The sequence below is a fragment of the Paenibacillus flagellatus genome (assembly GCF_003217775.1).
In the GTDB taxonomy this organism is placed as follows: domain Bacteria; phylum Bacillota; class Bacilli; order Paenibacillales; family NBRC-103111; genus Paenibacillus_AB; species Paenibacillus_AB flagellatus.
On record NZ_QJVJ01000004.1, the window covers coordinates 461,374 to 519,044 of the forward strand.

Sequence of the window (57,671 nt, forward strand, 5' to 3'; positions counted from 1 at the left end):
CCGCCTGCACGATTTCGCGCATGCCGACCGCAACGCCCTTCTCCGCCGCCAAAAACGCCGCGGAAAGGACGACGTTTTTGATGTTGCCTCCGGCGATTTCGTACTTGCCCGCCAGCCACCGGAAGTCGACGTCCTCCGCCAGCGGCGTCTCGCGCGGAAACGTGGCGCGCCAAATTTTTTCCCGGTATTCGGCGTCCGGGAACGGAAATTTGATCACGTATTGGATTCGGCGCAAAAACGCTTCGTCGATATTGTTCAGCAGATTCGTCGCAAGAATCGAGATGCCTTCGTACTCCTCCATCTTTTGCAGCAGGTAGGCCGTTTCGATGTTGGCGTATTTGTCGTGGGCGTCCTTCACCTCCGACCGTTTGCCGAATAAAGCGTCCGTCTCGTCGAAGAACAGGATGGCGCTGCTTTTGTGCGCCTCGAGAAACAGCTCGTGCAAGTTTTTCTCCGTCTCGCCGATATATTTGCTGATCACCTGGGACAAATCGATTTTGTACAGCTCCATGCGCAGCTCGCGCGCGATGACTTGGGCGGACATCGTCTTTCCCGTGCCGGGAGGGCCGGCGTACAGCATCGACAACCCTTTGCCGTAGGCGAGCTTCCGTTCGAACCCCCACTCCCCGTACACGAGGCTGCGGTATTTCATCTGGGCGCACGCGTTGCGCAGCAGCTCCTTCTGCTCGTCGGGAAGGACGATATCGTCCCACCCGTACCGGGGCTCGATCCGGACGGCCTTCCGCTCAAGCCTATGCCGGATTTGCCGATAACATGCCTGGTCGACGACGGCGGCCGCCGGCTTGCCTTCCCATTCCGCCAGCGCGACGGCGTCCGCGACCGCATCGCGTATTTGACCGGGCGTAAACCGGTATTTGACCGCGGGCCCGCTCCAATCTTCCCCGTCCGGCAGCCCGGCGGCCGAAGCGAACGTCCGCCACAGCGACTCCCGCTCCTTCTCGCCGGGAACGGCCAGCTCGCGTTCGAGCCAGATGCGGCCGCCGGAGCGGAAGTCCGGCTTCGCCCGGCTTTCGGTCAATACGAACAGCGGCAGCGGAAACCGGTCCGTCTCCTCCTCCACGATGCGAAGGCGCTCCCTCGATTTCGCGTCCGCTTCCTCCGGGAACAGGGCGTCGGCATGGGCCAGCGCCAGCGCGGCTTGATGGAGCACCGCTTCCCGCACGATGCGGGACAGCTTCTCCGCGAAGCCGGCGCCGTCCTCCGCGAACACGCGCATGTCCGCCACGAGCAGGCTTTTGCCCCAACCGGCGCAGCAGTGGCGAAGCTGCAGCGTTTTGCCGGAGCCGGGCGGTCCCCACAGCAGGACGCCGACCGGCCCGTTCCGGGTCGAAGCGACGGACGCGAGCTGCCGCTGCGCGTCGAGGTGAACGACCAGCGGGGCGAGCGGCTCGTCCGGGTAATGGATCGTGACGGCGGGCCGCAGCGTCTCGTCGGGCGCGCCCGTGTCGAGCAAAAACGTCGCCATGCGCCGGTCCAGCGCCAGCGGCTTCGACAGCAGCGAGCGGCCGAACGGCTCGCCGCCATCCTCCCGCGCCAGCAAATAGCGCGCCAGCTTGCCGTTCGGCGCGAAGGCGAGCCGGGCCGTCCGCATCGCGTCGGCGTCGCGGCAGACGACTTGAAGCGCCAGGCCGACATTCGGCAGCCGCACCGTCAAGTCGTCCGCCATGAAGCCGAAGACGCGTTCGTATTTGCGGTCGAGCTCGACGGCGAGCAGCAGCATGACGACGCTCTGCTCGATCTCGTCCAAGCCGAACACCGCGCTCAAATAGACGAGCGGCAAAAATACGTTCCGCTTCGCGCTCTCCGCCTTGCGCGACGCGATGACCGCCTCCGCGTTCCGGATGTCCGCCGCGAGCGCGGCCAGCTCCGGATCGTCCTCCGCGCCGCCGTCGCGCCCTCCGACCATGCGCATGAATTCGTCCTCCGATACGTACATGCCGCGGAAAGCGTCGGCTTGCGGATCGGAGGCCGTCTGTCCGCGGCGGACGTACAGCCGCTGCAGCTTCAGGTCGAGCAGCCGCAGCTCGTCGGCGTAATGCTCCCATACGTGCGAATAGGCTCGCCCGGCGCCGGTCTCCTCCCGCTTTTCGCGAATGTCTCTCTTGCGCAAACGACTTGGCCTCCCCTTTCGTTGTCGTACCGTTATCATGTTCAGTTTAATGGAGGCGCCGCGAAAAGGAAACGAGCAATTGAACGGCAAAAAAGGAGGGATCGCTCCCTCCCCGCATGTCGGCCCTCGCCTCTTCCGAACCCGAGTCCGACGAGCGCCGCCTCCCGGCAAAGCCCGTACCGCTCCGGCCCGCCCCCCGTCTCAGCTTCGGCACGCGTCCACGAACGCCTCGAACAGCTTGCGCGACACGCCGTCCGTGGCGGCGGTATCTTCCGGGTGCCATTGGACGCCGAGGACGAACCGGTGCGTCTCGCTTTCGATCGCCTCGACGACGCCGTCCTCCGACTTCGCCGAAATGCGCATGCCGGGCGCGGGGCGCTTGACCGCCTGATGGTGGAAGCTGTTCACCTTGAACGACGAGGCGCCCGCGATCCGTTCGATCAAGCTTCCCTCCTCCGCCCGCACCCGATGGGACAAATGGGAGCGAGGCGCCTTTTGGCTGTGCTGGAGCGTAGCGGCTTCCGTGCCAATATCTTGATACAGCGAGCCGCCCAGCGCGACGTTCAGCACCTGCTCGCCCCGGCATATGGCGAAGATCGGCTTCCCCGCCGCCGCGAACGTACGAGCGAGCAGCACCTCGAGCCGGTCACGCTCGGGCGTTACTTTGCCTAGCACGGGCAGCGGCTCCTCCCCGTAATAGTCCGGATCGACGTCCGGTCCTCCGGTAAGCAGCAGTCCGTCCGCGGATGCGCACAACCGGCGCACGTCGTCCTCGTCCAGCCCGAACGGCACGGCGAGCGGCAAGCCTCCGGCATTTCGCACCGAGTCCGTATAAGCGTGCTTCAAGCTCGCGACGTCGTCCTCGTAGTTCGCCGTAACGGCGATGATCGGTTTCAAACGTCTCCCCGTCCTTTCCCTTGCGCTATTCCGCTTTCTCTATTCAGTATAGCGGGCCGCGGCCGTCGGGGGAACCGAATTTTATTCGTCTCGTCAAACGCATTTTCGCACAAAAAAAGGGGCGCCTTCGCGCCCCTTCCCTTATTCCGTCTCCAGCACCGTCTCGAAGCCGACCTCGAACATCCGGCTCCACGGCAAATGGACGTCCTCGATCCGTACCCGTCCCGGACAACCTTCCTGCACATACTGCTCGAAAAACTGCTCGAGCTTCCGCCGAATGACCGCATACACCTCGGACCGGACGTGATCGAGCTCGTAGTAGCTCGCTCCGAGCTTCGGCAGCTCGTTGTGGATGACGTCCTTGCGGACGATCGCCTGATAGCCCCAATCCTCGATCAGCCGGAAGTAGTAGTACGCCCGGCTCCGGTTCAGCCGCTCCGCCGAGACGTCCCCGCGGCCGCGATAATACGATTCGACGATCGCGTGCGAGATGACGGTCCCGAGCGTGTTCCCCGACGTGTTCCAGGCGGCGTAAGCGGCGATGTCGTGCAGGATGCCGGCGCGGGCGACCAGCTTCATGAACGGATGATCCGAACCGTTGCTGACGGCGACGTCGGCGAGCGCGACCATGTGCCCTTCGCGGATATAGTGGCGGATCGCCTGCACGAACTCCTTCGTGTTCGTCTCCGAGAAGTAGGCCCGGTTCCGCTCTCCGTACGGCGTCGAGCATTCGGCCATCTCCTTCTGTCCGACCGGAGGTGAGTTCGTCATCAGCACGAAATCGGTGCCGCACGAGTTGTCGTGGGAAACCGCGCCCGCCGCCGTCAGCTGGTACTTGATGCTTTCGCCGAGCGAGCGGTCCTCGTACTTCGGCACGACGAACGGCCCGTGAACGGACGAATACCGGACGAACGCCTTCGGCACGTATCCTTTCGCTTCGCAAAACGCCCGGGCGAACAGCGTGCAGCCGATTTCGTCCGCTCCCGGATAGATCATGACGCGGTCGTTCACGTCGAGCTCCTCCGCAAGCAGCGACAGCTTGCGCTGCTCGAGCGGGCTGAAGCCGTACTTCGAGTTGTCGTCGAGCGGGATGATGAGGAAATCGATGACGCCGTCGCGCGTCAGCTTCATCGTCTCCGCGTTGACGAACGCGTTCGTCTTGCGGCGGGTCAGGAAGTCGTCGAGGACGTCCGCCGGAATTTTTGCCGTTACCGCTTCGAGCTTCGCCGCTTCCTCCGCGTCGAGCGTCTCCTGCTCGGCTTTGTCCTTCAGCCAGCCGTACGTGTACAGCTCGTTGCCGTAATCGGCGTAATAGTCCGGCTCCTCCTCCGAGCTCGAGTAAGCCGGCACGCGGGTGATCAAATTGAAGGCGTACGTGCGCAGCTTCGGGTTGCGTTCCTTGAGCGTCTTAAGGACGGCGAGCCGGTCCAGGCACTCCGCCTCCGAGCGGTGATGCAGCCGCGACGGCACGATGCCGCCGTGCACGAGCATGTCGACCGAGACGATCAGCGCGTCGGCGTCCTTCGAAGCGTCCAGCAGCCAATCGCGGACGGCGTCCGTATCGGCGGACGTCTTCTTGCGCCCGAGCATGCCGATGTCCGGCACGCGCAAGGTCAGGTCGGTCATGGAGGCCAAATATTGAGGATATCGGTAATTGCAAGGTCTTTCGTCCAGCGGAACGTACACGATCGTTTGCATGGTTTCTCTCCCCGGTTGTTTGGTTTTTCGAAAAGTTTTTTCTAAACGAACGGATAGTATTGGAGAATACCTCCATTCTACCACGAATCGGACCAAGGGGGAAAGCGAAATCGGGCCTTCGGGCGGCGCATCCCGCAACCTATTCCGCCCCGGTGCCGTCAAACCATTGACGCGCGGGTATTTCCGCCCGTCCGCATGGGCATATTGCTGGGTATATCGACGAGGAGGAGAGACGGAATGCGAAACGTGCGAATCGGTGTTGTCGCGCTGGCGTTGGCCGTGACGACGGCCGGCTGTACGGGATGGACGAGCGGGAAGGACGAGCCGGGGGCCGTGACGCCCCCGCCCCCCGCGGCTGCCGACCCGATCCGGGACCGGGTCCGGGCGATGCCGCTCGAAGACAAGATCGGGCAGATGGTCTTCGCGGGAGTGGACGGGACGGAAGCGTCCGCCGAAGTGAGGAGGCTGATCGCCGACGACCGTGTCGGCGGGTTGATTTTATACAAGGACAATATCGAATCCGTCGAGCAGACGGTCCGTCTGCTGAACGGGCTGAAGGAAGCGAACCGGGAGGCCGGAGCCGGCCGGCCACCCCTCTTGCTCGGCGTCGATCAGGAGGGCGGCAAAGTAAGCCGCCTCCCGCCGCAGCTCGAGCCGTTTCCGTCCAGCCGGGACGTGGCGAAATCCGGGGACGCGTCGAGGGCGCGCGCGATCGGCGAGGCGCTCGGGGAGGAGCTGTCCGCGCTCGGCTTCAACGTCGACTTCGCGCCGGTGCTCGACGTCGACAGCAACCCGCGCAATCCCGTCATCGGCAGCCGGTCATTCGGCTCCTCCGCCTCCGTCGTCGCCTCGTACGGCGTCGAGGAGATGCTCGGTCTCCGCTCGAAGTCGGTCGTTCCGGTCGTGAAGCATTTTCCGGGACACGGCGACACGTCCGTCGACTCGCACCTCGAGCTTCCGGTCGTGAACAAGACGGCGGACGAGTTGCGCAAGCTGGAGCTCGTCCCGTTCGCCGAAGCGATCCGGTCGAAGGCCGACGCCGTCATGATCGCGCATATATTGCTGCCCAAGGTCGATCCGGACCGTCCCGCCTCGATGTCGCCCGAGATCGTCGCCGGCCTGCTGCGCGGCGATATGGGGTTCGACGGTGTCGTCATGACGGACGACATGACGATGGGCGCGATTTTGAAGCATCACGACTTGGGTGCCGCCGCCGTCCAGTCCGCCAAAGCCGGCTGCGACATTGTATTGGTCGCGCACGAATACGCGAACGCGCGACTCGTGCTGGACGCGCTCAAGGAGGCGGCCCGATCGGGCGAGCTGCCCGCGGAGTCGATCGACCGGAGCGTCTACCGCATCCTGTCGCTCAAGGAGCGGTACGGCTTGCGCGACGGAGAGGTCGGCCCCGTCGACGTCGCCAAGATCAACGCGGCGATTCGCCGGGCGACGGCGAAGCCGTAGTCCCGCTTCACTCCTCGTTCCCGCCCTCGCCCGACTTGATCCGGAACCGGACCCGCGTCCCTTCTCCCGGCCGGCTCTCGACGCGAATGCCTTCGCCGTACAAATGAAGCAGCCGCCGGTGGATGTTGTCGAGGCCGATGCTTTTCCGTCCGCCTCTTCGCGCGGGCTCGGCTCCCGCGTCGTCCGGCGCCGGCCCGCTCCAGCCGGGCGGCATGCCCACGCCGTCGTCCTCCACCTCGACGACGACGTCTCCTTCCGGGCCGACCGCCACGGACACGCGGACGAGCCCGCCCTCCTCCCGCTTCATGACGCCGTGGCGGACCGCGTTTTCCACGATCGGCTGGATCGACAGCGACGGAATCATCCGGTGATTCGCGCTTTCATCGACCTCGATCCGGGTATGCAGTCGTCCGTCGAACCGGGTCCGCTCGATGTACAAGTAGGCTTCGACCAGCTCCATCTCCTTGCCCAGCGCGACGAGCTGATGGCGGTTATGGTAGTCGAAGCTGCTCCGCAAGTAGGACCCGAATCGCGCCAGCAGCTCCTGCGCCCTCGGCAGATCGGTTTCGCTGACGGCCAAAATCGTATTGAGCGTATTGAACAAAAAATGCGGCTTGATCTGCGCCTGGAGCAAATCGAGCTCCGAGCTCACCCGGTCGCTGACCGAGCGTTTCATCGCGAGCAGCGTCCGGATGCGGGCCCTCAGCTCGCCGGCCTCGACCGGCTTGCCGAGGAAATCGTTCGCCCCCGCCTCGAAGCCGGCGAGTACGTCCTCGGGCCGGTTCCGCGCGGTGAGCAGGAGCACCGGCATCGCCGACAGCGACCAGCGGCGCCGCATCTCCCGGCATACGTCGCCGCCGGAGATGCCCGGCATCATCCAGTCGAGAATGACGAGATCGAAGCCGGCTCCTTCGCGCTCCAGCAAGCGGAGCGCTTCCTCGCCGCTATCCGCGGAGACGACCGCATAGCCGTCGACCGACAGCAGATTGACGAGCACGCGGCGGTTGGCCGCATCGTCGTCCACGACGAGAATGTTCGCGCCGGTTCCGGTCGACGGGGCGCGGGGAGGCGGCGACGACGATGCGGCCCCGGCCGGGGCCGCCGGGGCTGCGGCGAGCAGATCGCCCTCCCTCCCCGCACGCGCTTCGTCGTTCGTCCCCCGCGCCGCCGCTTGCCGAGACGCTTCGCGAGCGATCGGCAGCGTGAATGCGAACGTCGAGCCCCGTCCGACCTCCGACCGGACCCGGATGCGGCCGCCGTGCAGCTCGACGAGACGTCGCGTAATGTCGAGACCGAGGCCGACGCCGCCGAGCCGGCGGGCTTCCGCTCGTCCGAGCTGCTCGTACGCGTCGAAGACGGCGTCCTGCCGGTCGGCCGGAATGCCGATGCCCGTATCGCGCACCGACACTTCCACCCAGCCGCCCTCCGCCTTGGCCGTCACCGTAATATCGCCCGCGGCCGTAAATTTGAGCGCGTTGCCGATCAAATTGGACAAGATTTGGACGAGACGGTCTTCGTCCGCCTCGACGAGCGGCAAATCGTCCGGCAGCCGCTCTGTCAGTCGTACGGGCTTGTCCCCCGCCAGTCTGCGATGCATCTCGAATACGAAGCGGACGGCGGGGCGAACCGCCACCGGCCGCCGCTCCAGGAACAGCTCCCCGCTTTTCAGCCGGGACAAATCGAGAATATCGCGAACGAGACGGGCCGTCCGCCGACCGGTCGAGACGATCAGCTCCATATTGTCGAGCTGGCGAGGGTTCAGCTTGCCCGCCGCTCCGTCGATGAGCGACTGTGCGATATTGATCATGACGTGAAGCGGCGTTTTCATTTCGTGCGACGTGTTGGCCAAAAACTCGTCCTTCAGCCGATCCGCCGCCAGCAGCCGCTCGGCGAACAGCTCGTTCGTCTCGAACGCCCGGGTGAACCGCCGCGACAGCAACAGCACCTGCGAGAAAACGGCGCACAGGACGGCGATCGGCAGCAGGACGGACACATCGGCCGCGCCCAGCACCTGGAGCGAATAAAACGTCGCCAAGGCGAGTACGGACAGGACGCCCGCCGTCATGTACCCGGCCCCTTCCATGCCGCGGACGACGCCGATCAGCATGACGATCGCGACGAACAGGATGGCGACGATCGTCATCGCGAACGAAACGTTTTCCATAGCCGAAAAAATCGGAACCGGCGCAGCCAGGACGAGCAGCAGCCGGACGCCGACTCCCGCGGAAAACAGACGCATCGTCCACGCCTTGAACGTATCCGGGAACGAAAACCGCGTATAGCGCAGCAGCCAATATTCGGCCAATATGCCGGAGCCGAACTGGATTCGCGTGAACGGCCCGTACGGAAGCGAAGGCAAGGCGGCCGCGAGCAGCTTCTCGCCCTGCGTGATCGAATAGACGCAGGCGGACAAGGCGAACAAGCCGAAATACAGCCACGACCGTTCCCTTCGCCGCATCAAATGCAAGGCCAGCAAGTACAGTCCGAGCAGGAGAAGCCCCGTCCAGACGAAGAGGTCTTTCCCGACCGCGAAATCCCGGACCGCCTGAATGCTCTCCTGATCGCCGAACAGCATCGAAACGGGAATGCCGCCCGTGTAAAAGGAAAAATTGGACACGTGCACGACGATGTCCACTTCGTCGCCGGCTACCGGAAAAAAGCGGACGTACGGGACGTTGCGGGCAATCGTCTCCTCCCCGCTCGTACCGGGCCGGCCGCTGCCGCCGACGAGCGCCCCGTTGACGAACAGGGCGTGCGCCGTCCGGACGTTCGTCGCCTTGATGCCGAATACGCGTCCGGGGCCCCCCGCCCCGTCCAATTCCGCATCCAGCTTGACGCGCAGCCGGAACGTCGCGAAGCCGTGGGCGGACGCGCGCATCTCCCTCGGCGAATACCGCTCCCACCTGCCCGGCACGTCCGCGTATTCGACCGACGGCTCCGCCTCGGGGACGATCGCGTTCGGGGCGAGCAGCCGCCCCGGATAATATTCCCATTGCCCGTCCAGCCGGACGACCTCGTCCCCGCTCCATCGTTCCCCGCGCAAGTCCAGGACGCCCCGCACCGCTTCGGGACCGCTTCCGGTCGACGGAACTCGCGGGGAGAACCGGTGGGCGGCGGCGAACAAGGCGACGAGAAGCAATACGGCAAGCGCGGCATGTATCGTTTTTTTGATCGGCATCGTTTGGAATCTTCCTTAGCGGTTCGTTTCGAAGGGCGCCTGTCGGCCGCCTTTCGGGTTTCCCTATTCTAGCATACCGGCTCGGATTCGGAGAAGCGTCGGCACGCACGAAAAAAAGACGGCCGAGCCCGTCGCTCGCCGTCTCGCCGTCAAGTCGCATGAATGCGTCCGTCCCGCACCCATTCCAATATTTGATGGGAAGGAATTCCCGTCCGATCGGCCAAATCCTGGATCGTCAGCTTCGGATGGCGGCGCATCTGCTCCCTGACGCGGTCGAACATCCGGTCGTACCGCTCCGCGCACGTCCTGCACAGCGTAACGTCGCGGCGGGCGTTCGCGAACAGCGCCCCGCAATCCCGGCAATTGCCCAAATGCATCGCCATGGTCCGTCAACCGTTCGCGCGGGCCAGCATGTAGCGCCGCACCGTTCCCAACGCCTCGACGAATTGGATCAGCTCTTCCTTGGACATTTTATTGAAACTTTGGAGCAGCCCGGTAACGCCAGCCTTGCTGATCATTTGCTCCAAATCGTTCGTCAGTTCGCTCATGCCGGTATGGTTCATCGGTCTTCATCCTCCGTTATCGAATATTCCGCCTTCATCGCCGCCGCTTGCGACCGCCGCATCCTTCCCGGCATAGGCGCATCCGTTCGATGATCCCCGGCCGTCCGCCGCGGCCGACAAAAAAAGCCGCCCGATAACGGGCAGCGATGATAACGCTCGGGGGAAATCACCGCTATTTCGGTAACCCAGCCGCCGTAGGAAGTTCCGTTAGGCCTGAAGCTTTGCGTCCCTACCTTTCGATAGGTTTGCCTTGTCGATGGGGTGGCAGTGCTTATAGTCCTATTATAGCATACCTTATACGGAAAAAGAACTATTCGTCATAGTTCGATGGAACCATTTTCGAAAGCGTCATATTCGAAAAAAAGCTTCGCGACCGTCCACGATCGTCCTCGACGATACGAACAAAAACGTTTGTCGAATTCCGGCAAATTCCGCGACATAATCCGATAGCGCCTCGTACGCCTGGTAATACGGAAACAGCCGATGCGTCTCCCCCGCTCCCCCGGCCGTCAGCAGCTCCGGGCGAAGCGCCTTCAGCATAAGCCCGACCGGTACTTTCCGGCCGTGCATGACGCGCTCCTGCAGCCGGACCGTCAGCCCGATCGCCCGGATGAGCCTTAGCCTCTCCGGATGGGACAGGTCCGCTTTTTGCAGCGCTTTGGCCAAGTCGCGGATCCGCTCGGTCATCGCTTCGTACGTCCGGAACAGTCCGCCGGGCTCGATGCCTTCGCCCCGGTTCAGCCACCGATCTTCCCGGATGAGCGCGGATATGTCTTTTCCCGATTCGACGTACTTGCGCACCTCCTCGATCTGCAGCTGCATTTGCGGCTTGTAGGGCGTCATCCGCCCGCCCATCAAATCGAGCTGGATGTAATACAGCAGCGTGCGGAGCATGCTCTCCGATTTGACGAGCAGCACTTCCTCCCGCTCCGTATGAACCGGCTTGCGGACCAGGTTGACGGCCGTGCCGACGAGCATGCCGATGACGACGAGCATGAGCTGGTGGTAGGCGGCGTTGCCGTGCAGCTCGTCGGACGTGCCGATCGTATTGACCGCCACGATGACGGCCAGCGTCAAGGAAGCCGTCCGGCGCAGGCGGACGTGAAGCGCCATGACGAGCAGGGCGACGGCCGCGATGACGATCGCATGATCGCCGGCAACGAGAGCCGCGCCGATGCCGAGCAAGGCGGCGAACAAGGCACTGGCCAGATGGGACAGCGTCGACGTGAGCGACCGGTATACCGAGGGCTGAACGGCCAGCATCGAGACGATGCCGGCGAAATGGTCCGGCTCCAGGTGCAGGAGACGGGCGATCGAAACGCTGATGCCGATGGCGATGACGGTTTTGACGACGCGAAGACCGACAACCATACAAAATCCCGCCTCTCCGTAATGTTTGTGTTATAAATTATAACACAAACAGCGAATAAGCGGGGCGTTTCTACTCAAATGTTATTTTTATTTACATATACATTACGCAGCTTCCTCCGCCCCGAGACTTTTCCCGCCCTTCCGCATCGCCAAAAAGCCGACACCGCCGATCGCGCACAGCAGCGAGGCGACCCGGAACATCGTCCCGAAGCCGGCGTAGTCGATCAGCCATCCGCCCGCATTGCTCGCGATCAAGATGGCCACATTGACGTAAACCATGCTGAAGAGCGATTGGCCCGTCGATTTCCAGCCTTCGGGGCAAAGCGCGTTCGCGACTTGGACCCCCGCCGCGTAGAACAGTCCGTACGCGACGCCCTGCAGCAGCTGGCTTGCGAGCAGCACGCCCGTCGGCGGATCGAAGGAGACGACGAGCAGCCGGATCGACCCGGCGAACGCCCCCGCCGCCAGCACGGTCCGATAGCCGAACTTGTCGGCGAAGCGGGACGCGAACAGAAAAAACGGCAGCTCGGACAACGCCGACACGGCGGTCAGCCAGCCGATTTTCTCCGTTACGTTGCCGCCGGTCGAGCCGACGTAAACGGAGAAAAAGACGCTGAAGCTTTGCGTGCCGCACGCGACGCACAGGATGAGCAGCAAAAACAGGGCGAACGGTTTTCGCCCCAGCAGCTTGCCGATGTCTCGCCACGACGCATTTTTGCGAACCGTGCCTTTTTCCAGAACGGCCGTGATGAAGAAGACGACGATCATCAGTCCCATGTAAAACAGGAACATGCGGCTAATGCCGATACGCTCGTACAGCATGCCGATCGGCGAGACGACGAGGGCGAAGCCGATCGACCCCCATACTCTCGCCCCGCCGTACGTTTGCCGGTGCTTCTGCACGTGGGCGACCGCGACGGCGTCGGACAGCGGCACCATCGGCGACGAGAAGACGGCGAGACATACGGCCGTGGCGGCGTAGACGGCAAACCCGGCCCCGCTCGAATACCCGAAGGCGATGGCGGGAGTCGCCAAGCCGCATATCATGAGCACCGCTTTTTCGATGCCGTATTTATCGCACAAAAACCCCCACATCGGCTGGACGAACAGCGCCACGAGCGGGCCGATCGCATAAATCGCCCCGACCTGCTGGCTCGTCAAGCCCGTTTCCTTCAGCCAATAGGCGAGAAACGGCGAATACGAGGCGGCCGCCGCGAAGAAGAAAAAAAAGTAGACGTGCGGCGCATAACGAGTCATTCGTTCCAATGCTGTCATCTCCCATAACGTTCGGTCTCGCCCGGCGTTGCATCCGTTCTTGTTCGGCCTTCGGTGCTAACGATAACACGTCCTTTCGCCAACCGTCAATCGCGTCCGGCGAATCGTCCGGCCCGCGTGAAGTCCGGCCTTCGGCCGTTCTGTTCCGGGGCGAAATATGCTACACTTGGGGGTATCGTGAACGATGCGAGGAATATGAGGAAAACGAGGAACCGAAACGATCTATGAATCTATTGACCGCGGAAAACATAAGCAAAAATTTCGGCATGAAAACGCTGTTCGAGGACGTGTCGTTCAGCGTCGCCGAGGGCGACCGGATCGGCCTGATCGGCGTCAACGGAACGGGCAAATCGACGTTTTTGAAAGTGATCGCCGGCGAGGAGCAGCCGGACGGCGGAACGATCGCGGTGCGCAACGGCATCGCCGTCGAATATTTGCCGCAAAATCCGCCGTTCGACGACGAGGCGACGGTGCTGCAGCAGCTGTTTCGCGGCCAATCGCCGCTTATGCGGCTGCTGCGCGACTACGAGAGCGTGATCGGGCGCATCGAGCGGGGCGACCCCGATCCCGGCCTGCACGAGCGTTTGACGGAGCTGAGCGGCCGGATGGACGCCGCCGGCGCCTGGCAGCTCGAGAACGAGGCGAAGCGCATTTTGACGAAGCTCGGCATCGGCGACTTCGAAGCGCGCATGGGAACGCTGTCCGGCGGCAAGCGGAAGCGGGTCGCGCTCGCGGGCGCGCTGATCCGCCCGGCCGACCTGCTCATCCTGGACGAGCCGACGAACCATATCGATACGGAGACGGTCGACTGGCTCGAATCGTATTTGGCCAAGTCGAAGTCGGCGCTGCTCATGATTACGCACGACCGGTATTTTCTCGATCGGGTGGCCGACCGGATCATCGAGCTCGATCAAGGCAAGCTGTACGGGTACACCGGCAATTACAGCGTCTTCCTGGAGCAGAAGGCGGAGCGGCTCGCCCGGCAGCAAGCGTCCGAGGAGAAACGGCAAAATTTGCTCCGCCGCGAGCTCGCCTGGATTCGACGCGGCGCCAAGGCGAGATCGACGAAGCAGAAGGCGCGCATCGAGCGGTTCGAGAAGCTGCGGGAGGCCGGTCCCGGCGAGACGGCTCAAGAGATGGACATCGCGCTGGCGGGGGCGCGTCTCGGCAAGAAGGTCGTCGAGCTGCACGGCGTGACGAAGCGGTACGGCGAGCGCGACGTCATCCGCGGCTTCAGCCTCATCGTGCAGCGCGACGACCGGATCGGCGTCGTCGGACCGAACGGCGCGGGCAAATCGACGCTGCTCAAGCTGATCGCGGGCCGGCTCTCGCCGGACGAAGGCGAGGTCGACGTCGGCTCGACCGTGAAAATCGGCTTCTTCTCGCAGGAGAACGAAGGACTCGACGAGTCGCTGCGGGTCATCGAATATATTCGCGAAGCGGCGGAGCAAGTCCGCACGTCCGACGGCGAGACGATCAGCGCGTCGCAAATGCTGGAGCGGTTTCTGTTTCCGCCGTCGGCGCAGTGGACGCCCGTCGCCAGCTTGTCCGGCGGGGAGAAGCGGCGGCTTTACCTGCTGCGCATCCTGATGGAAGGACCGAACGTGCTGCTCCTCGACGAGCCGACCAACGACCTGGACATTCAGACGTTAACCGTCCTCGAGGATTATTTGGAGCTGTTTCCGGGTGCGGTCATCGTCGTCTCCCACGACCGGTATTTCCTGGACCGGACCGTCGATTCGCTTTTGGTCGCCGAGGGAGGCGGCGAATTCGCCCGGCACGAGGGCAACTATACGGACTACCGGGACCGGATGAAGGAGCTCGGAGCCGGCCCCGGTTCCGGCGGATCGGCCGGCAGGGAGAAAAAAACGCCGTCAGCCGACAATCCGGCGGCCGACGGACACGCGAAGGAAAAGGAACGGCCGTTGAAATTTTCGTTCAAAGAGCAGAAGGAATTCGAGGAGATCGACGGGAAAATCGAGCATGCCGAGCGCGAGCTGAACGAGGTCGCGGACGCTCTATCCGCGGCGGGAAGCGATTACGAGGCGCTTCAGCGGCTTACCGTTCGTCAGCAGGAGCTCGAGGCGGAGCTCGAACGGCTGATCGAGCGATGGACGTATTTGAACGAGCTGGCCGAACGGATCGAGAAGCAGCGCGGCGGCGTTTAATCGGCGTTCGGCGCGTGCTGGGGCGGTTCGCCCGGTTTCACGGCTATGCTCTTGAGTTGTTGGGGAGGTTTCGAGGTGGATCCCGTTTTCCATATCCGCAGCTTTATCGGCACGTTCGACGAAGACTGGTACGACGTCGGCTTTCACGAGAACGTCACGCTCGAAATCGAAATCGTGCTGGAAGGACGCGGCTTGTTCGAATGGCCGGAGCGCAAAGTATTCGTCGAGAGCGGCCACGTCGTCGTCATCCCGCCAGGCATTCCGCACCGGTTCGCGGCGGTAAGCAAAGTCCGCTTCGGCGTCTTCCACCTGCAGCATATGCCGCCGACGCTTCGGGACGTCGCGGACAAGCTGGCGCAAGGCGGCGCTCAGCCGCGCGTTTACGCCTTGTCCCGGCTCGACCGGGACCGGTTCGAGAAGCTGTTCCGCGAATGGCTTCGCGTCCATTCGTCGACGCCGAAAGACCGGAGCCGCACGAACGCGGTATGGGCGGAGCTGCTGCTGCTTTATTTGCACGAGCACTCCCAGTCGGATTTGCAGGCGATGACGATTACGAAGGCGGCCGACTTCTTGCGCGAAAATTTGCGGCAGCACGTCCAGATGGCCGACCTCGCCGACTTGACCGGGATGACCGTCGCCGGGTTCCGGAGGACGTTCGAGAAAATTTACCGGCTCAGCCCGAAGCAGTACCAGCAGCAATGCCGGATGCAGGAGGCGAAATGGCTGCTCAGCGCGACGGACAAAGATTTGAACGAAATCGCGGAGCAAGTCGGCTTCCATCGGCTTCATTCGTTCTCCCAATGGTTCAAATCCGCGGAAGGCGTATCGCCCTCGGCGTGGCGGAAGCGGCAAAAAACGATGCACGGCCGCGAGCACGGGCCGTGACCGCAGACGGACGGTCGAGGAACGCCCCAGCACTCGGCGCCGGACGCGAGGACCGACGTCCGACCGATTGCAGCCGGCGGCGAGACCGCCTCCCTTGAGTAGAACAACGTACATTTGTACGTTATTTCGTGCCTCGAACGGGAATTTCGCCGGAATAACGTACGTTTGTACGTTAGTTCGCGGCGGGAGCCGGCGTTCCAGCCCTTTCCGACTGAAATAGCGTACGTTTGCACCTTATTTCGTACCTCGAACGGGAATTTCGCCGGAATAACGTACGTTTGTACGTTATTTCGCGTTAACAATTCGGCAAGCAAGCCGTTCCCAAGCGAACCGGCGAAACGCTGCCCTTGCCAAGAGCCCGCGCGGCTCTTTTTCTTTTAGCCGCTCCTCTTCCCGCCCTTGCCCCCCCGCTCCGTCCTTTTTGCGTAAATTCCGGCTCCATTTCGATAAATACTTTTCCGGGTTTATCCACTATCGTTGTTCGTGTAACCAACCGTTCCGCTAACGAGGAGGAGTTCCCCATGGAAAAAGTGAAAGTCGGATTTATCGGCGTCGGCGGCATGGCCGAGCACCACATCAAGACGCTGCAAAAGCTGGAACGGGCGGAGCTGACCGCCGTACACGACATCAACCTCGAGCGGGCGAACCAGATCGGCTCGGCCTACGGCGCCGACGTCTACGCCGATGCGGAGCAGCTGCTCGACTCGGGCAAGGTGGACGCGCTGTTCATCTGCACGCCTCCGTTCGCCCGCGACGACATCGAACAGAAAGCGGCGGCCAAAGGCATCGCCCTGCTGTCGGAAAAGCCGGTCGGACTCGACCTCGAAGCGGCCAAGCGCAACGCGCGCGCCATCGCCGCCTCCGGCGTCGTCAATTCGTCGGGCTACTGCCTGCGCTACTTGGAAACGGTGCAGAAGGCGAAAACGTACTTAACCGGCAAACAAATCAACATGGTGCTCGCCTACCGGATCGGCGGCTTGCCCCCGGTCGCGTGGTGGAGACAGCAGCATATGTCCGGCGGCCAAATGGTCGAGCAGTCGACGCATCAGGTCGATCTTGTCCGCTACTTGGCCGGCGAGTTCGATCAAGTTCATTCGATCTACGCCCAGCGCAGCATTCGCGACGTTCATCCGGAGGCGACGATTTCGGACTACGGCGTCGTTTCGTTCACGATGCGGTCCGGCGCCGTCGGCTCGATCGTCAATTCGTGCGGCTCGCCGCACTTCGGCCGGGGCGAAGTCGAAATATACGGACCGGACTTTTACTTATGCATCGACGGCAAAAGCTTGACGATCCGCGACGGCGAAACGAAGCGGGACGAACAATGCGACACCGACTTCTACCTGGAGCAGGACCGCGCGTTCATCGAGGCGGTGCGTACGGGCCGGCAGGAGCTCGTGCTCGGCGACTACGCCGAGGCGGTGGCGACGCTCGAGGCGACGCTCGCGTTCAACGCCTCCGCGGATGCGCATAAGACGGTTTCCGTCGGCTGATCCGATCCGATTCCCATCCGATAAGGAGCGATACTTCCATGCTGAAAAGCGTCAACCAATGGTGCTTTCCCGAAGGCACCCCGCTGCCCGAGCTGTTCGAAATAAGCCGCGACGCCGGCTACGACGCCGTCGAGCTGAACGTCAATCCGCCCGGCTCCGTCGGCCTGACGATCGAGACGACCGCCGCCGAGGCGGAAGCCGTCGCGAAGCTGGCCGGCGAATACGGCCTGAAGCTGCGAAGCGTCTCGACGTCGCTCTTATGGCGCCATCCGCTCAGCTCGGACGACCCGGCGGTTCGCGAGCAGGGCCGCGCCGTCGTATCGAAGCAGCTCGAGCTTGCGGAGATCATCGGAGCCGATACCGTGCTCGTCGTCCCCGGCGCCGTCAACGCGACGACCTCGTACGACGATTGCTACGAGCGGAGCCGCATCGAGCTGGAGAAGCTTATCCCCGAGGCGGAGAGAAGAGGCGTCCGGATCGGCGTCGAGAACGTGTGGAACAAATTTCTGCTGTCGCCGCTCGAGATGAAGCGGTATATCGACGACTTGAACTCGCTGAGCGTCGGCGTCTATTTCGACGTCGGCAACATATTGGCCTACGGCTTTCCCCAGCAATGGATCCGCATTCTCGGCAGCCGTATCTTCAAAATTCACGTAAAAGATTTCAAGACGGCGGTCGGCAACGGCGGCGGCTTCGTTCCTCTTCTGGCGGGCGACGTCGATTGGCCGGAAGTCGTCGCGGCGCTGCGGGAAATCGGCTACGCCGATACGTTGACCGCGGAGATCGGCATTTACGGCAAAAGCCCTTACCAAGCCGTCTACGATACGGCTCGTCAGCTGGATGCGATTATTACCGGCTCACCGGGTTGACAGGCACGCCAAACGGGCCGTTCTTCCGCTCCTTGGAGCGGAAGAACGGCCTTTTGTCATCTCCTTATTCCCCCCACTCCCTCTCCGGCGTCCGACGATTTCCGAGCGTTTCCGTCATCAGCGGTCGAACGGCGCGATTGTCCGGGAAATTAAAAGCCGTAAATCGTCATGCCCCCGTCCACGAACAACGTTTGCCCGGTAACGTAACCGGACGCGTCGGAAGCGAGAAAGACGACCGCACCGACCAAGTCGGGCAGCTCGCCGATCCGTCCGAGCGGCGTCCGGGAAACGACCTCGGCGACGAACGCTTCGTCCGCCAGCAGCTTCTCGGTCAGGGGAGTGCGAAAATACCACGGACCGACCGCGTTGACGCGGATTCCGAGCTTGCCCCATTCCAGCGCGAGCGTCTTCGTCATCTGGATGAGCGCCGCTTTCGTCGCCCCGTAGACGACTCCCGTCCGTAGCGCCACGTGTCCGGCGACGGACGAAATGTTGACGATGCGTCCGCCGCCCCGCTCCCGCATGTACCGGGCGCACAGCTGGGAGGCGAGAAACGCCGACTTCAGGTTCGTATCGACGATCGTCCGCCATTCCTCGTCCGTCACGTCGAGCGCGGGCGTACGAATGTTCATCCCCGCATTGTTGATCAAGATGTCGATCCCCCCGGCGGCGTCGGCGATTCGATCGACAGCCGCCTCCAATTGGTCGCGTGACGTCGCGTCCGCCGCGATCGGATACGCCTTCCGCCCGGTCCCGCTTTCGATTTCGCGCGCGACGAGCCGAATGTCGGCCTCGGTACGCGCCAGCAGCGCGACGTCGGCGCCGGCTTCGGCGAGACCGATGGCAAGCGCCCGGCCGGCGCCGGTGACGATCGCGGTTTTGCCGTCCAGCCGAAACGATGGCAGCATCATGTCCATCTCCTCCTTTTCGGAATCCAATGCTTGGCAGCCCCCGATTAACGCAGCATGACGGCCATCATGACCGCCATGACGACGACCGCGGGCAGCAGGTTGGCCACATGAATCCGCTTCAGCTCGAGCAAGTTGATCCCCACTCCGATAATGAGCACGCCGCCGACCGCGGACACTTCCTCCGTAATCGCCGCGATCGCTTCCGCGCTGAACATCGACGCCACGAACGTGGCGCCCAGTGCGATCGCCCCTTGGTACAGAAAGACGGGCACCGACGAAAACGCGACGCCGACGCCGAGCGCCGAAGCGAACACGATGGACAAAAAGCCGTCCATCAACGATTTGGCGTACAAAATATCGTGATTGTGCCGGATGCCGCTCTCGATCGACCCGAGAATCGCCATCGCCCCGATGCAATAGACGAGCGTGGCGTTGACGAACGCTTTGCCCACCTTGCCTTCTCCGCGTGCGCTCACTTTGCTTTCCAGCCATTCTCCGAGCCGCTCGAGACCGCGCTCCAGCTTGGTCATCTCCCCGATCGCGCCGCCGATCACGAGACTGACGACCATCGCCAAGTAATGATCGGTCTTCATCGCCATCGTCAGCCCGAGCACGCACAAGGCGAGTCCGATTCCTTGCGTGACCGTCCTGCGCAAGCCGTCGCCCAGCCGGGGGACGATCAACCCCGCCATGCTGCCCGCCACGATCGCCAGTCCGTTCACCAACGCCCCCCATAGTACCATCCGTCGCTATCCTTTCCGCTTCCAGTCTCCCTCTCCCGCTTCCACGCAAAGAAAACGGAGCGCTCCCCGTCTCCGGAAAGCCTCCGTTTCCGTCCCTTCCGGCCGTTCCCGCTTCGGAACGCCTTACCCCGTCACGTACCAGATCAAGGCGACGCAGGCGACGACCGCCGCCACGACGTAAAACACCGTCAGCCGAATCGTATTTTTCCCCGTTCGCTGGTCGTATTCGGGGTTTCCTTCCTTGTTCTGCTTGGAATTGCCGATCCATACCGTCGCGATGGCGGCAAACGCGATCAGCGCCAGCAGCAGCGCCACGACTCCGATCTCCACGATCGAACGCCCCCCTAACTTGTCTCCGCTTCCGGACTCCTTTTATTGTAACCTGCGATAACGGAAAGTAAAGCGTTCCGGTTGAAAGGTTTGTGAACCGGCCCGCTCGCGGATTTTTGCCGCCGAACGGGCTGGCACGGCGTCGGGTTCCGAATGCGCCGCATACGATGTTTCAGGAGGTGAGACAAGTTATGACCAGCTTGCGTGCCTTTCTGAATGCGGCGGAGCTCGTATGGTTCACCGTCATCGACTCCGAACGGGTCGGACCGATCATCGTACGCGGCGGAATCGACTACCAGGCGCTGCCTCCCCGGTTCGACTCCGTCGCCAAAATTCGTCGTTTGTTCCGCCGGTACTGGGGCGTCCGCTTCACGAACATCCTCATTTGCAATTTGCGGCTTCTCCGCATCAACGGCCGGCTGTACGCTCCGGTCGGCGATCCGCCGGAACTGCCGACGACCGTGGTCGCGCTGCGGATCGTCAAGCGAAGCGGCGATTCGATCCTCGTTCGCGCCGCCTTGACCGGATTGGGCGAGGGACGGACGACGATCTTCTACACGATTCGATTCGACCCGAAAACCGGCGCCGCCCGTATCGTGAACCGAACCGGCCGGCGCAACGACATCCGCTACCAACGCTGCGTGCGCAGTTGCAGTCGGTAAAGACGCCGAGAGCGGCGTCCCTTCGTTTTTCCGGTTGAGTTCATCACCCGCGCCGGACTATAATAGAATCTATGCGATCGATACAATTCCTCCAATTTTTCATAGAAAAAGGTGCACGATGAGCATACTAACCGTAAAAAACTTGAGCCACGGCTTCGGCGACCGGGCCATCTTCCGCGATGTGTCGTTCCGCCTGCTCAAAGGCGAGCATATCGGGCTGATCGGGGCGAACGGCGAAGGCAAGTCGACGTTCATGAATATCATTACCGGCAAGCTTCAGCCGGACCAAGGCAAAATCGAATGGGCGAAGCGGGTGCGCGTCGGCTATCTCGACCAGCATTCCGTTCTGGCCAAAGGCCAGACGATCCGCGACGTGCTGAAGACCGCATTCGCCTACTTGTTCGAGATGGAAGCGGAAATGAACGCGATGTACGAGAAGATGGGCGAAGCGACGCCGGAAGAGCTCGAGAAAATGCTGGAGGACGTCGGCACGATCCAGGACACGCTCACGAACCACGACTTCTATATGATCGACGCGAAGGTGGAAGAGATCGCCCGCGGCCTCGGATTGGAAGATATCGGGCTCGAGCGTGACGTGAACGACTTGAGCGGCGGCCAGCGGACGAAGGTGCTGCTCGCCAAGCTGCTGCTCGAGAAGCCGGACATTTTGCTCCTGGACGAGCCGACGAACTATTTGGACGAGCAGCATATCGAATGGCTGAAGCGGTATTTGCAGGAATACGAGAACGCCTTTATCCTGATCTCTCACGATATTCCGTTTCTGAACAGCGTCATCAACCTGATTTACCATATGGAAAACCAGGAGCTGTCCCGGTACGTCGGCGACTATGACGTGTTCCGCCAGCAGCACGAAGCGAAGATGATGCAGCTGGAATCGGCGTACAAGAAGCAGCAGCAGGAAATCGCCGATCTGAAAGATTTCGTCGCCCGCAACAAGGCGCGCGTCTCGACCCGCAACATGGCGATGTCCCGCCAGAAGAAGCTCGACAAGATGGAAATCATCGAGCTGGCGAAAGAAAAGCCGAAGCCGGAGTTCCGGTTCAAGGAGGCGCGCACGTCCGGCAAGCTCGTCGTCGAGACGAACGGTCTCGTCATCGGGTACGACGAGCCGCTGTCCCGCCCGCTCGACCTGCGCGTCGAGCGCGGCCAGAAGATCGCCCTCGTCGGCGCGAACGGCATCGGCAAAACGACGCTGCTGCGCAGCATTTTGGGCGAAATTTCGCCGCTGGGCGGCCGGGCCGAGCTCGGCGAGCATTTGCACATCGGCTATTTCGAGCAGGAAATGAAAAGCTCGAGCGGCCATACGTGCATCGACGAGGTATGGAATGAGTTCCCTTCGTTCTCGCAGTTCGAGGTGCGCGCGGCGCTCGCCAAGTGCGGGCTGACGACGAAGCATATCGAAAGCCGAATCGACGTGCTGAGCGGCGGCGAGAAGGCGAAGGTGCGGCTGTGCAAGCTGATCAACCGCGAGACGAACCTGCTCGTGCTCGACGAGCCGACGAACCACCTCGACGTCGACGCGAAGGACGAGCTGAAGCGGGCGCTGCAGACGTACAAAGGGACGATTCTGCTGATCTCCCACGAGCCGGAATTTTATCGCGACGTCGCGACCGACGTATGGAACTGCGAGTCGTGGACGACGAAGCTGCTGTAGAGAGCGGAACGATAGAAAAAGCCTGATTTTCCGTGCGGAAAATCAGGCTTTTTCCGGTTTTGGCACACGGCTGAGCGGTTCATGCTGCCCATGTCCTCGCTTCTCGAACCTTATGCCGCTTGCTTGGGACGTTTACCTACTCCCACTCCCATTCCCTTTCCCCTCTCGGACGATCTCGATCTTCATGACCGAGGCTTGACCCGGATACGATTGCAGCATCATCCCCGTCGACCAGGCTTTCACCTGCTGGCCTGCGGCGAGCTTGTCGAACGCGAGCGGCTCCTTGCCGCCGCTTTCCACGATTTTGCCGTCGGGCTCAACGTGACCCATGTCGCGACGGGATCGTCCGTATTGCCGTTCTTTTTCGTCTCGTCCACGATCAGGACGCGGCCGTTGTCGATCTTTTTGATTTCGCCCGTAATATCGGCTTGCTTGCAGCATGGCTGCGCCGCGAGCTTCAGCGGGAACTCGGAGCCCGCATAGTCGAACAGCGCCTTGCGGATGCGCGCCAGCTCGTCCTCCCCGATCGGCTCGTCGACGTCTCCGTATCGGCGAATCGTCATCAGCAGATGATCGCTGCCCGTACCGACCGCCAGCATCTCGACGGCGTACTCGTTCTTCAACGTTTCCCGGAACCCGGTCAGCTTCTCCTGAATCGCTCTCAGATCGGTTTTGTCCGCTCCCGTAATGTCGTCCGCCAGCGACGCGGGAGCACTTTCGACCTTCGTCGCGCCGCCGGGAAGCGCCGCGCCGGACGATGCGACGGGAGGCACCGGCTTGTTGCCGCAGGCGGCGGCGAGCAGGACGATCGCGACGAACGGGAGCGCGACCGCAAACCGCAATCGACTCGACAGCATGAGCATGCCCTCCTTCCGATATTCCACATTCCGGAAACCTCGCGTCCTTCCTGACGTTCGGAACCGGCCGAATGTTGCGGCAGGATCGGCCGTTTTCGCAAGCGGGCGCCGCGCACCTCGATATGCTACGATAGGCATTAAGAAAATGTCAGACTGTCGGGCACGTAACCTTTTGCCCGCTCGCGGGCACTACAAGGATGAAGCCGAATATCGGAAAGGAGCGACGAATGTGAAGGAATGGGTCGAAGCGGCGATGCGGGGAGACCGCGATTCGTTCGAAAAGCTCGTTGCCCGCTATCGCCCGATGACGCTCGCGGTCGCCCGGTCCCGGTTGAACGACGCGCATCTCGCGGAGGACGCCGTGCAGGAATCGTTCGCCGAGGCGTACCGCGGCATCGGTGCGCTGGCCGATCCCGAAGCTTTTCCCGGATGGCTGAAGCGGATCGTGGAACGTCAATGCGGCCGGATGACGCGACGCAAGCGAATCGCCACGGTCCCGCTCGATTCGGTGCCGGACGCGGTCGCCTCCGCCGCATCGCCCGCCGAGGCGCTGCTCGCCAAGGAGGAGCGCGGCCGTATCCGCGCCCGGATCGACGCGCTTCCGCCGGGACAGCGGATCGCCGTTCTGCTGTTTTACATGCACGACTATTCGCTCGGCGAAATATCCGCCTTTCTGGGCGTCCCCGTTTCCGCGCTCAAGAAGCGTCTGTTCGACGCCAGACGCAAGCTGCGGACGTCGCTGCCGATCGCGAATCCGGTATCCGTCTTTCGAACCTTGTATGAAGGAGGAGTGCAAATGCTGCATATCGTAAACGGCGACGCCGTCGGCGACAAGCTGAAGCAAGGCGGCGTGCCCGGCGACGTGCTCGTGTGGAGGGAATTGTATTCGGAGGGTCCGGTATTCCCGGATATGGACGGGGAGGATCGACTGTCGATCCGGGCCGATTGGCTCGAACGGACGCTCGGCATTCCGCAGGACGTGTGGAGGGCCCATACCGCCGCGCAGGAGAGCGCGCTGTCGAACGCCGGGCAATACGGCGAAATCGTGCTTTGGTTCGAGCACGATCCGTTCGATCAAGCGATGCTCGCTTACTTGTTTCGCCGGCTGGCGGGCGTTCCGTTGTCCGGAACGAAAATAAGCTTGCTCCAAATCGGCGCGTTTCCGGGGATCGAGCCGTTTCGCGGCTTGGGCCAGCTATCCGCCGGGCAGCTCGCTTCGCTGTGCGGGACGTGGCGCGAGATCGGCCCGGACGAGCTAGCGTTGGGCTCGCGGGCTTGGGAGGCGTATGCGTCGCCGGACCCGCGGGCGTTGACCGCGCTGCTCGAGACGGACACCTCCGCCCTTCCTTTCCTGCGCGACGCCTTCCGTCATCATGCCGACCGGTTTCCTTCCGCCGCCGACGGCCTCGGTTCGGTGGAGCGGGCGACGCTCGCCGCCGTACTGGACGGGTGCGAATCTCCCCTCGACTTGTTCCGGCGCGTCGGCGACGAATTGAACGGTCTCGGCATGGGCGATCTGGCCTTCTGGGCGTATGCGAGAGACATGACGCGGGGACCGCATCCGCTTCTGCGACTGGAGGGCGCGGCGGCGTTCCCCGGCTTTGCCGAGCCGCCCGGCGATTTCGGCCGGGCGCGCCTCGTGCCGACCGACCTCGGCCGGCGGATGGCGACCGCTCCCGACGGCGATTGGATCGCGCTGAACGGCATCGACCGGTGGCTCGGCGGCGTCCGGCTGTCCGGCAGCCGGTCCGTCTGGCGGCGCGACGGGAGGAACGGGTCGTTCGTGCGGGGATAAGCCCCGCCCGGGATGCGTTGCGAGCGCGGATTTATTCCTCGGACGCCGGGACCGGTTTCGTCATATACGGGTAAAGGAGGACGAGTCCGGCGACGAACAGCGCGAACGCGAAGTACGCCGGCAGCAGATGGACGAAGTCGCCGTAGCCGATCGCGGCATGCACGCCGAACCCGGCGGCGAAGCCGGGCAGTCCGCCGACCAGCAGCGTCCACCACAGCCATCGCTCGCCTTGGCGGACGCCCCAGAGCGCCGCGGCGAGCAGCGCCAGCGCGTCGGACAGCAGCGCCCCGCCGAAGCCGGCCCGATCGTGAGCGATCAGCGGCACGAGGCGCGGATTGATCCGCGACAGCTCTTCGGCCGTGGCGCCGATATAGTCGATATCCTGCGGCACGAACACGTGCGTAATGCCGACGATCGAGATGACGCCGCCGCCGAGCGCCAGCGCGAAGCCGAGCGAGACGAGCATGAGCTGCCCCCATTGGGCGCGGCGCCACAGCCGGTCGCTTCGCAGGTTCGCGGGCGTGCGCGGCGGGTCGTCCGCCTCCCGGCGCATCGCCAGCATGAACATCGGGAGCAGGACGGCGGCGGCGAGCGCATGCAGCGGATCGAAGTAGCCGTACCCGAGGTACAGGAAAAAGCTCGAGAAGCCGACGATGCCCGAGACGAGCAGCGCCGTCTTCGTCCAATGCAGCCGCCGCCTCAGCCCGTGCCGGGCGAATTGGGCGTACAGGATGCCGATCGAGACCATCGTCCCCGCCAGCGTAATCCGGTCGTGCGACATGAACGGAAGCACGTTGCCGTTCCCTTCGTGCAGCTCGTGGCGGTGCGCTCCGAGATACGCTTCGTCATAAGGCAGGACGACGGTCGTGGCGGCGATGAGGAACGCAATGACGCCGCCGACGATCATGCCGATGCCGAGCAGGAACATCCATCCCCACCCTTGCCAAAACGTCTCCGGCTCGGGCGGTTTCTTCCCCCGCATCGCGTCGTGCAAAATCGCTTCGTTGATTCGCTTCGGCAGCCCCGGCCCGGCGAAGACGAGCCCGCTGTGCAGCTGCACGTAATCGGCGCCTTCGCGGACGAGCGTCACCGCTTCCGCCGGCTCGTGCACGCCTCCCGTCGCGATTACGGGACAGGCCGCGTCGTATTCGCGGATAAGCCGCAGCTTGCGCCGCGTAGGCGCAAGCCCGCTCCGGCCGACGGCGTACAAGTCGCCGGCCCGGATCGTATCGCCGATGACGAGCCCGTCATCAAGCCTCCCCCGCTCCCGCCGGCGGGCCAGCAGCGATTCGAGACGGTCGTCCGGCATATCGAGCGGTACGTAGACGAATACCGGCGCGCCTTCGCCGAGCATGCGCCTGGCCGCCCCGATCGTCTCCTCGGCTGCGGCGAACCATTCCTCCTCCGTCCACCGTTCGTCGAACGTGTCCAGGATGACGCCGTCGGCAAGCTCCTTCGTCCTCTCGACCATCCCGCTCACTTCGGCCGCCGCCCGCCTCGAGTCCGACTGCGGCATGTGCCTCAGCCGGAACAGCAGCGGCTGCCGCCGCTTCCCCGCGTTCGCCCGCTCCCTTGCCAGCACCGCCTCGATGCCGTCGCTCTCGTGTCGCACGGGATAGTGCAGTTCCTCCCGCTCCGCGTCGAGAACGATCGGCCCCCCGCCGGCGATCGGCTCGGGCGTCACCGGCCCGACCTCGACGTAGCCGAAGCCGAACTGCGCCAGCGCCGCCGGAGCTTGGCCGTGAGCGTCCACGGGGCCTCCCAATCCGACCGGATAGCCGGTCCGCAAGCCTCCGAGACGGTCCGACTCCAGGTCGCGGTACCGGTCCATATGGCCGAGCGTCTTGATGAGGAGCGTGCCGCCCGGCAGCCGGCTGAGCGCTCCCATTGCTCCCAGCGTTACCGCACGCGCCGTCCGCGAAGGCATGGCGAACAGCAGCGGGCGAAACAACGTTCGGTACGACCAATCCGGCATGCTTTCTCCCCCTTCCGATTTGGCATAACAAACCGGCCAATAAGAAAAGCTTCCGATCGAAGCCTTTCGATAAGGTACATTCGTGTTCCAGCGGTAGCTTATTGTTGGTGAAGAAAGTCGCATTCGCTTTCGTGCTTTAGTAGCGAAGTTAAACTTCCTGCAACGTTAAAAAAACGCCATCCGGCATAGATGGCGTAGCGTGGCTATATCGTGCAGGACGTACCTTAAACCGAATCATACCACCCGACCCGGAATAAGTCTATTCTTTTTCCCTTTTTCATGAAATACTGGAGCCGGGAGGGATACCGATGACAAGCTGCACCTATGACGTCGTCCCGCTGGACGACGCGAACGTGCGGGCGGCGGCGCCGCTGCTCGCCGAATACAAGCACGGCGATGCTCCCGTCACCGACGCCGCCATGGCGGAATGCAAGGAAAGCTGGCGGCGGCTGATCTTAACCGGCCATTCGTACGGGCTGCTGGCCCGCTGCCGCGAAACCGGCGAATACGCCGCGTTCGTTACGTATTCGTGGGGATTCTCCTCCACGAAAGGGATGCCGGTCCTGCGCATCCAAGACGTCTTCACGGCGTCCCGCCGCCGCCGGACGGGAGCGTCCGAGGCGCTGCTCGCCCGTACGGAGACGATCGCGCGCGAGGCGGGCGCCCACCGGCTCCAGCTCGAAACGGACGTCGACAACGCCGCGGCAAGAGCGCTTTACGAGAAAGCGGGCTACCGGCCCATCGAACCGAAGCTCGTCTATATGCGGCCGCTCGTCCCGCCTCCTTAGAACGGATAGCGGATAATGACCTGCAGCCACGTCGGGGCGTCCGTATCGTTGACGTACACGTGCCCTTGGTCGGCGTTGAACCGGATCGCGTCGCCCCGGCTGACCCGGTACGAGTCGTCCCCGATTCGCAGCTCAAGCTCGCCCTCCGTCACGATGACGAATTCCTCGACCCCTTCCTGATGCGGCTCCGATTGGTGCTCGCAGCCGGGGCCGATCGATACGGCGTACACCTCGAAATGGGTCGTCGGGTCGAACGGGAATTGCGGAAACGCCCGGTACAGCCCTTCGTTCTCCGTCATCGGCTCGACGTCGGCGAACCGGACGACCGACACCTCGGGCGATTGCTCCGCGATGAGCGCCGTCACCGAGATGCGCAGCCCGTTGGCGATTTTCCACAGCAGCGATATCGTGGGATTCGAGTCGCCGCGCTCCACCTGCGCGAGCATCGCCTTGCTCACCCCGGTCAGCTCCGCGAGCTTGTCGAGACTGAGATCGCGCGACTTGCGGATCGCCTTCAAATTTTTGCCGACCTTGATCGGGATATGGTCCATCCGTTCCATGCGTCCTTCCGTCCTTCCGTCTCCATGTCATGCCAAGTCCCTTATATTGTAAGCCGAATCCGGCCCGCCCGCAAGGAAACGGGCGATTCGGGCGATTCGTCGCCGTTTTTTCCGCGATCGTGCAAAAAGCCGACATGAGGGCGGGTGGCGCAATAGAACCGCCTCCGCGTAGCCGAATCGGGAACGGGATACGATGAACCTCATCACGGGAATGATGCCGTTGATCGCGGCGTTCATGTCGCCCGGCATCGTCATCAGCATGCATTCGAACGATCGCCCCGATTACGCCGCACCAATACCCCCGACGTCCAACGTGCAAAGCTCGTCCGTGCTCCGCCCCTCGCTGCGGTCGTCTCCGGTACTAGGGGAATCTAGTACTTTCCAAAGGACGAATTATGCGTACAATGAAGTTAAGACCTGGTCCCAATCCGCCCTCGCCACCGCGTCGGCCGCGGGACCCCCCTACCGGAAGGAGATGATCGCCGTGAAGGTGATGGTGGCCGTACTTCGATGGATCGTATTTCGTCTGTTCCGTGTCCGTCTGAGCGGATTGGGCCATATCGACGCGACAAAGCCGGCGCTGCTGCTGCCGAACCACGTGTCGCTCTTGGACGGCGTCTTCCTGATGCTGGCGCTGCCGCCGGAAGTCGTCTTCGTCGTCAATACGGGCATCGCGAAGCGCTTCGCCCCGTTTCTGAAATTTTGCCGCATCGTGACGGTCGATCCGCTCAATCCGTATTCCGTCCGTCATATGATCAAAGCGGTGCAGCAAGGCTCTCCGCTCGTCGTCTTCCCGGAAGGGCGCATTACGACGACGGGCGGGATGATGAAAATATACGGCGGCGTCGCCTTTATCGCGCTGAAAACCGGGGCGCCGGTCCATCCGGTCGCGATCAACGGGCCGGAACGTTCCAAGCTGTCGTATTTGAACGGGCTGCTGCGCCGAAGGTGGTTCCCGCCGGTCGACGTGACGATCGGCAAAGCGTATCGGCTCGAATCCGACTCGGGCTTGCCCGTCAAAGTCCGGAAGGAGCAAGCAGCCGCGCAAATCGGCCGCATGCTCATGCAGGAGCTGTTCGACAGCCGCATGAAGCCGGACGTCAACCTGTTCGACGAGCTGATCGCCGCGGCCGCCCGGAACGGAGCCGGCTTCCCGGCTTGCGAGGATGCTTCGCAGCGTATCGGCTACAAGCAGCTGCTGCTCGCCTCGCACGTACTCGGACGGAAGCTTGCGGCGAAGCTCGAAGGCGAGACGAACGTCGCGCTGCTGATGCCGAACGCGGTCGGTCACGTCGTGGCGCTGTTCGCGCTGATCCGCATCGGCAAGACGCCGGCGATTCTCAACTTCTCGAGCGGCATGCAGGCGGTGCTGGACGCCTGCGAGACGGCCGGGGTGCGGACGGTGATAACGTCCCGCCAATTCGTCGAGAAGGCGAAGCTGCTGCCGCTTGCCGGCCGGCTCGAGGAGCGCGGCGCGGTCCTCTTCCTGGAAGACGTGCGAAGCGGGGTGACGCTCGGCGACAAGCTGCGCGGGATGATCGATTACCGCATGAAGCGGCGCGCCGACCCCGGCGCGAACGAAGTCGTCCTGTTCACGTCCGGCAGCGAGAGCAAGCCGAAGGGCGTCGTGCTGAGCCACCGGAACATTTTCGCCAACGTCCAGCAGGCGCGCACGGTCATCGATTTTACGTCGCGGGACAAAGTGTTCAACGCGATGCCGATGTTTCACTCGTTCGGCTTGACGGCCGGTACGCTGCTGCCGCTGTTAAGCGGGATGAAGCTGTTTCTGTACCCGAGCCCGCTGCACTACAAAGCGATTCCGGAGCTCGTCTACCATAATAACGCGACCATCCTGTTCGGCACGTCGACGTTTTTGGCCGCCTACGCCCGAGCCGCGCACCCTTACGACTTCTACTCGCTCCGCTACGTCGTCGCCGGGGCGGAGAAGCTGAAGGAGGACGTGAGGCAGCTTTGGTACGACAAGTTCGGCATCCGCATTCTCGAAGGCTACGGGACGACGGAGACGGCGCCGGTGCTGGCGCTGAACACGCCGCTCGCCTTCCGGAAAGGCTCGGTCGGCCGGCTGCTCCCCGGCATCGAATGCGTATTGGAAAAAATACCGGGGATCGAAGGCGGCAACCTGTACGTCCGGGGGCCGAACGTGATGAAAGGCTATTTGCTGCACGGCCAAGGCTTCGTGCCGTGTCCGGACTGGTACGATTGCGGGGATATCGTCGACATCGACGCGGACGGCTTCGTGACGGTGCTGTCCAGACGGAAGCGGTTCGCCAAAATCGCCGGGGAAATGGTGTCGCTGAACGCGGTGGAGGAATGGATCGCCCGCGCCTTCCCGGACGGCGAAGCGGCAGCGGTCAGCGTCTCCGACGCCCGCAAGGGCGAACGCATCGTCCTGTTCCATACGTCGCCGGATGTGACCGTGGCATCCGCGAAGGAGGCGATTTTGGCGGCCGGAGGCACCCCGCTCGGCGTACCTTCCCGGCTCGCGCGCGTCGAGAAGCTGCCCCTGCTCGGCAGCGGCAAAACCGACTACGTGGCGCTGAAGCGAATGGCCGAGTCGGACATCGGCGCTTGACGTCCGTCATCGACGGCCAACGCTTCGAGTGCATGAAGGAGGAACAGATGGACAATCGGGTTGCGATTTTGAAAGATCGATACGGACTGGAACGGATGAACGTGATCCCCCAACAAGGCGGTTGGGCGGCGCTCGCCTATCGCGCGTTCGACGGCGAACGGACTTTTTTCCTCAAAGCCTACGAAAAAAGCCGGGCGTCCACGCCCAAATGGACGGCGCTCATCGACGCGTATGCGCCGATCCTCGTATGGCTCGCACGCCATACCGGCTTGAGCGGGAACGTTCCCGTGCCGATCCCGACCGAAAGCGGCGCCTTCCGGTGCGAGGACGACCAAGCCGTTTACATGCTGTACGAGTATATCGCCGGGGAGACGGTCGGCGGCAAGCCGCTGACCGGCGGCCAAATTCGCCGGCTGGCGGAAATCGTCGCGGAGCTGCATCGGTACGGGGAACGGATACCGGTCGATACGGACGCCGTCAAGGAGCGCTTCGACGTCCCTTTCTTGAAGCCGCTCAGGCGGCTGCTGCACGAGCCGTCCGACCGGATGCCGACGGACGTCGGCGCCTTGCTGGAGCCTTTCGCCCGGTCGGTCGGCAGGCTGGCCGATACCGTGGAGGAGCTGTCCGGGAGGCTCAAGGCGGGCAGCCCGCGCATGGCGCTTTGCCATACGGACATTCATCGTTGGAATATGATGCAAACGGACCGGGAACTCATCCTGGTCGATTGGGAAGGGTTGAAGCTCGCTCCGGTCGAAGCCGATCTGACGTTTATCGCGGAGGAGCCTTATGCGGACGACTTTATGGCCGTCTACCGGGAGGTTCATCCCGATTACGAGCCGAACGCCGACGCGATGCGGTTTTATCGGGGCCGGCGCAAGCTGGAGGACATCTGGGAATTCGCCGAGCAGCTGCTATACGATGATCCGGACGCAAGCGGACGCGAAGCGGCCATGGACGGCTTGACGAAGGAGCTGAACGGCTTGGACGAAGCGTAATCGTTATGTACGCAAAAACCGCTCGATCGCTTCGTTCACCCGCCCCGCCTGCTCCGCCATCAAGCAGTGTCCGGCGCGCGCGATCGACTGCGTCTCGGCGTGAGGAATCGCGGCGGCAGCCCGCTTCACCGCTTCTCCCGCCCGGTAAATGCGCTCCTCCTCCCCTACGAGAAACAGAACCGGCGCCGTTACCCCGGCCCATTCCTCCGTCGGGAATACGCTCGGCACGACGGCCAGGCGTATCCGGCAGTGCGTATAGGCGACGACGATCTGGTCCAAGACCGCCGGAGGCAGCTCGTTCCCTCTCGCCAGAAACCAGTCCCACGCCCGTTTGACGGAACGTCGTCCGGGCATCAGGAGCGCCGGGTAAACCCGCCAAAGGAACGTCAGCCACGGCACGGGGAGAATCGTCGCGATCGGCGCGAGGAGAGCGAGCCTCTCGATGCGGCCGGGGCGGGCGATCGCGTAGTTGGCCGCCAGCCAGCCGCCCATCGAATGGCCGATCAGCGCCGTCGTCCCGATGCCGAGCGACGCGAGCGTCTGGTCGAGCCATGCGGCGCAATCGTCCCTCGTACGAAGCGGACGGTCCGCTTCGCTCAAGCTGAAGTCCCCCGGCGTGTCGAGACAGTACGTCCGGAACCGCCGTAAGGCGGGCATCGTATCGGCCCACATGCCGGAATTCGCCGTCATGCCGTGCAGCAGCACGACCGGCTTGCCGTCCGCGGGGCCGCTGGCGATGACGCGGATTCGGCCGAACGACGTGCCGACGGAGAACGTTTCGTATGGAACGGTCCAGCGCTCCATCGTACGCGCATAAGCTTCCTCGAACAGCCGGCGGCCGGTCTCGCTTTTGAAAACGGAACGGGTATCGTTCACTCGGGATTCCCCTCCTCGGTTACGGCCGACGCTTCGCCGGGCATCAAGACGGAGCGGAGCATGTCGGACAGCACCCGGAATTGATCATCCAGCCGGATGCGTTCCGGACCGGAAACGATGCTTTCGAAGAACATCCCGTCCAAAAACGACATGACCGTAAGGGCGATCGCTTCGACGGGGATAGTCGGCCGGAACGTCCCGGCCTCCGCGCCCGAACGGAGCAGCCGTTCGATCGCGCCGAACACGGCGTCGTGGCGCTCCCCGATCAGCTTCATGCGCCGTTCCTCCTTGCGGCCGACGATCAAATATTCGTACAACACCGGGGCCAGACCGTTGTCCGCATCGGCGGCCCGGGCCAGCTGATCCCGCAGGAAGCGGCCGACCGCTTCCCAAGGCGCGGTGCCTTCCCCACCCTCCGCCGATTCGTTCATCTCCCGGTAAACGCGGCCGATCAGCTCCAGGAACAGCTGCTCCTTGTTGGCGTAGTACAGGTACACCCCGCCGAAGCTTCTGCCGGACTCGGCGACGATGTCCTTCATCGAAGCCGCTTCGTACCCTTTACGCTTGAAAACGCGGCCGGCCGCCTCCAGGATGTCGTTTCGGACGGCGTCTTTGCGGGTTTCGGACACTTTCGGCAATGGATGCGCCCCCTTCATTTCGCTTCACCAAAAAAACGAGAGAGTTCTCGCTTATTATAGCGAGAACTCTCTCGTTTTACAACCCCCTTGCAGGCATATGTCCCGCAACAGCAGTGCAGCAAGGGCTCGTCCGCGCCGGTCGGATTCCGCCTCAAGCCGTGGAATAGCGGGGGATGTTCCGCCGCAGACCGTCGCATCAAACGAACGAACGACCGTTCGCACGTTCGGTGACCTGTCTTTGCGCTTATGCAGCGCGAGAACGGCCCCGCGAGCCGGGTTAGGGAATGAAATGCTGCAGGACGGTTCCCGCGCCGTCGTCCACATCGATTTCCGCATAAGCGCCGTTGACGAAAGTCATTTGCGGAGGAAGATGGCCGCAGTCGATGTCGTACACGACCGGGACTCGAAGCTCACTCGACAGTTCGCCATAAACGTCTTCCAGCGAGTAATGATCGACGGGACGATGAACGCCGCTTCTGCCGAACAGCACGCCCGCGCAGCGGTCGAACCAGCCCGCCAATCTCATCTGCACCAACGACCTGCGCAAATCGGTTGTCGATAGCTCGCAATTTTCCAAATACCAAACGATAGGCTCCTTTTGAATAAACCGATCTTGGAAACTGCGAACGTCGCCGTAAGGCGTCCCGATCAGATGTCGGATGACATCGATGCACCCGCCCAACAACCGGCCGCGAAGGGACGCGCCGTTTCCGGAAACGGTTTTCCAGCGGGTCGGTTCGGTGAGATGGAAGACGCACGGCGAAGCGTTGGCGTGATCCCATTCCTTTTGATAGTTCGGGGAAGAACGTTGAAGAATCGATTCTCCCGCGGGAGTGGAGAGAACGGCTTTCCACATCGCCGTCGTTTGATCCGAATATTCTCCCCTCAAGTCGATGAGATTCGTACCGTGTGCGGTCGCAATGCCCGTTTTTAACGTAATGGCGAGCAGCAGCACGCTGATATCCGAATACCCCAGCACCCATTTGCTCTCGATTCGCCCGAAGTCGAGATGTTCGATCGTTTCGATGGCCAGCTCTCCTCCCCAAGGAGGAATGATCGCATCGATCCGGTCGTCGCGCAGCATGGCGTTTAACTCGTCGGCACGGCTGGCGGCCGGGGACGATTTCGCTTTCGATTGCGTCCACGCCGTATCGCCGATGACGACATGGAAGCCTTGCGCCTCCATCCGGCCGCAAGCCTGCCTGAGCAGGCCGTGCCACTGCTCCTGCACGCCGGATGAAGGCGCCGTTACACCGATCGTCGCTCCTTGTTTGAGAATCGGGAATATGATCGGAAGTCCCTCCCCTTCACCGCTACTCTACGTTTCCGAATTCATGATTCGACGCTCCCGCGGCGCAATCCTTCACCTCGCCGCGGTGAGTTTTCGCGGGAGATGGCGGTCAAAATGACCGCGTTCGAGCCCGTAAGCGCCGCCGCCCCGGCCCGTGCTCGCGCCACCGCCGCCTTTACCGGCCCCTTGGCGCCGAAAGACGACAAGGCCGGCTGCCGCCCCGCGGCCTCCTGCCTTCCCTTAGCTCTCGCCGTCCTTACGCCATAACCGGCGGCCCCTCATCCTCGACCGGTACCGCTCCTCCGCTTTCGGCGGAACGGTGGGCGGCGAGCGCAAACGCGAGCGTCCGCATCCCGTCCGCATAGCCGCATAAGATCGAGTCGCCGGACCCCGACGCCACCGCCTCGACGAACGCTTTGTCCTGCTCGTAGCTCGGATCCCGCTTCGACGTAATCGTGACGTGGCGCTCCTTGTCGATGATCGTAACCGTCTTCCCGTTGCCGCTCAGCTGGACGTAAAAATCGGGGCCGAACAGCTTGATCTCGGACTCGCCGTTGAACGGCGAGATGCACGACTCCGTAATCGTGCCGACCGCTCCGCTCTCGAGCGTGAACGAGACGGCGCCCGCGTCCGCAATCGTCGCATCCGGGTACAGCTCGCCGATCGCGCTGCGGCCGAATCGGGCGCTCACGTCGCGGTACTCGCCGACGAGATAGCGGATCAGGTCGACCTGATGCGTCACCGCGTCCGCCAAATGCCCGCCCGATTGATGCTGCTGCCTCCACCATGCCGCCGGATGCGACGTGCCGAACCGGTAAGCCTGCACGAGGTGGACCGTACGGCCCTGCAAATAGTGCTTCGCCTGCTGTACCGTATCGTAATACCGGAGCACGTATCCGACCGAATGGAGGACTCCCGCCTCGCGAATCGCCTTCTCCTTGCGGCGCACGGAGTCGAGCTCGAGCCCGAGCGGCTTTTCGACGAACAGGTGGATGCCCCGGCCGGCGGCGACGGCCTCCAGGTCGTCTCTCGCAAACTGCGGCGTGCAAATGAAGACGGCGTCGATGTCGGACCGGTTCAACAGCGCGTCCGCGCTGTCGGCCACTCTCGCTCCGACGGAGGCGGCGGCCCGCTCCGCGCTTTCGCGGTTCACGTCGAATACGCCGACGACTTGCGCGAGCGGAATTTTGCTTAGTGTATTCAAATGGTGCCGGGCGATGCCTCCGGCGCCGATCATCCCGATTTTGACGGTCATCCTTTGTCCCAACCTTTCGATAAACTTTCGCGATGCGTCCGAATTACTCGGCAAGGGGCAAGCTGACGCTGCGCCCCGTCGCGATCGATTCGTCGATGGCGAAGCTGACCTCCATCGACCGGTACGCGTCCGCGAAATCGCAGCGCGTCCGCGTTCCGTTGCGGATCGCACCGATGAAATCGTCGATCTCCTCCGCGAACGGATGGTGCGTCACGTCGCCGCTGTCCGGCAATATCGTCGGAATCGTCGCATAGTCGGTTTGCCCCGGCAGCTTGTGGCTGAACAGCCGGTTGTTCATAATGGCGCCCTTCTCCCCGAGCAGGTGGACGTTGAACTTGTACGGCGTTTTGCATTCGAGCGAGGACGACACTTTGCCGATCCCCCCGTTTTGGAGCTTGAAAATGGCGATCGCATTCGGATCGAACTCGTAGTCGGAATCGGCCCACGTCCGGCAGCCGTAGGCGGTCACCTCGGCAATGTCGCCGGCGAAATAGCGGACGGCGTCCACTGCATGGCAGCCCGCGGACAAGATGCTGCTGCCGCCCTGCGCCTTCGTCCTGCTCCACCGGTATTGCGGATATTTCGGCCCGACATGATGCCAGTAATCGACTTGGGCCATGAAGACGCGGCCGATCGCGTCGTCTTCGATGAGCGCTTTCGTGTTGGCGAACGAGGGATTCCAGCGCAGCACGAAGCTGACCGCCGTCGCGACCGGATGGCGCGCCAGCGCCTCCGCCATGCGACGCAGCCCCTCGCGGTCCATTGCGAGCGGCTTCTCCAGGACGAGATGCTTGCCGTGCCGTGCCGCGACCACCGCCTGCTCCGGACGCAAATCCGGCGTCGAGCAGAGGACGACCGCATCGACGGTCGGGTCCTTCACCGCCTCCTCATAGTCACCCGTCACGCGGGCGGCGATGCCGAGCGAATCGAGTCTCGCTCTCGCATGCTCCGCGTTCCGGCTCACGACGGTGGCCACTTCGGCGTCCGTCCGGCTTGCAATCGCTTTCAAATATTCCCCCGCTACCCATCCGGTCCCGACTACAACAAAACGCAACGTCCCCATCCGTTCTCCTCCTCGGATCGTCGAATCGAATGTGCGGCTCCGGCGTCATCCCCGTCCAGTCGTTTGTCCCGCCGACATTTGTTTCTTTCAAACATCATTGTGTTAGTTTCGAACATCCCTCTTCATTGTACTCCACCGTCTTCCGATCCCGCAACCGGAAAATGGGCCGGCCGCCTGGAAAGACGCCCGCTTCTCCGTTGGCCTGGACCGCTCCTCCCCTTTCATGTATGCTCGGAAATTCGTCTATATTCGGTTCATCCGAATGCTCTCCTCTTTTTCCCCTGCCGGCGATACAAAATTCGTTGCAATCGGCTCCGCATTGGGCTATCATCAGGTCACATCGAAAGCGACAACCCGTACGGAGGCGGCGATATCCGATGGATTACGCGAAATTCGAGCTGCGTGAAGAGCTGGCGGTTCGAAAGCTGATCACGTTTTTTTACAGGGAAATGCCGAAGGACTACTTCTTCGAAGGCGAGAAGCACGATTTCTGGGAAATCGTCTTCGTCGACAAGGGGGAATGGGACGTTACCGTCGACGGGAAGCCGTTCCATCTCGAGCAGGGCGACCTCGTGTTCTACGGACCGAACGAATTTCACCGGGGCGGGGCGGCGCAGAGGTCGACGCCGAACGTCATCATTTTGACGTTCGAATGCGATTCGCCGGCGATGGGTTATTTTGCGGAGAACCGGGTATTCCGGCTCGACGAACGGGAGCGCGCCATCTACGCGAGCCTGGTCCGGGCGGGACTCGACGCGTTCGACCCGCCGATCGATTCGCCGCGCATGCGCAGGCTGAGCCGCCGGGCGGACGCGCCGTTCGGCAGCGAGCAGCTGATCCGCAACCATCTGGAAAACCTGCTCATCCACCTCATCCGCCGGAAGCGCGCTCCGGTCGCGGCCGAGAAGCCGGCATCCGCGGTCAAGGAGAACAAGGACCATGTCATCGCCGCGGACGTCGCCGAGTACATGAAGACGCACATGGCGGACGATTTGACGGTAGACGAGCTGTGCCGCCGGTTCCGGGTTAGCCGCACGCTGCTGAAGACGGCGTTCAAGCAGCATACCGGCCAAGGCGTTCTGGAATATTTCAACCACCTCAAGCTCGAACGGGCGAAATCGCTTATCCGCGAGGAGAGGCTCAACTATACCGAAATCGCCGAAGCGCTCGGATACAGCAGCATCCATTATTTCTCGAGACAGTTCAAGAAAACGACCGGCATGACGCCGACGGAATACGCCCGGTCAGTGAAGCTGCGGGCGCTGGACGATCAGTCGGGCTGCTGGGATTTGTCGTGACGCAAAGGACGTGACGCCGTGAAGGACGATATCGTATCGTCGCTGCTGGAAATGGCCGAGCTGCGCGTGCTGACGTTCGACGTTCACCGCCGCCGCGAGATGAACTACCGGAACCGCGTCTTCGACCGGTTCTACATGATGACGTACGTCCGGGAAGGCTCCGCCAAGCTGAAGGTGCGCGACCGGGTATACGACAATCGCCCCGGCACCGTCATCTTCATCCCGACGTTTCTCGAGCACGACCAGTATAAGGACAGCGACGAGGAAACCGAGTTTTTGTGGTGGCATTTTACGTACAAGATTCACGATACGATCGACGTGCTGCCGTTTCTGCACGTCCCCTACATTTATCCGCTGCGCGAATACCGGAAGTTCGAAGCCGTCTTCGACGAATACATGCTGTCGAAGTCGGAAGGGAGCCGGGTTCCGAACGTGCTGCTGCGAAAAGCCAAATCGCTCGAGCTGCTGTACCTGCTGCTGAAGGACGGCTTGGAGCATGTCGGCACGGTGGAGGAGGAGCATCCGTCCCGAACGTTTCTGGCCGTCCTGCTCCGCATCGTCTCGTGGCCGGAAGCTCCGCTTTCGCTCGCGGAGATCGCCGAGGAGCTGAACATGAACCCGACGTATGTAAGCAACCGGTTCAAGGAGCTGTTCGGCAAACCGCCCATTCTGCTCCATCGCGAAATGAAAATCGCCAAGGCGAAATCGCTGCTCCGAACGCGGGAAATGACCGTTTCCGAGATCGCCGACCTGCTCGGCTTCAACGATATCCAGACGTTCGCCCGCCTGTTCAAGAAATATACGGGAATCGCTCCGGGACAATACAAGTCGCTGTTCGGCGATCCGGCCGAATGACCTGTAAAAGTGCCAAACTTCGGCAAAGTTGTGTTCTGTTCTCCGCCGCTTGAACTTCATACACTTGGGACGTAGGCAAATCAATCGATCCTGGAGGGTATGCGGATGGAAGGATGGCGAATCGTATTCGCGGAGAAGGAGCGCGTCGAGGTGCGCAAGGAGGCGATCGATCCCGCGCTCGGCCCGACGGAGCTGTTGTGCGCCGCGGTGTGCTCGCTGATCAGCACGGGCACGGAGCTGCAATGCTTGAAGGGGGTATTCGATCCGGACACGAATTGGTCCGGCTGGGTGAAGTATCCGTTCCACCCCGGCTATTCGATGGTTGCGGAGGTGCTCGATACGGGGCCGGCTGTCGCGGGCGTCCGGAAAGGCGATCGCGTATTCGTCGAATACCCGCACGCTCAATATTTCAAGACGGAGGCGAAGCACGCGTACGTGCTGCCTGCGGAAATCGGCAACGAGCAAGGCGTTTTTTACAATCTCGCGAAAACGACGCAGCTCGGCGCGAGACGGGCGGAGCTGCGGCTCGGGGAGACGGTCGGCGTCATCGGGCTCGGCCTGCTCGGCCAGCTCGTCGCCCGGTACGCGTACTTGTCCGGCGTCAAGACGCTGTTCGCCATCGATCCCGCCGAGAGCCGGCTGGCGCTCGTCCCGGACCGGCCGGGCATCCGGCGGCTCGCCGTGGACGCCGGATCGGCCCGCGAGGACATCCGGGAACATACCGGCGGCGGCATGCTGGACGTCGTCTTCGACGTTACCGGCCATCCGGCCGTCCTGGCGCAGGCGACCCGGCTCGTCAAGCCGTTCGGACGCGTCGTGCTGCTCGGGGATACCGCCACCCCCTCCAAGCAGGAGATGGGCCGCAACGTCGTGTCCCATTCCGTCTCCATCCTGGGCATTCACGCCTTGGCGGAATTCAAAGGCTGGACGCACGCCGAAATGGCCGGCCTGTTCGCGAGCTACGTCGTCCAAGGCCGAATGGAGGTCGCGTCCTTGATCACCCACCGCCTATCGCCGCTGGCGGCCGCGGACGCATACGGCATGCTGGCCCGCGACCGCGGCTCGGCCATGGGCGTCCTGTTCGATTGGACGGCCATCGCGGAATAGCGCTCTCCGCCTACGCCGGAGGCCGCCGGGGCGGCGGGCGTCTAACGCGTGGCGACCTTGAACAGGCCGGCGTGGCGGATCGGCAGCTCGGTCCGCTCGTCCCGTTCGAGCCCGTCGGACCGTCCGTTCAGCGCGACGTCGACGAGCCATCGCGTAAACGGGGCGACGTTCATCTCCGCCATCTCCTCCGGCCCGAAAAAGCCGGCGGCGTCCACCTCCCGGTTGTCCGGCTTCGGCTCGCCGCTCACGTACTCCATCGCGAACGCGATGTAGACGTTGTGGACGTCGCGCGGCTGATCGCGCACGGCGACGATACCGGCCGCCCGGGCGACGACGCCCGCCTCCTCCTCGACCTCGCGCTCGATCGTCGTCTCGATCGGCTCGTGCTGCTCGATGTAGCCGCCCGGATTCGTCCAGTAGCCTTTGCCCGGCTCCTGCGCCCGGCGGACGAGCAGCACCTTGCCGTCGCGCACGAGCAGCGCCCCGACCCCTACGCTGTAAGAGCCCCAATGGACGAACGAGCAATCCGGGCTCGAGCAGGCGAGCCGCTCGACGCCGTCGATCGTCCTCGTTTCCAGTTTCGTTCCGCATGTCGAGCAATAGCGTACCGTTGTCATGTCGGCGTTTCTCCTTTTCGAATATCGGGTTGTGGGATGAAGAGGCGGCATCGGCCGTCCCGGTTCAGATGGCCGGCATGACGTTGCCTCCGTTGACCGGAATATACGCCCCCGTAATGAAGCCGGCCAGATCGGAGGCGAGGAACGCGACCGCGTTGGCGATTTCCTGGTCCGTACCGCGGCGCCGCAGCGGCACGCTCCGCTCGTACGCCTCTTGACGCTCCGTGCCGTTGTCGCGGTCCCGCTCGCTGATCGTCCAGCCGGGCGCGACTTGGTTGACCGTAATGCCGTGCTCCCCGACTTCCTTGGCGAGGACGCGGTACAAGCCGTCCATGCCGCGCTTGCCCGCGACATACGCCGATTGATTCGGGAAGTTTTGCATCGCGCATTCCGTATTGATGCCGACGATGCGTCCGTATCGCCGCTCGATCATTTGCGGGACGAACGCTTTGGCGAGCAGCACGTTTTGGACGACGCACGCTTCGAATTGGTCGACGTAGTCGTCGAGCGGCTGCTCCAAAATCGACGTCCACTTGTATTGGCTGACCGCGTTGGCGACGACGATGTCCAGCTTGCCGAATCGGCCCAGCACAGCCTCTTTCATGGCGGCGACGGAATCCGCGTCCGTCACGTCCGCTTGGACGGCGATCGCGGCCGCGCCCGCTGCGGCGAGCTCCCGGAGCAGCGACTCCGCCTTCTCCCCGTTCCGGTAATAATGGATCGCGACCGACGCCCCGCACGACGCCAGCGTCCGGGCCATCACCCTTCCGAGCTGGCCGGTCGCCCCCGTGACGAGAGCCGTCTTGCCCGACAAATCGATTTGGACCATGTTTACCCTCCTGCGCCGGTTTGGCGGCATCCGGCATTTCGCAGCCGGTTCGTTTCGACGCACCTTCCCATTGTATCGGAGCGCCGGAAACGTTGTAAACCGCCGCCCCGGCCGCCATAGGCGCAAAAAGACGCACCGCGCCGCTCCGGCACGATGCGTCCTTCCTTGCTCGCGTCAAATCACTTCAAGATCGTCCTTTCCCGGCATCGGCGCAAACGGCGCATGCGGCTCCGCCTGGTACCAGAACGCCGTGGAGGCGATGTCGTCCTGCAGCGGCAAATACCGCTCGCTCGACCGCCAGCCGAGCGCCTGAATCGTCACGCGCAGGTCGGTTTCGAACCGGATCGGGTCCATGACGTGCCACCGGTACATCCCGAACCGCTGCTGGCTCCGGTACAGCCCGTCCGGCTTCAGCACCTGGTGCATGCCGAGGTACGGCGTCGAGTACGTGCCGTATTCGCCCTTCGGCTGCTCCCAGTTCCACGCTCCGCCGAAATAGTCCTCCGTCCCGGTGCCGCAAATCGTCGGGAACTCGTCGCCGTCCATATAAAACTTGATCTCCCCTTCGCCGAACCAGCCGCTGTTGTTCGACTGCCAGGCGATGTACGTGCCGACATAATGCCCGCGCCCGCGCACGCCGTCCAGCAGCGTATGGACGTCCTTGTACGGCAGCGGGTTGCTGCGCCGCCATTGCGCGTGGAAGTAAGCCGCATCGTCCGGCACGTCGGTCAGCGTATAGTCGATTTGGTAAAACAGGACCGCTTCCTTATCGTCGATGTTCTCGATCGTGATTTTCGCCGACCGGCGGAACGGCATTTCCCAATAGCAGTTCATCCCCCCGGCCGGATTGACCGCCACCGGCAGCGAGTTGACGTTGCTCCGCTCGCACCAGCCGTTGCAAAAAAAGTCGCCGACCGGCACTTCCACCGACGGCTCCGGCTCCCCGTCCCAATACATGCGCACGATCAGCGTTCTCCACGTCGTCGGGAAGCAAGTGAGCCATATGTGCTGAATCGCCCCGGACTCGCCGATATCGGCCAGCGTAACCGTCGAGGCAGCCGGTACGCGGATCGAGGGCGATATTTTCCAGCCGAGCCCCAAATCGCGGGCGTATTTTTGGCCCGTCCCTTCCGCGGCCATGCCCCCCTTGCCCTTCTCGCCCGTAAAGTTTTCCGGGCTGATCGACCGCGTCTTCGCCTTCGACAACCGCGAGAGCGTGCCGAGATTCATTCCCAATCCGTTAAACGGCTGCATTCCGCGTTCCTCCTCGTTCGGCATCATGGCCAAGCGCCATGCACGTCTCTTATTGTAACGGTTCGGAGCGCGAAAGGATTTAGCCGGAATTGGCGTCTTGTTAACCGAAATTGCCATAACCGATTATTCCGATTTGATAATAAGAATTTTCTGTTGACACCCGTCCGCGGCAAATGCTACCATACGAATCATTCACATTTCCGATTTCGGATTGGAGGAATCCTCATGTACAAACCGTTGCGCACGTCGTCCGGCAAATGGCTGGCGTCCGTCGTCCTGTCCGCCGCCCTTCTCGCCTCCCCGCTGCTCCCGACCGCCTGCGCGGCCGCTGCCGCGGCGTCGGCCGAATCGGCGCCAAGCACCGGCGAATACGCGGCATTCCTGAAAAGCGAGCTCGGCATCGACTTGCCCGAAGCCGCGACGAAAGGCGACTTCATCCGCGCGGTCGCCCGGATCGTCGGGGACGGCGCTAAAGACGTTCCGGCCGCCTCGTTCGGCGATTTGAAGCCGGACAGCCCGTATTACGCCGCCGCCTCGCTTCTGCACGGCCAAGGCATTCTGACCTCGCCCGACGTCGGCGCCGAACGGCCGCTCGACCCGCTTGCGGCGACCTTCATCGCCGTCAAAGCGGCGGGGCTGAAGGAGCTCGCCTATACGTATCCCGCCGGAAAGGCGGCCGCCTCGCTCGCCAAGGCCGGGATCGATCCTTCGACGCTTACCGCTCAGGCCGCCCAGGAGATCGCCGCCGCCATCGACTCCGGCCTCGTACCCGACGGCCTGTACGACACGCTTCGGGGTGGTGCGGATGCAGCCGTCGACGATTATGCGGACGCGCTGCTCGGCCGCATCTTGACGTTCCGGGGGCAGTACAAGCATTACATCGGCTACGCGGCGGACGACGACATTTATACGAAGCTGATCGACGCCTACGAGACGTCGGACATCATCGATGCGCCCGCCCTGCGTGCGATCGTCAACGAAGCGCTCAAGCAGAACAAGGTGACCGGCTACAATTTGAAGGACAAGCGGTATGACGCCAACTTCGACGAGTCGCTCGCGATCGCGTACGGCCACGACGATATTCGCCACGCCGTGCAGCTGATCGGCTTGCTTCGCAGCGAAGGGCTGAACGCCAAAGTCCAATTCGAGCCGAAGACGTCCGCCTTCGTCTACTTAAAGGAGTGGGGCGAGCCGAAGGAGACGGACAGCTACCGGGTCGAGCGGATCGAGAACGGCAACTATATCGCCTACGCGAAGGAATACGACCTCGTCTTCGAATTCGCGACCGCCGAGGACAAGGCGAAGTTCCAGCCGATCGTGCTGGCCTACGCCAAGAAAAACGAAGACGATCAACCCGGACTTCTCGCCGGCTCGTGGTGGCAGCCGCTTTATTACTCGCTCACGGAGCTGAGCGACTACAGGGTCATCACGAACAACGTCATCGCCGACGGGCATTATTACGCCCAATCGTTCTCCCTGAACGAGAAGTCCGCGGACATCGTCGCGGCGTTCCGACAGCTCGATCCGAAGGCGGACGTGACGACGTACACGTTTTGGGTCGATCAGCCGTTTTACAACTATTTGAACGGCGAGTCGAAGTAAAGTCGCGAAAACGCCCCCGGCTGCCGCACGCGCGGTCCGGGGGCGTTCGTTTTCTGCGACAACTGCGGCTTCTCGCTGTCGCCGGCGCCGCGGCCGTTCCGGTCCACCCGGCACGAAGGGGGGCAGCCTTCCGCGGAAGACGGGCCCGATCCGCCCGATCAAGCCGAGCGCCCCCTCCCCTCAACCGTTGAAGCTGTCCCGCCAGCGCAGCAGCTTCTTCTCCAGGAAGCGGACGAGCGAATCGGTCGCTTTGCCTACGACGGCGAAGATCAGAATGCCGACGAAGACGACCGACGTCTGCGAAAACTGTCTGGCGTCCAAAATCAGATAGCCGATCCCCTCGCTCGACCCCATCAGCTCCGCGACGACGAGCCCGAGCCAGGCCACCCCGAGCGACAGCCGGACGCCGAGCAGCACGTTCGGCAGCGCCGCCGGCAGCACGAGCCGCGTCATCTGCTTCCATCGGCTGAATTCGAGCACCCGGGCCACGTCGAACAGCTTCGAGTCGACGCTGCGGATGCCGAGAAACGTATTGACGTAAAGCGGGAAAAACGCCCCTTTGGCGATCAGCAGCACCTTCGAAAACTCGCCGAACCCGAACCATAAAATGAACAGCGGCGTTACTGCCAAATGGGGGATCGTGCGCAGCATTTGCAGCGAAGGGTCGAGCGTATGCTCCACCCGCGCCGAGAAGCCGACGGCGAGCCCCGCCGCCAGCCCGAGCGCGCCTCCCAGGAAAAAACCGAGCGCGGCCCGGTACAAGCTGATCTCCAAATGGCCGAACAGCTCCCCGGACCGGATCAAGTCCCCGAACGAAACGAAAATCTCGGCGGGCGTCGGCAAAATCGTCGCCGAAACGTACCCGCTCCAGCCCGCCAGCTGCCAAACCGCCAGCACGAACGCCGGGAAGCCGAGCCCGAGCAGCAGCCGTTTCGTGCGGGACGCCGGCCGATTCGCCTCCTTCGTCGTCCTTCGCTTCGCCGCGGCGGCCGGAACGACGGCCGCGGGACGGGGCAATATCTCCGCCTGATTGCTCATAAACGCTCACCTCGCATACGGATTGTTTGACGCTCCGGTCGTTAGATGCCCGAGCTGTCGACCAGCTCCAGCTCCTCCACCTTCTCGAATTCGCTCAGGACGAGATGCCGCAGCTCTTGGAACGAGCGGCTCGCCTTTTTTCGCGGGAAGGGGAGGTCGATCGGGACGATTTTGCGGATCGTGCCGGGACGGGCGTTCATGATGACGACCCGGTCGGCGAGTACGATCGCCTCGTCGATATCGTGCGTCACGAACAGCATCGTCGTCCGGTTCGTCTGCCATATGTCTTGCAGCACCTCCTGCATGTGCGAGCGCGTGAACGCGTCCAGCGCCCCGAACGGCTCGTCGAGCAGCAGCACCTTCGGGCTGCGCAGAAGCGCTCTCGCGATCGCCACCCGCTGCGCCATCCCGCCGGACAGCTCCCGGGGATACGACTTTGCGAATCCTTCCAGCCGGACGAGGCGGATCAATTCGTCCACCTTCCGGCGAACCGTCGCGTCCGAGAGCGACAAGTCGGCGGCGATGTTTTTTTCCACGGTCAACCAAGGGAACAGCCGCGGCTCCTGAAAAATAAACCCTTTGTCGATGCCCGGCTTCTCGACGCGCTCGCCGTCCAGCCGGACGTCTCCTTCGTAGTCGGCGTCGAGCCCGGCGATAATTTTGAGCAGCGTGCTTTTGCCGCAGCCGCTCGGGCCGATGACGGTAAGAAACTCGCCTTCCTTGACGGACAGACGGATCTGCTTCAAAGCTTGGGTCGAGCCCTTCGGCGTTTCGAACGTTTTGTGCAGATCGGTCAGCTCCAGCAGCGGCAGCGACATGACGGTATTCCTCCTTATCCGATGACGGCGCTCACGCCGTCTCGATCGCTTCGGACCGCTCCTTCGCTCTCGCCGCCAGCTTGCGCTTGACGAGCGGCAGCAGCAGCCGGCCGGTGATGTCCGCCTCCTCCAGGTTCGGATAACCGGACAGCACGAACGAAGAGATGCCCAAATCTACGTATTCGAGGATGCGGTCGGACACCTGCTCCGGCGTCCCGACCAGGAGCATCGAGCCGCCGCCTCGCACGATCGAGAGCCCGCTCCACAAGTTCGGTCCGAGCACGTACCCTTCGTCGCGCGACCGTTCGCGCAGCTCGTTTTGCCGCTTCTGGTTGACGGCGTCCGTCTTCGTGAACCGCTCGTTCGATTGCTCGATCGCCTCCCGGTCGACGCGGCTGATAATGTCCCACGCCTCCCTCCACGCCTCCTCCTCCGTCTCGCGGACGAGCACTTGGGCGCGCAAGCCGTAGCGCAGCCCGCGGTCGATCCCCCCGTCCCGCTTCAGCTCGGCCCGGATCGCTTCGAGCTCGTCGATCTGTCCGGCGATCCAGTCGAGCGGCTCCGCCCACATGAGGTAGACGTCCGCCGTTTCCGCCGCCGTCCGTTTGCCCGCCGGCGAGCTTCCTCCGAAGTACAGCGGGGGATGGGGCTTCTGCACCGGAGCGGGGTAGCTGGCGCCGCCTTCAATCTCGTAGTAGCGTCCCTTGAACGACACCGGCTCCGCGCCTTTATACGTCTGGTGGCCGGCCAGGAATCGGGGGCGGCTGTCATTGGAGCTCGCCCAGACGCTTTTGACGATGTGCAAAAATTCGCGCGTCCGCTCGTACCGCTCGTCGTGCGCATCGGCGAGCGGATCGCCGGTCGCCCGCAGGTCGTTCGGGGAGCCGCCGGTCACGACGTTGATCAGCGCGCGTCCCCCGGATATCGCGTCGAGCGACGCCGCCATTCGGGCAGCCAGCACCGGCGCGATCAGCCCGGGCCGCATCGCGACGAGCGGCTTGAGCGTGCGCGTATGCGTGACGATCGCCGAGCCGACGATCCAGGCGTCGATGCACGAGCCGCCCGTCGGGATGAGGGCGAACGTATAGCCCGCCCGTTCGGCCGTTTGGGCCACCCGGATCATATAGTCCGCGGTCGATTCCCTCTCCGGCTCGACGCCGATATATTTGCCGTCCCCGGTCGTCGGTATGAACCAGCCGAACTCCACTTCTTCGTGCGCCGCCTCGTTTCTTACGCTCATGTCCATCTCTCCTCTTCTCATTCAAATGAATTACGACAAAAAAATCCGAAGACACCTCCCGTCAAGGATGCATCTCCGGATTTCCGGTCGACATTTTAAACCACTAATTCCAATTGATTTAGTGCGATTTTAGCTTATGGTACCACCGCCCGCCCGGACTGTCAACCGGTTCTTTTGCGAACCCGGCCGGCGCCCGACCGGTTACAGATGCGAGCCGCCGCTCGCGTCGATCGTTTGGCCGGTAACCCATCGCCCGTCCGGCGATGCGAGGAAGGCGGCGACGTCCGCTACGTCCTCCGGCTCGCCCCATCGGCCGAACACGGAAAATTCGGCGCCGAACTTGCGGGCGTCCGGATCGTTCAGCGACGCCGCGTTCATATCCGTCGCCACGAAGCCGGGGCGGATCGCATTGACCGTAATGCCGCGCGAGCCGAGTTGCTTCGCCAGGACGAGCGTGAGCGTGTCGATCGCCCCTTTGCTCATACTGTATGCGATAATGTCGGGGATGGCGATTCGCGTCACGGCGGACGACAGGTTGATGATGCGCCCTCCCTCCCTCAGCCGCGGAAGCGCCTGGCGAATCGCGTAGAACGGAGCTTTCACGTTGACCGTCATGACGTCGTCGAAAAACGGCTCCGTCGTATTCTCGATGCTGCCGTAAAACGAGACTCCCGCGTTATTGACCAAAATGTCGAAGACCGTGCCGCCGGTACGCACCGTCAGCCCCGCGTCGAGCGATTCGAACAGCGTCTCCGTCCCTCCCGGCGCCCCGAGGTCCGCTTGAATCGCGAACGCTTCCCCTCCGGCCGAGACGATGTCCCGCACCGTCTCGGCCGCCGCCTCCCGGTTGCGGCCGTAATGGACGGCGACAAGCGCGCCCTCCTGGGCGAACCGCCGCGCGATCGCCCGCCCGATTCCCCGGCTCGCTCCCGTCACCAAAGCAACTTTCCCTTTCAGCTTGCTCATGTCCTCATCTCCATCTCCATATTCGAAATCGATTGCCGGTCGCACCTCGCTATCCGGTTTGTGCTTCCGAATTAAGTTGTACCACGGATCGGTTTTCGATTTGTTGCCCGGTCATTTTGCGATTGACAGCGGGAACCGAAATTGCTATGATTCTTATCAAATTAATCCAATGCGTTTTATCGGTATTATTCGACCGGATCGCCGGAGACCGACGCCATCGTGCCGTCGCGTCTCCTTTTTGCGTTTCGTTTCCGGCCGGCATTTCCATGAAGAAGGAGTGGTTCATGATGATCGGATGGATCGGCAAGCCCGGATGGCGGGCCTCGTTGGCGGCCGCTGCGATGGCGGCTTTGCTGGCGGCTTGCGCGGGGGGCGGAGCGGCGAACGGCGGCAAGACGAATACGCAGGCGGCGTCGGAGGCGAAGCCGAAGGAAAACGTGACGGTCAACATCGGCGTGCAGGGCAAAACCGGCATTTTGCCGTATGCGCGGGAGAAAGGCTATTTCGAGAAGGCGTTCGCCGCGGCGGGGGTCGAAGTGAAGTGGCACGAGTTCGCGAGCGGCCCTCCCCATTTCGAAGCGCTGGCCGCAGGACGGCTCGATTTCGGCGCCACGGGCGGCACGCCCGTCATTTCGGGGCAGACGGGCGGCGTCGACTTCCGCGCGATCGCCGTGACGTCCGACGGGAAGAAAGGCAACTTCATCGTCGTGCCGAAAAACAGCCCGATCCGGAAGCTGGACGATCTGAGAGGCAAAAAGGTCGCTGTGGCGAAGGGGAGCAGCGCCTACAATTTCTTGTACATGGCGATCGACAAGGCCGGCCTCAAGGGAAGCGACATCAAGGAAATTCAGCTTCAGCCGGACGAGGCGAGACCGGCGCTCGATACCGGCGCGGTCGACGCTTGGTCGATTTGGGAGCCGTATGCGACGACGGCGGTGTTCCAGACGGGAGCGACCGTTTTGGCGTCGGGACAAGATTTGGGCTTGAACGCCCCGAGCTTCCTCATCGCGAGAACGAAGTTTACGAAGGATCATCCCGAGCTGACCGTCTTGTTTTTGAAAGCTTACGAGGAGGCGCGCCGCTATTTCGTCGGCCATTTCGACGAGGTGACGGACGACCTGGCCCGCTCGCAAAAGCTCGACAAGGCGATCATCGGCCAAGTGCTGAGAAACTCCGAACCGATCCTGTCCCCCGCGACGCCCGAGTACACCAAGGCGCATCAGGAGCAGGCCGATTTCCTTTATTCCGTCGGGGCGATCAACAAAAAGCTCGACACGTCCCAAGTATTGGACAACCAATTCGTCGAACGGGCGCTGAAGGAGCTCGGAGGCGGCAAGTAGAACGGATCGGTTGAGAGTCGCGGAGGCGGCTCTCTTTTGCTGCCCGCGATATTTGCCGATACGCTGTTTATCCGCCGGCGATCCGGACGCGGCCGTTACGGAGACGAATTGCGATCGAATGGCGATCGGGGCTCCGCCGGCCGGCGGACGCCGCCTTCGCTCGGAGCCGCCTTCCTCCGGGAAGGCGGCTCGTTTTGTTGGAACGCAACCGTCCTCGCCCGTTCCCGCCCGACAAGGAAGGGATACGCCAAAACGGCAAGAACGGGACGCCTCACGTTCGCATACCGGGCAAATACGGGTCAAAATCGGGGCTTCCGCCCCACGAGCGCGGATGAAATATTCGGACTTGCGACGTATAATGAACCTTTGAGACTAAAATCCAATACGGGAAGTGGTACGGTTGCAATCCCCGCGTCTATTGGCCGGCTATTTGCGCGCGAACTGGCCCATTTACGCCATGGCCGTCCTGGCCATCGCCGTGGCGAACGTCGTCCAGTCCTATTACCCGCGCGTGCTGGGCGATTTTACCGATACGCTGCAGGCGGGCGGCATCAGCCGGAAGGCGATCGTCGACGCCAGCCTGGCGCTGCTGGCGATCGGCCTCACCTTCGGCATTTTGGCCGGCCTCGGACAGTTCGTCATCATGTGGCTCGGGCGGCGGTTCGAATTCGTCACGCGACGGAAGCTGTTCGCCCATTTTACCGGACTGAGCGAGCACTACTATTCGAAGAACGGCGTCGGCCGGCTGCTGAGCTACGTCATGAACGACGTGACGTCCGTCCGGGAATCGATCTCGATGGGCGTCAACCATACGACGAACGCCGTCATCCTGATCGTCTCGGTCATGGCGATGATGATCGCAAGCTCCATTCCGGTCCATCTCATGCTCGTCTCGATGATCCCGCTGCTCGTCATTCCTTGGGTCGTCGTCCTGTTCGGCCCCCGCATTCGGCAGCGATCGCTCAACGTGCAGGAATCGCTGGCCAAAATGACGGAAACGGCCGAGGAGCAGTTCGGCGGCATCCGCGTCACGAAGAAATTTGCCGTCGAGCCGATCATGCGGGGCCGCTTCGGCCTCACGGTCGACCGGATCGTCGACAACCAGCTGCGGCTCGTCCGGATGTCGTCGCTTTTCCAGGCGCTGCTTCCGTTTCTCGGTGGCTTGTCCTTGATCGTTGCAATCGCTTACGGCGGCTATTTGGCGATCCACGGCTCGATCACCATCGGCAGCTTCGTGTCGCTGACGCTGTACTTGCGGATGATCGTCAACCCGCTCCAGCAAATCGGCAACGTCATCAACACGATGCAGCGGTCGCGCGCCTCGCTGGAGCGGCTCAACGGCTTTCTCTCCATCGTGCCCGACATACGCGAGGACGCGGACGCGAAGACGCTCCCGCCCGGCGCTTCGGGCATCCGTATCCGGAATTTGTCGTTCGCCTACCCGGGAAGCGATCAGGAAGCGCTGCGCAACATCGATTTGACCGTGGAGCCGGGCAAGACGCTCGGCATCATCGGCAAAACCGGAAGCGGCAAGACGACGCTCGTCAAGCTGCTGCTCCGCGTCTACGATCCCCCGGCCGGCACGATCCGCATCGGGGACGACGACGTTCGCGCCCTCACGCTCGAAAGCTTGCGGAAGCATATCGCCTACGTGCCGCAGGACGGGTTTCTGTTCAGCACGACGATCCGCGACAATATCGCGTTCTCCGACCGGGGCGCGGAGGAGGATCGGGTGCACGAGGCCGCCAAGCGGGCGCAAATATACGATAACGTCCTGGACTTCCCCGACGGGTTCGCGACGAAGCTCGGGGAACGCGGCATTACGCTTTCCGGCGGACAGCGGCAGCGCACGAGCCTCGCCCGCGGCTTCCTGAAGGACGCCCCGATTCTCGTGCTGGACGACAGCGTCAGCGCCGTCGACGCGGTGACCGAGACGAACGTCATCGGCAAGCTGCGCGAGCAGCGGCGCGGCAGGACGACGATCATCATCGCCCATCGGATCAGCGCGCTCAAGCATGCGGACGAAATCGTCGTGCTGGACAAAGGAACGATCGTGCAGAAGGGCACCCACGAGCAGCTGATGGCGCAGGAAGGACTGTACGCCTCGTTATATGCCATCCAGGAGGAGGGGACGCGATATGCCGAAGGGAAAAGCTGAGACGGCCGCCTCGCCGGCCGGCGCCGTCGGCAAGGAAGACCGGCGAGCCGCGTTCCGGACGATGCTCGCGTATGCGAAGCCGTACCGGCTCCGCTTCGCGCTCATTTTCCTGTGCACGCTGCTGGCGATCGCCGCCGACCTGCTCCAGCCGTATTTGGTCAAAATCGCGATCGACGACAACCTGATGGACGGCCGGAACGATTACGGCATGCTGCTTATCATCAGTATCGTTTACTTGGTTTTCGTCGTCGTCAGCCTGCTGTTCACATATTTGCAGAACAACATGCTCCAGTACGTCGGACAGCATATCGTGGCGACGATCCGCAAAGATTTGTTCGGCCATATTTCGAAGCTGTCGATGTCGTTTTTCGACCGGTTTCCGAACGGCAGCCTCGTCACCCACGTCTCGAGCGACACGGAGACGCTGAACCAGTTTTTTACGCAAGTGTTTTTGAGCTTGATGCGAGACGGAATGACGCTGCTGTTCATCATCGCGCTCATGTTCCATCTCGATCCGGAGCTGGCCGGCTACAGCATGATTTTGCTGCCGATCATCGCGGGCATCGCCATCGGCTTCCGGTCGTACATGCGCAGCATATACCATAACGCCCGAACGCAGCTGTCCCGGCTCATCGCCTTTACGGCGGAAAATTTGGCCGGCATGAACCTCATTCAGGCGTTCCATCAACAGAACGAGCAGCAGCAGTCGTTCGACGACCAGAACAAACGGTTTTTGCGCGCCAATTTGCGCGAGGTGCGGACGAACGTGCTGTTCAACCGGTCGTTCGACATTTTGGGCAACGTTTCCGTCGCGTTTATCGTCTGGATCGGCGGGATGGCCGTATTCGAGCGGACGATGGAGTTCGGCGTGCTGTACGCGTTCATTACGTACATCCGGCAGTTTTTCCAGCCGATCAACTCGATCACGCAGCAGTGGAATACGCTCCAGTCGGCGACCGTGTCGATGGACCGGCTGTGGCGGCTGTTCTCCACCGAGCCGGCGGTTCGCGATCCGGACCGGCCGAGGACGGTCGACCCTACGTCCGTGCAGGGACGGATCGATTACGACAACGTCCATTTCCATTATCAAGAAGGGGTCCCGATCTTGTCCGGGCTCGATCTGCACATCCGTCCGGGCGAAATGATCGGCATCGTCGGCGCGACGGGAGCCGGGAAAAGCTCGCTCATGAGCTTGCTGTGCCGGTTTTACGACGTGCAGCAGGGCAGCGTGCGCATCGACGGCGTCGATATCCGGGAGCTGCCGCAATCGTCGCTCCATCGGATCGTCGGGCTCGTGCAGCAGGAGCCGTTTCTGTATTCCGGCTCCATCGTCGACAACGTGCGGCTGTTCGACGAGTCGATCTCGCGCGACGAGGTGATTCGGGCGTGCCGGTTCGTCGGCGCCGACGAGCTGATCACGCGGCTGAAGGACGGATACGACACGATGCTGTCGGAGCGCGGCAGCGGCCTGTCCGCCGGCGAGCGGCAGCTGATCTCGTTCGCTCGCATCGTCGTATTCAAGCCGCGCATCCTCATCCTCGACGAAGCGACGGCGAACCTCGACTCGCACACGGAGCAGCTCGTCCAATCGGCGCTGCACGTCGTCTCGCAAGGGCGGACGACGCTCGTCATCGCCCACCGCCTGTCGACGATCATGCAGGCCGACCGCATCATCGTCATGAAGCAAGGGCGGATCGTCGAGCAGGGAACGCACCGGGAGCTGCTCGACCGGCAAGGCTATTACGAGCAGCTGTACCGCCACTCGCAAGGAACGCAGCAGCCGGTCGGCCGCCGGTAACCGGCGTCGACAAGCGAACAGCCCTTTCCGGATTCGCCGGAAAGGGCTGTTCATCGTTCGGCGGGCGATGCGGAGCGCCGCTTGGTCCGCCCGGGGCGGCGGGAGGGCGAACCAACGTACGCATGTACGTCTACGTTATTGCCCGCTTTCCCCGACCTTCGGTGCAAATCGTGTACGAATGTACCTTACTCCGCGGCCGCGCTTCAAGGCCGCTGCGGCCCCGCAATCGGACCGTTCGTCCGCTCCCCGAGACGGGGCAAGCGCGCCGAGCGCCGCCTTAGACGGGCTTCACCATGCGGACGAACCGCTTCCCGCTTACTTGCAGGACTCCATCCTCCCGGTAGCCCATGTTGCCGTACAACCCGATCGCCCTTTCGTTGTCCGGCTCGACGATCAGCGATACGCGGGCGAACCCGCTCTCCGCCGCCTTTCGCTCGAACGCCCCCATGAGCGACTTGGCGATGCCTTGTCCTTGGAACGGCTCGGCCACCGCCAAGCTGTCCAAATAATACTCGTTCGGCTGCGGCTCTTTCGCGATCGTGTAGCCGGTCCGGCCCGTCTCGCGCTCGATCCGTTCGACGAACGGCCGGTCCAGCCGATCGGCCGAGCCGCCGTCGTAGGCGAGCGCCATGCCGGCGACCCGACCGTCGCGTTCCTCCACGATGACGTTCTCGTAGCTGATCCGGTTCCCCCTCACCCGATAAAACGACGTCAAAATACGGTTCGCTTCCGCATCGTCGTCCGTTCCGGCGAGCGAATGCGCGATCGTCCCGATGGCGCTCCAAATCAGCGGCATAACTTGCTCGGCGTCTTCCGGCCTGGCGTTTCGAATCATGATGCCCCTCCTCGTTTCCTTAATCGCTTGCACCTCCGGCATGGACCGCCGCGTGCCGCCACTCCGCTTACCGACCGTGAAGCCGCCGGATTTCGCGGATGCGGCGAATATGCGTGTTGGCGTGGCCGGCCATCGCCTTCAGAAGCCGCGCCGCCGTCTCCACGCGGCCGCCCGACGAGACGACGCTCCGCGCGAGGGCGCCGGGAATGTGCCGGCACACGCACAGCGTATGGTCGCGCAGCGCGCGGAACAGGGCGACCTCGGCCGCGATCGGCCGTTCCGAGTAGCACATCCCTTCCGCCCACGCGTCCTGCGTGAAGCGGCTTGCCGTATAGGCTCGCCCGGGCTCGTCGGAGGCGAGGGCGAACTTCAGCTTGTGCATCGTCGCCAGCTCCAAATCGACCGTATGCAGCACCTGCTGGCGGATGCTCCACTTACCCGGCGCGAGCGACCAGTCGAGCGCCGCGTCGTCGAGCCCGGCCAGCGACCGCTCCAGCGCGTCGGGACCGGCGGCGAAGAGCGCGACGATCGTGTCGTCGCTTGCGTCCAGCTCCTGCCAATACGCGGCGCGGTACCCTTCCGGCGTCCCGATCGTCAAAGTCCGCCAGCAAGACGGCTCCGTCTCGTCCGCTACCGGCGCGCCGGCCGCTTCCGCCCTGCGCCTAAGCTCGTCCAAGCCATCCGGACCGTCCGGCACCGGAACGTAAAACCGTTCGCCCGGCTTCGGGCGACTCGTCGCCCCTCCCTCGAAGCCCGCCCCCTCGTTCCCCGCTTCGACCAGCAGCGCGAACCCGCCCCCGGGCACGCGCAAAACGGCCTGCCGCTCGGATTCGTCCCCGGCCGAGCCGCTCCAACCCAGCACGTCCTCGTACCAACGGCGGGCCGCCGACAATCCGCGAACGTCCAGCAGCAGCGCCGGCCTTTCAACCGCCTCCTCAACCTTGCCGCCTTCGCGATCGCGTTCGTTCCGCTTCATCCTCATTCCCCTCTCGTCGCTTACTCCCGATAGGGACAGTATATAGGGAATGCGCCTCCGTTTCAAAACGACGGCAAACAACCCCCGTTCCCGCTACCGGGGTCCGGAGGTTGTTTCGCTTTCATCGTATGGTCCGAGCCTGCCTTATGCGCCGAACGAATCGTCGCCGCGACGGAACAGCAGCAGCGGCATCTTGAACACGAACGCCACGACGACGAAAATGCCGATGATCATGCCGACGATGACGAGCACGCTGCTGATCGACAAGCCGCCGATACCCGTTATGACGTTGGCGATGTTGCAGCCCGGCGCGATCCGCGACGACACGCCCATGAGCAGCCCGCCCAGAACGGCGTACGGCAGCCGCGACCGGCGCGGGAACCGCAGCTTGAAGCTGCCGCTGAGCAGGGCGGCGGTCAGCGAGCCGACGACGAGGAACAGGACGAGCGTCTCCTCGGGGCCGAGCCCCACCTTCGGAAAATCGGCGAACAGCGAGTTCAGATACGTATTGCCGAATACGAAATCGTCGCCGAACAGCTGTGCGGCCGCCACCGCCCCGATCCGGGTCTCCGGACCGGTAATGCTCACGTTCGACATTACCGCGAACTGTACCGTGGCGACGATCCCGATCAGCGCCGCGACGAGACGGATGTCCCAGTGCGACTGCTTGAACGGGTTCCCCTCCCAGTCGGTCAGCGCGCTCTTGAAGCCTTGCGCGAAGCCGCGAAAGCCGAATCGGAGCACGGCGATTGCCGCCATGACGACCACGATCGCCACCGGGATGACGTATACCGGCAGCGGCAGGCTGTACAGCGTGTATCCGCCGTCCAGAACCGTCAGCGGTTCGATCGCGTCGCGCGCCCAAGGGTCGTAGACGAGCGCGAACAGCAAATTGCCGGCGATCGAGAACAGCAGCACGATCCAGAACTGCACATAGCCCATCCCGCACCGGTACAGCGTTCCGGATCCGCAGCCGCCGGCAATCGTCATGCCGATGCCGAACAGGACGCCGCCGAGCAAGTTCGCCCCGCCGAACGGGACGGTCCATACGTCCGCCGCGGATCGGACGCCGCTCGTCAGCACGAGCGCCCAGCCGAGCAGCGAGACGGCGATCAGCACGAGGACGCCGTTCAAAATGCGCGTATCCTTCACGCTGATCCAGTCCCGAACGGACGCCACGAAACAAAAATCCGCCTTTTGCAGCAAGAACCCGTACGCGAAGCCGAAAACGGCGGCCAACAAAAAGACGTCCCACGTATATGCCATCGAAGCTTACCATCCTTACTTCTATGCGTGATGTGCGCGAATCAAGTTTTTTTCACGAAAATGTGGTACTGGCCGCCCTTCTTGGCGACGCCCAAAAATTCGCCGATCTTGTTCATCTTCACGGCCGCCGGAATCGTCTTCGTGGCGATGCTGTGATCGGTCACCTCCACGACGATGTCGCCCGGCTTCGCCTTCTTCAACCCGTCCAGCGCCAAATTCAGCGTATGCGGGCACACTTCGCCGACGGCGTCGACGACGATGTCCGGCTTCAATTCCAGCAGTTGTTGTTCGCTCAAGCTCATGCGGAAATCCTCCCCCAAGTTAGCGTTCCAATCCGTAATGTTCGATCGGTCCGGCCGGTCCGGCCTCCGTCTCGAAGCCTTCCCCCGTCCAGTCCAGCATGCCGCCGCCGAAGTTATGGACGCGGTCGAAGCCGTTGTTTTTGAAATATTTCGCGACCTCCAGGCTGCGCCGGCCGCTCCGGCAGACGAATACGTACTCCCGGGACGGGTCGAGCTTCTCCGTCCAGTCGATGATGTCCCCCATCGGAATGAGCGGGAGGCCGCGAATGTGCGCCTCCTCGTACTCCTCCGGCTCCCGGACGTCGATGACGATCGCCGTTCGGCCGGGATCGTCCAGAAGCCGCTTCAGCTCCCGGGCGTCCAAATGCGGGACGTC

The 57,671-nt window shown here is 63.0% G+C and carries 50 protein-coding genes and 1 riboswitch (2 of these 51 only partly in view); of the genes, 18 read left to right on the forward strand and 32 right to left on the reverse strand.

Annotation, left to right across the window (positions count from 1 at the left end):
* The 3 genes from DLM86_RS11750 to DLM86_RS11760 form a co-directional block, all read right to left on the reverse strand.
* Window positions 1–2,131 carry the 5' portion of an AAA family ATPase gene (locus DLM86_RS11750; RefSeq protein ID WP_158289436.1) on the reverse strand. 62 nt of this gene lie to the left of the window's left edge, so 2,131 of the gene's 2,193 nt are visible here — the first part of the coding sequence; its start codon is at window positions 2,129–2,131; its stop codon lies off the left edge, out of view.
* 201 nt (window positions 2,132–2,332) lie between these two features.
* Complete coding sequence (locus DLM86_RS11755) at window positions 2,333–3,028, reverse strand: gamma-glutamyl-gamma-aminobutyrate hydrolase family protein (RefSeq protein ID WP_110840185.1); 696 nt, start codon at window positions 3,026–3,028, stop codon at window positions 2,333–2,335.
* A 141-nt stretch (window positions 3,029–3,169) separates the two neighbouring features.
* A complete protein-coding gene (locus DLM86_RS11760) occupies window positions 3,170–4,726 on the reverse strand; it encodes a DUF4127 family protein (protein WP_110840186.1) in 1,557 nt (518 codons plus the stop codon).
* Between the two features lie 237 nt (window positions 4,727–4,963).
* On the opposite strand from DLM86_RS11760, the gene nagZ reads away from it, so the two are divergent.
* Window positions 4,964–6,187, forward strand: a complete 1,224-nt coding sequence (gene nagZ / locus DLM86_RS11765; RefSeq protein WP_158289437.1) for a beta-N-acetylhexosaminidase — start codon at window positions 4,964–4,966, stop codon at window positions 6,185–6,187.
* Window positions 6,188–6,194: 7 nt separating this feature from the next.
* On the opposite strand, the gene DLM86_RS11770 is transcribed toward nagZ, so the two are convergent.
* From DLM86_RS11770 to DLM86_RS11785, 5 genes are all read right to left on the reverse strand, one after another.
* The gene (locus DLM86_RS11770; RefSeq protein WP_110840188.1) at window positions 6,195–9,365 is read right to left on the reverse strand and encodes a hybrid sensor histidine kinase/response regulator; all 3,171 of its coding nucleotides are present in this window, start codon (window positions 9,363–9,365) and stop codon (window positions 6,195–6,197) included.
* Between the two features lie 149 nt (window positions 9,366–9,514).
* On the reverse strand, window positions 9,515–9,748 hold the full coding sequence (locus DLM86_RS11775) for a hypothetical protein (protein ID WP_110840189.1): 234 nt from the start codon (window positions 9,746–9,748) through the stop codon (window positions 9,515–9,517).
* Between the two features lie 6 nt (window positions 9,749–9,754).
* Window positions 9,755–9,928 (reverse strand): hypothetical protein, encoded by a 174-nt coding sequence (locus tag DLM86_RS32055; RefSeq protein WP_158289438.1) that lies wholly within the window; start codon window positions 9,926–9,928, stop codon window positions 9,755–9,757.
* A gap of 176 nt (window positions 9,929–10,104) precedes the next feature.
* Window positions 10,105–10,188: riboswitch (cyclic di-GMP riboswitch) on the reverse strand.
* 88 nt (window positions 10,189–10,276) lie between these two features.
* A complete protein-coding gene (locus DLM86_RS11780; RefSeq protein ID WP_110840190.1) occupies window positions 10,277–11,299 on the reverse strand; it encodes an aromatic acid exporter family protein in 1,023 nt (340 codons plus the stop codon).
* 102 nt (window positions 11,300–11,401) lie between these two features.
* Window positions 11,402–12,556, reverse strand: coding sequence for an MFS transporter (locus DLM86_RS11785; protein ID WP_245954546.1), 1,155 nt, complete (start codon window positions 12,554–12,556; stop codon window positions 11,402–11,404).
* 242 nt (window positions 12,557–12,798) lie between these two features.
* On the opposite strand from DLM86_RS11785, the gene DLM86_RS11790 reads away from it, so the two are divergent.
* The 4 genes from DLM86_RS11790 to DLM86_RS11805 all read left to right on the forward strand — a co-directional run bounded on the left by DLM86_RS11790 (window position 12,799) and on the right by DLM86_RS11805 (window position 17,989).
* Window positions 12,799–14,742 (forward strand): ABC-F family ATP-binding cassette domain-containing protein, encoded by a 1,944-nt coding sequence (locus tag DLM86_RS11790; RefSeq protein WP_110840192.1) that lies wholly within the window; start codon window positions 12,799–12,801, stop codon window positions 14,740–14,742.
* Window positions 14,743–14,817: 75 nt separating this feature from the next.
* A complete protein-coding gene (locus tag DLM86_RS11795) occupies window positions 14,818–15,627 on the forward strand; it encodes a helix-turn-helix domain-containing protein (RefSeq protein ID WP_245954521.1) in 810 nt (269 codons plus the stop codon).
* A 521-nt stretch (window positions 15,628–16,148) separates the two neighbouring features.
* Window positions 16,149–17,120 carry a Gfo/Idh/MocA family protein gene (locus tag DLM86_RS11800; RefSeq protein ID WP_110840194.1) on the forward strand — a complete coding sequence of 324 codons (972 nt, stop codon included), beginning with the start codon at window positions 16,149–16,151 and terminating at the stop codon, window positions 17,118–17,120.
* 38 nt (window positions 17,121–17,158) lie between these two features.
* On the forward strand, window positions 17,159–17,989 hold the full coding sequence (locus tag DLM86_RS11805; RefSeq protein ID WP_110840195.1) for a sugar phosphate isomerase/epimerase family protein: 831 nt from the start codon (window positions 17,159–17,161) through the stop codon (window positions 17,987–17,989).
* Between the two features lie 149 nt (window positions 17,990–18,138).
* Here the strand turns inward: DLM86_RS11805 and DLM86_RS11810 are convergent, their stop codons facing one another.
* From DLM86_RS11810 to DLM86_RS11820, 3 genes are all read right to left on the reverse strand, one after another.
* Entirely contained in the window at window positions 18,139–18,900 is a 762-nt protein-coding gene (locus tag DLM86_RS11810; RefSeq protein ID WP_110840196.1) for an SDR family NAD(P)-dependent oxidoreductase, read from the reverse strand.
* Between the two features lie 44 nt (window positions 18,901–18,944).
* The gene (locus tag DLM86_RS11815) at window positions 18,945–19,643 is read right to left on the reverse strand and encodes a DUF554 domain-containing protein (protein ID WP_110840197.1); all 699 of its coding nucleotides are present in this window, start codon (window positions 19,641–19,643) and stop codon (window positions 18,945–18,947) included.
* A 123-nt stretch (window positions 19,644–19,766) separates the two neighbouring features.
* Window positions 19,767–19,973, reverse strand: coding sequence for a hypothetical protein (locus tag DLM86_RS11820; RefSeq protein ID WP_110840198.1), 207 nt, complete (start codon window positions 19,971–19,973; stop codon window positions 19,767–19,769).
* Window positions 19,974–20,164: 191 nt separating this feature from the next.
* Here DLM86_RS11820 and DLM86_RS11825 point away from each other — a divergent pair, with 191 nt between their 5' ends.
* Both DLM86_RS11825 and DLM86_RS11830 read left to right on the forward strand, forming a co-directional pair.
* Complete coding sequence (locus tag DLM86_RS11825) at window positions 20,165–20,635, forward strand: hypothetical protein (protein WP_110840199.1); 471 nt, start codon at window positions 20,165–20,167, stop codon at window positions 20,633–20,635.
* 118 nt (window positions 20,636–20,753) lie between these two features.
* Window positions 20,754–22,310: an ABC-F family ATP-binding cassette domain-containing protein gene (locus DLM86_RS11830; protein WP_110840200.1), complete on the forward strand. Its 1,557-nt coding sequence runs from the start codon at window positions 20,754–20,756 to the stop codon at window positions 22,308–22,310.
* A 132-nt stretch (window positions 22,311–22,442) separates the two neighbouring features.
* Here the strand turns inward: DLM86_RS11830 and DLM86_RS33190 are convergent, their stop codons facing one another.
* Window positions 22,443–22,640 (reverse strand): DUF3221 domain-containing protein, encoded by a 198-nt coding sequence (locus tag DLM86_RS33190; protein ID WP_425453959.1) that lies wholly within the window; start codon window positions 22,638–22,640, stop codon window positions 22,443–22,445.
* Window positions 22,550–23,167, reverse strand: coding sequence for a hypothetical protein (locus DLM86_RS32065; RefSeq protein WP_158289441.1), 618 nt, complete (start codon window positions 23,165–23,167; stop codon window positions 22,550–22,552). Before DLM86_RS32065 ends, DLM86_RS33190 begins: the two co-directional genes overlap by 91 nt.
* Window positions 23,168–23,396: 229 nt before the next feature.
* Here DLM86_RS32065 and DLM86_RS11840 point away from each other — a divergent pair, with 229 nt between their 5' ends.
* Window positions 23,397–24,962: a sigma-70 family RNA polymerase sigma factor gene (locus tag DLM86_RS11840; protein ID WP_245954523.1), complete on the forward strand. Its 1,566-nt coding sequence runs from the start codon at window positions 23,397–23,399 to the stop codon at window positions 24,960–24,962.
* A 31-nt stretch (window positions 24,963–24,993) separates the two neighbouring features.
* Here DLM86_RS11840 and DLM86_RS11845 read toward each other — a convergent pair whose 3' ends face one another.
* A complete protein-coding gene (locus tag DLM86_RS11845; RefSeq protein ID WP_110840203.1) occupies window positions 24,994–26,937 on the reverse strand; it encodes a dihydroorotate dehydrogenase in 1,944 nt (647 codons plus the stop codon).
* Window positions 26,938–27,245: 308 nt separating this feature from the next.
* Here DLM86_RS11845 and DLM86_RS11850 point away from each other — a divergent pair, with 308 nt between their 5' ends.
* Window positions 27,246–27,725 carry a GNAT family N-acetyltransferase gene (locus DLM86_RS11850; RefSeq protein WP_110840204.1) on the forward strand — a complete coding sequence of 160 codons (480 nt, stop codon included), beginning with the start codon at window positions 27,246–27,248 and terminating at the stop codon, window positions 27,723–27,725.
* Here DLM86_RS11850 and DLM86_RS11855 read toward each other — a convergent pair.
* Window positions 27,722–28,276, reverse strand: coding sequence for a helix-turn-helix domain-containing protein (locus DLM86_RS11855; RefSeq protein ID WP_110840269.1), 555 nt, complete (start codon window positions 28,274–28,276; stop codon window positions 27,722–27,724). The genes DLM86_RS11850 and DLM86_RS11855 overlap by 4 nt on opposite strands.
* Window positions 28,277–28,769: 493 nt before the next feature.
* Between DLM86_RS11855 and DLM86_RS11860 the strand changes: the two genes are divergently transcribed.
* Both DLM86_RS11860 and DLM86_RS11865 read left to right on the forward strand, forming a co-directional pair.
* The gene (locus tag DLM86_RS11860) at window positions 28,770–30,878 is read left to right on the forward strand and encodes an AMP-binding protein (protein ID WP_110840270.1); all 2,109 of its coding nucleotides are present in this window, start codon (window positions 28,770–28,772) and stop codon (window positions 30,876–30,878) included.
* A gap of 47 nt (window positions 30,879–30,925) precedes the next feature.
* Window positions 30,926–31,873, forward strand: a complete 948-nt coding sequence (locus DLM86_RS11865) for a phosphotransferase enzyme family protein (RefSeq protein ID WP_110840205.1) — start codon at window positions 30,926–30,928, stop codon at window positions 31,871–31,873.
* A 3-nt stretch (window positions 31,874–31,876) separates the two neighbouring features.
* Here the strand turns inward: DLM86_RS11865 and DLM86_RS11870 are convergent, their stop codons facing one another.
* The 5 genes from DLM86_RS11870 to DLM86_RS11890 form a co-directional block, all read right to left on the reverse strand.
* Window positions 31,877–32,749, reverse strand: a complete 873-nt coding sequence (locus DLM86_RS11870; protein ID WP_110840206.1) for an alpha/beta fold hydrolase — start codon at window positions 32,747–32,749, stop codon at window positions 31,877–31,879.
* On the reverse strand, window positions 32,746–33,378 hold the full coding sequence (locus DLM86_RS11875) for a TetR/AcrR family transcriptional regulator (protein ID WP_245954547.1): 633 nt from the start codon (window positions 33,376–33,378) through the stop codon (window positions 32,746–32,748). The genes DLM86_RS11870 and DLM86_RS11875 overlap by 4 nt, the downstream gene beginning before the upstream one ends.
* 286 nt (window positions 33,379–33,664) lie before the next feature.
* Window positions 33,665–34,678, reverse strand: a complete 1,014-nt coding sequence (locus DLM86_RS11880) for a S66 family peptidase (RefSeq protein ID WP_110840208.1) — start codon at window positions 34,676–34,678, stop codon at window positions 33,665–33,667.
* 256 nt (window positions 34,679–34,934) lie between these two features.
* The gene (locus DLM86_RS11885; RefSeq protein WP_110840209.1) at window positions 34,935–35,933 is read right to left on the reverse strand and encodes a Gfo/Idh/MocA family protein; all 999 of its coding nucleotides are present in this window, start codon (window positions 35,931–35,933) and stop codon (window positions 34,935–34,937) included.
* Between the two features lie 43 nt (window positions 35,934–35,976).
* Entirely contained in the window at window positions 35,977–36,996 is a 1,020-nt protein-coding gene (locus tag DLM86_RS11890) for a Gfo/Idh/MocA family protein (protein ID WP_110840210.1), read from the reverse strand.
* A 377-nt stretch (window positions 36,997–37,373) separates the two neighbouring features.
* On the opposite strand from DLM86_RS11890, the gene DLM86_RS11895 reads away from it, so the two are divergent.
* From DLM86_RS11895 to DLM86_RS11905, 3 genes are all read left to right on the forward strand, one after another.
* The gene (locus DLM86_RS11895; protein WP_158289443.1) at window positions 37,374–38,294 is read left to right on the forward strand and encodes an AraC family transcriptional regulator; all 921 of its coding nucleotides are present in this window, start codon (window positions 37,374–37,376) and stop codon (window positions 38,292–38,294) included.
* A gap of 18 nt (window positions 38,295–38,312) precedes the next feature.
* Window positions 38,313–39,149, forward strand: a complete 837-nt coding sequence (locus DLM86_RS11900; protein ID WP_110840212.1) for an AraC family transcriptional regulator — start codon at window positions 38,313–38,315, stop codon at window positions 39,147–39,149.
* Window positions 39,150–39,254: 105 nt separating this feature from the next.
* On the forward strand, window positions 39,255–40,256 hold the full coding sequence (locus tag DLM86_RS11905) for a zinc-binding dehydrogenase (RefSeq protein WP_158289444.1): 1,002 nt from the start codon (window positions 39,255–39,257) through the stop codon (window positions 40,254–40,256).
* Between the two features lie 41 nt (window positions 40,257–40,297).
* On the opposite strand, the gene DLM86_RS11910 is transcribed toward DLM86_RS11905, so the two are convergent.
* The 3 genes from DLM86_RS11910 to DLM86_RS11920 form a co-directional block, all read right to left on the reverse strand.
* Window positions 40,298–40,873 (reverse strand): NUDIX hydrolase, encoded by a 576-nt coding sequence (locus DLM86_RS11910; RefSeq protein ID WP_110840214.1) that lies wholly within the window; start codon window positions 40,871–40,873, stop codon window positions 40,298–40,300.
* Between the two features lie 64 nt (window positions 40,874–40,937).
* Window positions 40,938–41,702 (reverse strand): SDR family NAD(P)-dependent oxidoreductase, encoded by a 765-nt coding sequence (locus tag DLM86_RS11915; RefSeq protein WP_110840215.1) that lies wholly within the window; start codon window positions 41,700–41,702, stop codon window positions 40,938–40,940.
* A gap of 174 nt (window positions 41,703–41,876) precedes the next feature.
* Window positions 41,877–42,956, reverse strand: a complete 1,080-nt coding sequence (locus DLM86_RS11920) for a glycoside hydrolase family 172 protein (protein WP_110840216.1) — start codon at window positions 42,954–42,956, stop codon at window positions 41,877–41,879.
* Between the two features lie 225 nt (window positions 42,957–43,181).
* Here DLM86_RS11920 and DLM86_RS11925 point away from each other — a divergent pair, with 225 nt between their 5' ends.
* The gene (locus tag DLM86_RS11925) at window positions 43,182–44,558 is read left to right on the forward strand and encodes a hypothetical protein (protein ID WP_110840217.1); all 1,377 of its coding nucleotides are present in this window, start codon (window positions 43,182–43,184) and stop codon (window positions 44,556–44,558) included.
* 180 nt (window positions 44,559–44,738) lie between these two features.
* On the opposite strand, the gene DLM86_RS11930 is transcribed toward DLM86_RS11925, so the two are convergent.
* The 4 genes from DLM86_RS11930 to DLM86_RS11945 form a co-directional block, all read right to left on the reverse strand.
* A complete protein-coding gene (locus DLM86_RS11930; RefSeq protein WP_110840218.1) occupies window positions 44,739–45,596 on the reverse strand; it encodes an ABC transporter permease in 858 nt (285 codons plus the stop codon).
* 41 nt (window positions 45,597–45,637) lie between these two features.
* Window positions 45,638–46,414, reverse strand: coding sequence for an ABC transporter ATP-binding protein (locus tag DLM86_RS11935; protein WP_110840219.1), 777 nt, complete (start codon window positions 46,412–46,414; stop codon window positions 45,638–45,640).
* A gap of 31 nt (window positions 46,415–46,445) precedes the next feature.
* The gene (locus DLM86_RS11940) at window positions 46,446–47,654 is read right to left on the reverse strand and encodes an LLM class flavin-dependent oxidoreductase (RefSeq protein ID WP_110840220.1); all 1,209 of its coding nucleotides are present in this window, start codon (window positions 47,652–47,654) and stop codon (window positions 46,446–46,448) included.
* 201 nt (window positions 47,655–47,855) lie between these two features.
* Window positions 47,856–48,620, reverse strand: a complete 765-nt coding sequence (locus DLM86_RS11945; protein WP_110840221.1) for an SDR family oxidoreductase — start codon at window positions 48,618–48,620, stop codon at window positions 47,856–47,858.
* A 287-nt stretch (window positions 48,621–48,907) separates the two neighbouring features.
* Here DLM86_RS11945 and DLM86_RS11950 point away from each other — a divergent pair, with 287 nt between their 5' ends.
* The 3 genes from DLM86_RS11950 (at window position 48,908) to DLM86_RS11960 (ending at window position 53,916) form a co-directional block, all read left to right on the forward strand.
* A complete protein-coding gene (locus tag DLM86_RS11950; protein ID WP_425453963.1) occupies window positions 48,908–49,960 on the forward strand; it encodes an aliphatic sulfonate ABC transporter substrate-binding protein in 1,053 nt (350 codons plus the stop codon).
* Window positions 49,961–50,360: 400 nt separating this feature from the next.
* Complete coding sequence (locus tag DLM86_RS11955; RefSeq protein WP_110840222.1) at window positions 50,361–52,118, forward strand: ABC transporter ATP-binding protein; 1,758 nt, start codon at window positions 50,361–50,363, stop codon at window positions 52,116–52,118.
* Window positions 52,099–53,916, forward strand: a complete 1,818-nt coding sequence (locus DLM86_RS11960; protein ID WP_110840223.1) for an ABC transporter ATP-binding protein — start codon at window positions 52,099–52,101, stop codon at window positions 53,914–53,916. Before DLM86_RS11955 ends, DLM86_RS11960 begins: the two co-directional genes overlap by 20 nt.
* 277 nt (window positions 53,917–54,193) lie before the next feature.
* Here the strand turns inward: DLM86_RS11960 and DLM86_RS11965 are convergent, their stop codons facing one another.
* From DLM86_RS11965 to DLM86_RS11985, 5 genes are all read right to left on the reverse strand, one after another.
* Window positions 54,194–54,751, reverse strand: coding sequence for a GNAT family N-acetyltransferase (locus tag DLM86_RS11965; RefSeq protein ID WP_110840224.1), 558 nt, complete (start codon window positions 54,749–54,751; stop codon window positions 54,194–54,196).
* Between the two features lie 67 nt (window positions 54,752–54,818).
* Complete coding sequence (locus tag DLM86_RS11970) at window positions 54,819–55,727, reverse strand: DinB family protein (protein WP_158289445.1); 909 nt, start codon at window positions 55,725–55,727, stop codon at window positions 54,819–54,821.
* A gap of 144 nt (window positions 55,728–55,871) precedes the next feature.
* Entirely contained in the window at window positions 55,872–56,993 is a 1,122-nt protein-coding gene (locus DLM86_RS11975; protein ID WP_110840226.1) for a YeeE/YedE family protein, read from the reverse strand.
* Between the two features lie 41 nt (window positions 56,994–57,034).
* On the reverse strand, window positions 57,035–57,295 hold the full coding sequence (locus DLM86_RS11980; protein ID WP_146250200.1) for a sulfurtransferase TusA family protein: 261 nt from the start codon (window positions 57,293–57,295) through the stop codon (window positions 57,035–57,037).
* Window positions 57,296–57,314: 19 nt separating this feature from the next.
* Window positions 57,315–57,671: the 3' portion of a rhodanese-like domain-containing protein gene (locus DLM86_RS11985; protein ID WP_110840228.1), read on the reverse strand. 18 nt of this gene lie beyond the right edge of the window; the window shows 357 of its 375 coding nt (coding positions 19–375); its start codon lies beyond the right edge, outside the window; it ends in the stop codon at window positions 57,315–57,317.

Coding starts and splice junctions, on each gene's coding strand:
- DLM86_RS11760 (WP_110840186.1), bottom strand. CDS start 4,726: ATGCAAACGATCGTGTACGTTCCGCTGGACGAAAGACCTTGCAATTAC.
- nagZ (WP_158289437.1), top strand. CDS start 4,964: ATGCGAAACGTGCGAATCGGTGTTGTCGCGCTGGCGTTGGCCGTGACG.
- DLM86_RS11770 (WP_110840188.1), bottom strand. CDS start 9,365: ATGCCGATCAAAAAAACGATACATGCCGCGCTTGCCGTATTGCTTCTC.
- DLM86_RS11775 (WP_110840189.1), bottom strand. CDS start 9,748: ATGGCGATGCATTTGGGCAATTGCCGGGATTGCGGGGCGCTGTTCGCG.
- DLM86_RS32055 (WP_158289438.1), bottom strand. CDS start 9,928: ATGAACCATACCGGCATGAGCGAACTGACGAACGATTTGGAGCAAATG.
- DLM86_RS11780 (WP_110840190.1), bottom strand. CDS start 11,299: ATGGTTGTCGGTCTTCGCGTCGTCAAAACCGTCATCGCCATCGGCATC.
- DLM86_RS11785 (WP_245954546.1), bottom strand. CDS start 12,556: ATGACTCGTTATGCGCCGCACGTCTACTTTTTTTTCTTCTTCGCGGCG.
- DLM86_RS11790 (WP_110840192.1), top strand. CDS start 12,799: ATGAATCTATTGACCGCGGAAAACATAAGCAAAAATTTCGGCATGAAA.
- DLM86_RS11800 (WP_110840194.1), top strand. CDS start 16,149: ATGGAAAAAGTGAAAGTCGGATTTATCGGCGTCGGCGGCATGGCCGAG.
- DLM86_RS11805 (WP_110840195.1), top strand. CDS start 17,159: ATGCTGAAAAGCGTCAACCAATGGTGCTTTCCCGAAGGCACCCCGCTG.
- DLM86_RS11810 (WP_110840196.1), bottom strand. CDS start 18,900: ATGATGCTGCCATCGTTTCGGCTGGACGGCAAAACCGCGATCGTCACC.
- DLM86_RS11815 (WP_110840197.1), bottom strand. CDS start 19,643: ATGGTACTATGGGGGGCGTTGGTGAACGGACTGGCGATCGTGGCGGGC.
- DLM86_RS11825 (WP_110840199.1), top strand. CDS start 20,165: ATGACCAGCTTGCGTGCCTTTCTGAATGCGGCGGAGCTCGTATGGTTC.
- DLM86_RS11830 (WP_110840200.1), top strand. CDS start 20,754: ATGAGCATACTAACCGTAAAAAACTTGAGCCACGGCTTCGGCGACCGG.
- DLM86_RS33190 (WP_425453959.1), bottom strand. CDS start 22,640: ATGGGTCACGTTGAGCCCGACGGCAAAATCGTGGAAAGCGGCGGCAAG.
- DLM86_RS32065 (WP_158289441.1), bottom strand. CDS start 23,167: ATGCTGTCGAGTCGATTGCGGTTTGCGGTCGCGCTCCCGTTCGTCGCG.
- DLM86_RS11845 (WP_110840203.1), bottom strand. CDS start 26,937: ATGCCGGATTGGTCGTACCGAACGTTGTTTCGCCCGCTGCTGTTCGCC.
- DLM86_RS11850 (WP_110840204.1), top strand. CDS start 27,246: ATGACAAGCTGCACCTATGACGTCGTCCCGCTGGACGACGCGAACGTG.
- DLM86_RS11855 (WP_110840269.1), bottom strand. CDS start 28,276: ATGGACCATATCCCGATCAAGGTCGGCAAAAATTTGAAGGCGATCCGC.
- DLM86_RS11865 (WP_110840205.1), top strand. CDS start 30,926: ATGGACAATCGGGTTGCGATTTTGAAAGATCGATACGGACTGGAACGG.
- DLM86_RS11885 (WP_110840209.1), bottom strand. CDS start 35,933: ATGACCGTCAAAATCGGGATGATCGGCGCCGGAGGCATCGCCCGGCAC.
- DLM86_RS11890 (WP_110840210.1), bottom strand. CDS start 36,996: ATGGGGACGTTGCGTTTTGTTGTAGTCGGGACCGGATGGGTAGCGGGG.
- DLM86_RS11895 (WP_158289443.1), top strand. CDS start 37,374: ATGGATTACGCGAAATTCGAGCTGCGTGAAGAGCTGGCGGTTCGAAAG.
- DLM86_RS11905 (WP_158289444.1), top strand. CDS start 39,255: ATGGAAGGATGGCGAATCGTATTCGCGGAGAAGGAGCGCGTCGAGGTG.
- DLM86_RS11910 (WP_110840214.1), bottom strand. CDS start 40,873: ATGACAACGGTACGCTATTGCTCGACATGCGGAACGAAACTGGAAACG.
- DLM86_RS11915 (WP_110840215.1), bottom strand. CDS start 41,702: ATGGTCCAAATCGATTTGTCGGGCAAGACGGCTCTCGTCACGGGGGCG.
- DLM86_RS11920 (WP_110840216.1), bottom strand. CDS start 42,956: ATGCAGCCGTTTAACGGATTGGGAATGAATCTCGGCACGCTCTCGCGG.
- DLM86_RS11925 (WP_110840217.1), top strand. CDS start 43,182: ATGTACAAACCGTTGCGCACGTCGTCCGGCAAATGGCTGGCGTCCGTC.
- DLM86_RS11930 (WP_110840218.1), bottom strand. CDS start 45,596: ATGAGCAATCAGGCGGAGATATTGCCCCGTCCCGCGGCCGTCGTTCCG.
- DLM86_RS11935 (WP_110840219.1), bottom strand. CDS start 46,414: ATGTCGCTGCCGCTGCTGGAGCTGACCGATCTGCACAAAACGTTCGAA.
- DLM86_RS11940 (WP_110840220.1), bottom strand. CDS start 47,654: ATGAGCGTAAGAAACGAGGCGGCGCACGAAGAAGTGGAGTTCGGCTGG.
- DLM86_RS11945 (WP_110840221.1), bottom strand. CDS start 48,620: ATGAGCAAGCTGAAAGGGAAAGTTGCTTTGGTGACGGGAGCGAGCCGG.
- DLM86_RS11950 (WP_425453963.1), top strand. CDS start 48,908: ATGATCGGATGGATCGGCAAGCCCGGATGGCGGGCCTCGTTGGCGGCC.
- DLM86_RS11960 (WP_110840223.1), top strand. CDS start 52,099: ATGCCGAAGGGAAAAGCTGAGACGGCCGCCTCGCCGGCCGGCGCCGTC.
- DLM86_RS11965 (WP_110840224.1), bottom strand. CDS start 54,751: ATGATTCGAAACGCCAGGCCGGAAGACGCCGAGCAAGTTATGCCGCTG.
- DLM86_RS11970 (WP_158289445.1), bottom strand. CDS start 55,727: ATGAAGCGGAACGAACGCGATCGCGAAGGCGGCAAGGTTGAGGAGGCG.
- DLM86_RS11975 (WP_110840226.1), bottom strand. CDS start 56,993: ATGGCATATACGTGGGACGTCTTTTTGTTGGCCGCCGTTTTCGGCTTC.
- DLM86_RS11980 (WP_146250200.1), bottom strand. CDS start 57,295: ATGAGCTTGAGCGAACAACAACTGCTGGAATTGAAGCCGGACATCGTC.